The organism is Bacillus sp. ES1-5 (assembly GCF_022487605.1).
Taxonomy (GTDB): domain Bacteria; phylum Bacillota; class Bacilli; order Bacillales; family Bacillaceae_G; genus Bacillus_A; species Bacillus_A wiedmannii.
On sequence record NZ_JAKVPU010000001.1, the window covers coordinates 1,427,524 to 1,485,194 of the forward strand.

The following is a 57,671-nucleotide window of genomic DNA, read 5'->3' on the forward strand; positions in this document are numbered from 1 at the left end:
CCGGCGGGCGCTCAAGGTGCTACTGGTGCTCAAGGTCCGGCGGGCGCTCAAGGTGCTACTGGTGCGCAAGGTCCAGCCGGCGCTCAAGGTGCTACTGGTGCTCAAGGTCCAGCGGGTGCTCAAGGTGCTACTGGTGCGCAGGGTCCAGCTGGCGCTCAAGGTGCTACTGGCGCAACAGGACCAGCTGGCGCTCAAGGTGCTACTGGTACTCAAGGACCGGCGGGCGCTCAAGGTGCTACTGGTGCGCAAGGACCGGCGGGCGCTCAAGGTGCTACTGGTGCTCAAGGTCCGGCGGGCGCTCAAGGTGCTACTGGTGCGCAAGGTCCAGCGGGTGCTCAAGGTGCTACTGGTGCGCAAGGTCCAGCGGGTGCTCAAGGTGCTACTGGTGCGCAAGGTCCAGCAGGTGCTCAAGGTGCTACTGGTGCGCAAGGTGCTACTGGCGCAACAGGACCAGCGGGTACTCCAATTCCTGTAACTATCGCAGCAATCGGAAACTCCAATGCTCAAACAATATCACCTGGAATGAATATCCAATTTAATCAAGTTTTTGAAATAAATAATATCGATTTCAATGACACTACAGATACTCTAACAGTTTTAGAAACAGGCGTATATGATATTAGTTTCTCAGCGTCTACAACTTTCCCAGGATCTTCACCATTTGGATTCGGTATTTCATTCAATGGCCAACCACCTAATCGTAACTTCTCAACTAACGTTATCGGTAGTGCTGTTTCTTTCTCTACAATCGTCACTTTACAAGCTGGTACAACGATTGCTGTACAGCCTACAGCAAACACTATTTCTATTCCTAACACAGGCGATACAACTGCAACACTATCTGTATTCCGAATTTACTAATTTTCACTAAATAAGCATATTTATAATAATATGTATCGTTTAACCGTGCATTAAATCTCTCTTTATATAGAAAGGAGCACTTATTTGGGAGGATAAGTGCTCCTTCTTTACGTTTCTTTACCTCAAATTTACTCTATCTTAATCCTCATTTTGTATGATAAATAGTGAAGTCAAAGATATGAAAGAGGGATGAAAATGAGAGTTATGTCACTAATACGCATTTGGTTTGCTCTTATGATATGCATTATTTTATGTGTAGGATTTTTTTTAACTCTAAAATATTCCACTATATCAAAAGCAGAGAGAAAAACTGTTCCATACAAACTTTTGTATACAAAACAAAGCAACATCCCTTATTCCAATGCCACAAAGAATGAAAAAAAGGTTATAAAAGGAATGCTTATTACGAAAGCTTCTAGTTCCGAAGCGTTACTTCAAATTGCTGAAACGATTAAAGATCAGTATACAAATAAAGAAATCGATGAAATTACACTTTCTATCCACAATGAAAATAATGGTAATTTTGAAGAAGAATTACCTTACGAACCTATTAGTAAAGGGAAAATAATCGTCACATACGATTCCGAATCCTTTGGCAGTACGAACATTCTACTTAACGAGTAATATCATGTATCTCAATGGATAAGGATTAATAACTAGTAGGGATAGACAAAAATCTCCACCGATTAAAGTTTCATTTTGTTTTTCATACGAAAAAGAGGCGAATTTCGTTATTCGCCTCTTTCTTTTACCAAAATGAAGGAATCCATTCTTTCACTTTATCAATCCACTCTTGTTGCTCTTTTTTTCTTTGTTGTTCCTCTTCTTTCCTTTTCTTCTCTTCTTCTTTTCTTCGTTTTTCCTCTTCTATTGTATTCAATTGTTTTTTATAATCAGCCTCAGATATGAGCGATAACTGGAATGCTTTTTGAGCTGGATTGGCATTCGCTTTTTTCATAATATCCCGGAACATTGTCGTAGTAATTTGACTTCCCCCCGGAACATAATGATCACTATCTGTTTTATCATATCCTACCCAAATCGCACCTACTAAATCTGGTGTATATCCAACAAACCATGAATCCTTCGCGCCTGTGCTTGGTCCATTTACAATTTGAGTCGTTCCTGTCTTACCTGCCGTATCAACATTATTAACTTTCGCCTTTTCGCCCGTTCCCTTTTCGACAACACCTTTTAATAAATATGTCATCTTTTGAGCAATTTTCTCGCTCGTCACTCGTGTCTCTTTCTTATACCATTTTCCAATTGTTTCACCTTCAGCATTTTGTATCTCTCTAATCGCATGAGCTTCCACTTGGACACCGTCATTTGCAAATGTACTATACGCTTGAGCCATTACAAATGGAGATGTCCCCACATGCATACCGCCTAAAGCGATCGGATACGTACGATCTTCTGGCACTAATGGAATACCAAATCGCTCTAAAGATTTTAATCCTTTATCTAATCCAATTTGTTCTAAGAGCCAAACAGCCGAAACATTGTACGACTTTGCCACGGCTTCATACATTGTCACATCACCGTGAAAAGTATGATCACTATTTTGCGGTTTATATTCTTTAATATTAAATGGTTCATCTTTTAATATATCGTATACTTCATACCCTTGCTCTAACGCTGGTACATATACAGCCAGAGGCTTTAACGTTGAGCCAGGTTGTCTTTTTAATTGGGTTGCATGGTTAAACTGTAAAAACTGATACGGTCCTCTACCTCCAACTAAAGCTGGTACACCACCTGTTTTTGGATTCATAAGAACTACACCCGTTTGCATAAGCTGGTCTGAGCCATTATCTTTGAAATAACTCTCATTATTCACAACGTCTTCTACAGCCTGTTGTTTTTTCGGATCAAGCTCTGTATAAATACGATAACCACCTGCTAAAATTTCATTTTGTGTTAATTCGTACTTGTCCATTGCTTCTCGAACAATATAGTCTACATATTGAGAGTATTTTCCCTTGTATTTATCATCCACACCACGTTTTAACACAAGACCGCTCTCTTTTTCTTTATTATATTGTTCGTCAGAAATATATCCTTGCTCTTTCATTAAACTTAATACAACATTACGTCGTTCGATTGATTTATTAAAGTTTTTATATGGCGAATACGCAGACGGTGCTTTGATCAAGCCAGCAATCGTTGCAGCCTCTGAAATTGTTAAATCTTTTACATCTTTATCGAAATAAGACTTAGCTGCCCTTTTTATGCCCCAAGCACCTTCACCGAAATAAATTTGATTCATATACATTTCGATAATTTCATCTTTCGTATACGTACGTTCTATTTTTTTTGTTAAAAAATATTCCTTTATTTTACGCGAGAACGTACGGTCTTGTGTCAGAAATACATTTTTCGCAAGTTGTTGCGTAATTGTACTTCCCCCTGCTACAACTTCTCCTGCTGTAATATTTTTAAAAACTGCACTTATAATTCCACTATAGTAAATACCGTGATGGTTAAAAAACTCCTTATCTTCTACTGCAACAATTGCCTGAACCATAATGTCAGGAATATCTTTCCTTTTAACACCTTCTGTTTTAGAAGAAGCTAATTTTGTCGCAACTTCATTATTTGCATCATAAATTAAGGTCGGTTGCGGAACAGCTTGTTTTAATTCAGATATGTCTTGAATGGAAATTATTATATTTATAGCAATAAATAGAGTAGCGAGTAAACTCCCTAATACAATTAATGAATTACGAAGTTTCTTCCTCTTGTTGAACCACTCCTGCATTTTTTTCAAGTGAGTGTTCTTCAATTTCATTCGTTCACTTCCTTCGTTTGTTTACACTCTTCTTTTCAAAAGGAAGAATATACCTCCTTTTAAATTTATTATAATAACGTAGTCGTTCCTATAGTGTAAAGCTTTTCTTTCACATTCATACTTTTTGCAAGAAAAGGACATTCTACAAGTAAGATATTCACTATTGATTATTAATATTATTAATACAACAATGAGAGTTATGTTAAGTTTTTGTAAACTTTTCGATAAAATGTTTTAAAAAACGACAGTTTTTTGTTAGAATTGACTAGCCAATATATTTTACATATATTACTTTTGTGGGGGTAACTAATAATGGTATTTAAATCAAAAAAAGATAAATTTTCTGAAATGTTAATGAATGTTTCCGAAAATTTAAAAGAAGGCGCGCAGTTTTTCGTGGAGTATAAAATTAAAAATGCTAGCGATTTAAAAGAGTTTTCTATGCGCATGAAAGAGTATGAGTCAAAAGGTGACACATTTATTCACGAAATCATTATGGAGCTAAACAAAGCGTTTATTACTCCAATTGAACGTGAGGACATCCTACAACTTGCAATGAGTATGGATGATGTATTAGACGGATTAGATCATAGTGCTGGTCTATTCGAAATGTATTCTATTACAGAAGCTGATGAATACATGATTAAATTCGTTGAAGCAATTAATCAATGTGCGATTGAGATTGCAAATTCTGTTGAACTACTGTCTAAAAAGAAGTTAGTCGACATTCGTACGAACGCGATTAAGATTAAGGATTACGAATCACAATGTGATGATATTCGCCGTCATGCGATTAAGCACTTATTCTCTCGTGAGAAAGATCCGATTAAGATTATTCAATACAAAGAGATTTACGAAGAGCTTGAAGAAGTAGCGGATAGCTGCCAAAGCGTTGCAAACGTATTAGAAACAATTATTATGAAGAACGCGTAAGGAGTTTGATCATGGATACACTCTTGATACTGACCGTTTTAGTAGTCATTTGCGCTTTAGCTTTTGACTTTATCAATGGATTTCACGATACAGCAAACGCTATTGCAACGGCTGTTTCAACGAAAGCTCTAAAGCCTAGACATGCAATTATTATGGCAGCTATTATGAACTTTTTAGGTGCGATGACATTTACAGGTGTAGCAAAAACGATTACAAAAGATATCGTTGATCCATTTGCTTTGCAAAATGGTTCTCTTGTAATTTTAGCTGCTTTGCTTGCGGCAATAGCTTGGAATTTAATTACTTGGTACTACGGTATTCCAAGTAGTTCTTCGCATGCAATTATCGGCTCAATCGCAGGTGCAGCTATCGCTGCTGCCGGTATTAGCTCATTAAATCTTAAAGGGTTCATAAAAATTCTTGAAGCTTTAATCATTTCACCGATTATCGCTTTTGTTATTGGTTATATCGTATACAGTATTTTTAAAGTGGTCTTTAAAAACTTTAATTTAACGAAAACGAACAAAAACTTCCGTATATTCCAGATCTTCACTGCAGCATTACAAGCTTATACACATGGTACGAATGATGCACAAAAAGCAATGGGAATCATTACGATGGCTCTTATGGCCAATAACTATCATACTTCTGACGACATCCCGTTCTGGGTACAATTATGTTGTGCAATCGCAATGGGGCTTGGTACTTCTGTCGGCGGATGGAAAATTATTAAAACTGTCGGTGGACAAATTATGAAAATTCGTCCTGTAAATGGTGTAGCTGCTGATTTATCATCATCACTTGTTATTTTCGGCGCAACATTCATTCACTTACCGGTTAGTACAACGCACGTTATCTCTTCTTCTATTTTAGGGGTTGGTGCTTCACATCGTGTGAAAGGTGTAAAATGGGGAACTGCAAAACGTATGTTAATTACATGGGTTATTACACTTCCTATTTCAGCTTCGTTAGCTGCATTATTTTACGCTATATTACACTTAATCTTTTAATTAAAAGTCGTCTTCCTTATTTTTCTAGGAAGACGACTTTTTTGTGAACAAACCTTTTTCTTATTAAAAAGCGTGTATAATAATTGGTGGATAAGTTATATAGAGGAGTTGGAAATTTTGGAATACATCATGTTACTTTTCATCGGGTTAATCGCCGGGACAGTCGGGAGTCTAGTCGGGCTTGGTGGCGGAATTATTATTGTTCCGTTATTAATCGGATTACACAGTCTATCACCACAACTTGCAGTAGGAACTTCAATGGTAACAGTCGTTTTTACCGGACTATCTTCCACCCTTACTTATATGAAGCATAAACGAGTAGATTACAAAAGTGGACTTATTTTATTTATCGGGAGTGGCCCTGGTGGTATCATCGGCTCGTGGGCAAACAAATTTTTAAACCAAGATACATTTTCTTTATATTTTGGGATTTTCCTTATTTTTGTCTCCATTCTTCTTATGTTACGAGACAAATTAAACCCCCTTTCTTTATCAAATATGACGGTAATTAAGCGTTCTTTTACAGATAACGAAGGAAACACTGTACACTATCAATTCCCACCGCTTCTCGCTATCTTTATCGCCTTTATAGTTGGTTTTATATCTGGGTTATTTGGAATTGGCGGCGGTGCCTTACTTGTTCCAGCAATGATGCTACTTTTTGCATTCCCAGCACATATTGCTGTAGCAACTTCGATGTTTATCGTATTTTTATCAGCAATTGTAAGTTCTGCAACTCACATCTCCCTTGGAAATGTCAGCTGGGTTTACGCATTAATTCTTATTCCTGGTGCATGGATTGGCGGAAAAATCGGGGCTTATATTAATACAAAATTAAGTGGTAATGCCGTAATTAATTTATTACGTATCACATTAATTATTCTCGGAACTAGATTAATCATCACTTCTTTTTTATAACGCGTTCTTTTTAGAATGCGTTTTTCTTATACACATGAATATAAAAATCCTCCTAAGAGAACAAATAAAATTAAACAAACACATAATAACATATAATTGGAAATATGTACTTTCTTCAAGTTGACCACTCCTATAACTGCGACTGTTATCTTTATGATAGCGAAAAAATAATTCACTTGCAGTTACAAAGTGCTAACAATGCAAAATCATTTATTACAAATTTTATCCTTATATTTCATTTCTTTGTATATTCTATCGTTTTAATAAAAAAAGATGTCATATTGACATCTTTTTTAGTGAAGAAGTGACCATCCCATAAAATCCTCATGTACTTGGCACGCCCTCTTATCGTTTCGATCATATAATTCAGCATAACTATCTGTTTCTTCATCATAAGCCATCGTATAAATAATTTGGCCGTCTACTTCAACGGATAACACGACTCCACCTTTCATCTCTTCTACATGAATGATAGCATTCGCCGGAATTCTCATATCCGTCATTTTTATCGCATCTAACAATATACTAAACCCCCTACAGCGTATTCATTGCTAGTACTATTACACACTAAATAGTATACTACTGTAATAGCATATATTTCGTCAATGAAATTGCTGTTTAAATAGCATATTGTCTTTATACATATACGCTAAAATAGAAGAAATAGAAATGTTTAAATGGGGGGCTAACATTGATTCTACACAAAGGAGATGTACTATTCCGTCAAGGCGAGGACGGTCCTTTATATTTTATAAAAACAGGTTTATTAAAAGTAGTACGGATAGAAGAAGATGGAACACCATTTCTATTCAACATTATCGTTCCAGATGAAACGATACCTCACCATTCTTTAATTTCACCGAAGGAATATCACGGTACAGCAATCGCTTTAATGAAAACAGAAGTTGAACCTATAATTAGTAATGAATGGTACGATCAACTTCAGGCAAATCCTGCATCATATGCAAATATTGCTATGCAACTACAATCAAAATTAAGAATGATGCAACAGCGTATCGATCAATTGACAACCGTCTCTCCGAAAGAACGTCTACATCGTTTACAAGAATGGTTCACACTATATTTAGGTGACATTCCTATATATGAAATATTAACACAAACTGAAATCGGTCAACTCATAGGTATACGCCGCGAAACGGTAAATCGGCTGTTACGAGAACAAATAAAAAACGAGGTAAAATAATACCTCGTTTTTTTACTTATTTCAAACCTCATCTATTGTAAGCTTGCTACTGGACCGAAAAATTCATAATGAATATGCTCTTGTTTCACACCTAAATTAGTTAGTGCAGCATTTATATGCTTCATAAATGGTACGGGACCACAGAAATAAAATTCTGCTTCAGTTGTCGGAATAATAGTTTGTAACCATTCAGCTTCAATGAAACCTTCTTTATCAAAGCTCTTCATTTCCAAATCTTTTTCAGTTGGTGCAGAATAACAAGTGTATGCTTTAACTTGTTCGTATTCATTATCTACTGCCTCAACGTGTTCTTTCATTGCATGTGTATTACTATTTATCGCTGCATGAATAAAACATACATTACGTTTTGAGTTTTGTTCAATTAACGTATTTAGCATACTCATCATTGGTGTAATACCTACTCCACCACTAATTAGCACAACTGGTAATGTTGAATCCATATTTAATACGAAATCTCCCGCTGGTGCACTTACTGGTAACATATCCCCTTCTTCTACATGATCGTGTAAGTAGTTAGATACTTTACCGTCCGGTGTATCTACACCTTTTTCTTTCTTTACACTAATACGATAATATTCTTTTCCAGGAGCATCTGATAAACTATATTGACGATTATGTGTATACGTTTCACCTTCTATGTTTATTTGAATCGTTACATATTGTCCTGGGATGAATGAAGAAACTTGCCCTACATCTTCAGGTTTTAAATAAAATGATGTAATAACGTCACTTTCCTTCACTTTTTTAACAACCACAAAGTTACGGAAATCTTTCCATCCACCTTCTTTATGTGCCGCTTCTTCATACATCTCTGCTTCAATGCTAATGAATGCATCAGCAATGACACCATAAGCTTCTCCCCATGCATTTAAAACTTCATCAGGTGCACCTGCAACCTCTTTAATTGCACGTAGTAAACATGTACCTACAATTGGGTAATGCTCTGCTTTAATACCTAAACTTCTATGCTTATGACCAATTTGTTTTACAACTGGAATAATAGCTTCTAAATTATCAATATACGTTGCAGCTGCATAAACAGCATTCGCTAGCGCTTGTTGTTGTCTTCCCTTTTTCTGATTTGTATGGTTGAAAATATTCAATAACTCCGGATGTTCTGAAAATAAAATTTGATAAAATCTCGTTGTAATTTCAACGCCTTTTTCTTGTAATAATGGTACTGTTGACTTTACGATTTCAATTGTTTTTGCACTTAACATTGTATCCCACTCCTCTATTTCCTTAACTGTTTTTAGTTTAACTGAATCGTATAGTACATATTGTGATTTTAATCACTATTAACACGGTGTTTTTGTGAATAATATATGAACATTGCACTTACAAAAGAAAATAAGCCAACTAGAATTCTAGCTAGCTTATTATTTGGACTGTATAGCTTGTTCAATTACCCTTATATCTTTCCCATCTCCAAACTCTGTATACCCCCAGATGTTCGTTTCACCTCTATATTTATTTACAATAATATCTAAGTCATGGTATATACGATGTGCATAAACTACATACTCAATATTTTGAAGTTCCACACCTTTTTTTACAATTTCATAGCTTCTATTTACATCACGTTTTATTTTTTCATTCTTTATTTCTGTATGTATATTTTTTAAAGACGATTCTTGTTGTTGAAACCATTGTTTAAATTGGTTCCAGTCCCCTTCTGTATAATTCCCTGCTTTACCGTAATTTAAGAAATTATTATAACTTTCGTGCGTCATACGAATAAAATCTAGCACTTTTGTCTCTTCTTGCACATCTTCTATTTGAGCTATTGTACTTACCTCAGCAGGCTTATTCGCATAATGTAATAGCAATTTCATAAGACTATAGCTCGCAATGATCATTACGATAATAATCCCGAATACAATTAACAATTTCTTCATATACAGAACTCCTTCTCTACTAAAGATATTACAATGTATGACTATACTTGTAACATTCTCTCGTAGAAATATAATTCCTGTATAAATTCTTCCTATCATTTCGACAATATTTTTCTATACATTTCTCGTTGGTAAATGTTCTTGTAAAACAATATACCCTTCATAAGCTGTGTAACCGAGTATAGCCATTAATCCGATATAACAAGCAAAGACTGTCCATTTCGTTTTCATATCAACTTTATAATAGTTTTCCTGTTGTCTCTTTTCTGTCTCCCATTCCTGTAATTTTTTTTCTGACATTTCAAACGCTTCTCTTATATGAATTGTATGCGTTTCTTTTTCATCTTCATATGGAACGTAATCAAGCGGCTCAAATTTTGGTAAAAGATGCTCTAACACTTCAATCTTTTGAAGTTCTCCTACTTTTAATTCTTTCTCTCTTTCTTTTTGCCTTAATATATTTATTTCATGTTGCATCATATATATATTTCGATGCACCGCACCTGTTTCTTTTAACTCCTCTTCAAGTCTTGCAACATATTCTTTCATTCCATCAATTCTATATCCTAATTCCTTAATTGGCTCATCTCTCTTTATTACTCTATATAATTCCATACAGCCGATAATAAAAATAAATCCTCCCAAAATACTTTTAAAGTAAATGGCATAACCGAGCAATACAATAAGGCCCGCTCCCCAAATCTTCGTACTTACAACTGAGATAATTCGTCCACCATCTAATGGAGAAACCGGAATCAAGTTAAAGAAGTTAATCATACTTCCAAGTAAAATAATTAATGCCCAAAATGGCTCTTTCGTTATTATATAAAGTGGAATCGCAGGTAAAAATGACAACAATCCGAAAAGAGGTCCCATGAAGGCAATGTAAGCTTCATCTTTTGCATTTTTTGGCATCTCTTTCATCCCAATAAGAGCGCCCATAAATGGAATAAATATTGCTGGCGATGTTGGTATCCCCTTTCTTTTCGCAGCCCATAAATGGCCCATTTCATGAATAAACAATAAATAAATGAGCGCTACCCCAAATTTCCAACCATATATAACTGCGTATGCACCAAGTGATAGAAACATACTAAATACCGTTGAAAACTTTGCTAATTTAAAAATTGCAAATACCCACTTTAACTTAGAAAGTAAAAATAAACCTATGGCAACTATAATTCCCCATAATCCTTTTTTATTTTTTTTCATATTCCTCTCCTTTATCTCTCATTAATGAGTCATGTTCATGAAAGCTTGTTCTTTTCTCTATTATGACATATTTTTTTCTATCGTTAGAAATAATGTTTATTTAATCCATTTTTAGCCAAAAATATAAATAAAAGGAGGTGTTTGCAAATGAATTTACAATCTCTCATAATAGGCGCTCTATCGTTTTTAGCTTCAACTCTTATTTTCTATACCGTTAGTTACGTATTATTATTAGATTTGTTGCCCAATCACGTATTTATTGCCCTTGTCATCCTTTCCGCTCTTATGATTTCTTTTCTTATTACACGAAAATCAATGAATGAGCCATCTGCAAAAGCAAAGTAATAGAGAGGGGGATTTTCCCCCTCTCTATTATCATTTTCTAGGAAAGGCCATATAAACTTTACATTCATTCCGATTCGTAAGGACTAATTAAAGTTTCACTTTATCTTTGTAAATTCATTTTTTCACCATACTCTTTAACAATTTGAATGATATTTTGAAAAACACCTATTTTTTCTTTTTTATTATTTAATATTTTCAAATCATAATTTTCATAATATGTCTCTAATGACTTTAATTGTGATTCTGAAGCATCTTTTACCTGCACAGTAGCCTGTAATTCATACTGTTTATACCCTTCCTTTACCTTTTCACCTGAAATTTTTTCACTTTCTTTTGCTCCAATTAATTTTTGAACTTTTTCTGGGAAAACGACTTGTAAATAATATTCTTGTTCCTTCTCTAACTTGTTGTATAATGATTGTGAAATCGTATACCGCACCATATAATTCACTTTTTGATCGCCTGCTTTAATATGAAACGCAGTAATCTGCAAATCTTTTTTTGTTACTTCCGTTAAAGGACCTACCTGCATCTCATCTTCTTTTTGTTCTGAAAAATTTGGAAATATAGCCAAAAGCTTTTCCGTATCTTGTTTATTCAGCATATACATAGCTTTCTTATATTGTACCCATCCTCGTCTGTCTTCTCCCCTTAGCCATGCATAATATGTTTCTTTTTTTCCATCCCTATTAATTTGTATTTCATATTCCGGTTCACCAAAACTACCTGTTACTTCTTGTTTTTCCGCTTTATCTATAATGTCTATTACTAACTTAGCTTCTGATTCCTGTAACTTTTTCTCTTTATGTTTTTCTTGTATAACGGTTACCCCTACTGTTTCTTTCACTTCATTCACCGCCTCTTCCACTTTTTTTGTTTCTTTTTTTTGCTCTACTTGACCACAAGATGCTAGTAACATAGCAAATAACAACAATACATATTTCCTTTTCAACTTAATCCTCCTTTTACAATAAGAAATTCTTATACTCTTCATATAAAAAACAAAAACGTGACACACTATAAAATACGCTATACTAAGTATTGAAAGGAGGTCTTTTTCATGTCCATTAATTTTCACGATGCAAATAATAAATACACATACGCACAGCGAAACGCCCATATTTCTTGGGGAGAAATGATAAAAAGTATTACAAATATACAAAACAAGCAAATAATTGATATCGGCTGTGGTGGCGGGATTTATACGAAAGAACTTGCTCTTATGGGGGCCAAAAATATCATTGGACTTGATTTTTCAAAAGAAATATTACAAGCTGCAAAAGAAAATTGTAACGGATTTCCAAATATTTCATTCATTCACGGTGATGCACATAGCGTCCCATATCCTAATGATACATTTGACATTGTTATTTCGCGCGCAGTGATTCATCATTTACAAGACATTCCTACATTTCTACGTGAAGCTTCTCGTATATTAAAGAAAAACGGTGTACTTATTGTACAAGACCGAACTATTGAAGATTGTACAATTCCTGGAAGCCCCGAACACATTCGTGGATATTTTTTCTCTACCTTTCCAAAACTCATTGAAATAGAATCAAAAAGGCGGCCAAAAACCACCACGATACAGCAAGAATTACAAAAACATTTTCTTCATGTGTTCCCCTCTCAAACCCAATGGGAAGTACGAAAAATACATGATTCTGTAGAAGCATTGCTACAAGATTTATCGCCTCGAACAGGTCGATCCATTCTATATGAATTAACAGATCATGAACTTTCTCAACTTCTACAACAGGTCCAGACCGCATTACAAAGCATCTCTCCTATTATCGAAAGAGATCGGTGGACAATTTGGAGCGCCATGAAATTGTAAGGAAGGAAGCCTCACAACATAATGTGAGGCTTCCTTCTTTCATAATCTAATTTTGCAACACTCTTGATATCCTCCACTTCTGGCCTGTGCACTTCCACACTTCGGACATACTAAATATCTAGACTGATTTGTCAACAAACTACCTTTTTGAAAGAGTAAAACTTCTGCTTGTTTAAACGAACGCGAATAATATAACCACATAAAACCAATTATAGCAATAATGCCAAATAATACTCCCATCGCAAGCATTCCAGTCACCTCTTTTGGTTTGTTCTTTCCAGCAAGTGGATTGTTGTATTATTCTCTGTAAATTCAAACAATACCTTCTTTACTCCTATAAATATCAACTTTCTCTATAAGTTTTACAATTCTCTACAAATTTTTACTCCCGTTTTACAATTCACCATTCCCTTTACAACAACGAATATCACATTAGATATTTCCATATATAAATATAACTTTCAAAAAAATGTTGACTTTCAAAAAAAAACATGTGACAATACTGTCAGAATACTTGAATAAAAATTCATTGACGAGAACGAGTACGTTATAGGACTGTCCCCAGAGAGTTGGCGATTTGCTGAAAGCCAACGTTCAGTGCGTAGCCGAAAATCATCTCCGAGAAGTAGAACCGAATGTTACAGTAAGTTCTTACCGGCTGTCCCCCGTTACAAGGAACACGTATCATGTTGTACGTTGCAAAGCCGTATACATATAGATTTATTTCTATATGTATAAATTAGGGTGGTATCGCGGGTAAATATAACTCGTCCCTTTCTTTAGGGACGGGTTTTTTGTGTTCTTACAATGAATTTACAAAAAAAGGAGGAAAAACAATGAACACTGTATCAAAAAAACATGTTTTTTTCACAGGACTTATGCTATTTTCTTTATTTTTTGGGGCAGGAAATTTAATTTTCCCTCCAATGCTTGGACAAAATGCTGGTGAAAACTTTTGGCCAGCGATGATCGGCTTTTTACTAACAGGAGTTGGTTTACCGTTACTTACTGTTATCGCTATTTCCTTATCAGGAAATGGAATGCAGCAACTTGCAAGTCATGTTCACCCATTATTCGGAATTTTCTTTACGGTAGTTGTATACATTGCAATTGGTCCATCTATGGGCATTCCACGTGTTGCTAATGTCGCTTATGAAATGGGGGTTAGTTCTTTCTTACCAGAAACTATTCGCTCTAGCAACCTAGTGCTATTTTTATACACAGTCATCTTCTTTTCTATCGTATTTTGGCTTAGTTTAAACCCTTCTAAGCTCGTCGATCGTATCGGAAGTGTATTAACACCTATTTTATTACTCTCTATTTTTTTATTATTCGTTAAAAGTGTATTTACACCCCTCGGACAATCTGGACCAGCAATGCAAGAGTATCAAACTTCTCCAATCTTCAAAGGCTTTATGGAAGGATACTTAACGATGGATACCATTTCTGCGCTTGCATTTGGAATTATCGTTGTAAATGCCATTCGTTCTAAAGGTGTGAGTGATCGTAAAGCAATTGCCATCGCTACAGCGAAAGCAGGACTTATTGCCGCTACTGGTCTCGTACTTGTATATGGTGCACTTGGCTGGCTCGGTACAACCAGTGTCTCTCTTGGATACGCAAAAAATGGAGGACAGCTACTTACCGTTATCGTACAACAATTATTCGGTCCATATGGTCTAATTCTTTTATCTCTTATCGTTACACTTGCTTGCTTAACAACATGCGTTGGACTTGTATCTGCGTGCAGTCAATATTTCTCAACATTATTTACAAAATTTTCATACAAAACGTTAGCAAGTGTCATTTGCTTGTTAGGATTATTAGTTGCCAACTTAGGTTTAACAAAAATCATCGCCATCTCTGTTCCTATTTTACTTGTTGTATATCCAGTTGCAATTGTACTCGTATTATTATCATTACTTCATAAATATTTCGGTGGCTATCGATCTGTTTATGTATGTGCTTTAATCGGAACAGCAGTTGTTAGCGTTTTTGACGGATTAAAACAAGGGAATATTCCTGTTTCATTTATCACATCTTATTTTGAGTTTATTCCATTATATAATGAAGGAATTGGCTGGTTAGTACCAGCGTTAGTTGGGGCTATTATCGGTTTTGCTATCGCAAAATTAAGTGGTGCAAAAACAGTACCATTAACGGAGCATTCACCTGAATCGAAAGCATCATAAAAAACTCCCATTTCGGGAGTTTTTTACATTTGATAAGAAGTATGATTAAAGCTACTTACTTTATAAGCTTTCGTATAGTAATCAATATTCGTATCCACCGTTTCTACTTTTACAACATCATAGCAATCTTCTTGCTTTACTAGAAATAAATAACGTTCTTCTGTTGCCTCAATAATTGCGATACGATCTGTTTCAATATCATATTGTTCACAAAGTGCTTGCAACGCATTCACATAGTTACCTAATTTTTTCGTTTCATCCATTCCAAATATTGTTTGAACTAACATACACTCTCTCCCCTTTGTATGTACTGTTAACACTATAATGTTAACGCTTACAAAGTTTGCCGTCAACAAAAAGCTTTGACCATATATAGTCAAAGCCTCCTTCTTATTTCGTCAATTGATGTCTAAATGCATAAATAACCGCCTGTGTCCGGTCACTGACATTTAGCTTATTTAATATATTACTCACATGTGTCTTTACTGTTTTGAGGGCAATAAACAATTCATCTGCAATCTCTTGATTACTTTTCCCCTCTGCAATTAATAACAAAATTTCAGACTCTCTTTCTGTTAACTCCTCATGCAAAGGTTGTTCTTTCTTCTGACGCATACGAGACATCATTTTACCAGTAACTTTTGGCTCTAATACCGTTTCTCCATCATAAGTAGCTCGTACAGCGTCCGCTATATCACTCGCTCTTGATGTTTTTAATAAATAACTGGTCGCCCCAGCCTCAATAACAGGGTACAATTTCTCATCATCTAAAAAGCTCGTTACAACTACAATTTTCGCTTCTGGCCATTCCTGAATAATAGCACGTGTTGCTTCAACCCCATCCATCTCATCCATGACAAGGTCCATCAAAATAATATCTGGTCTTAATTGCAGTGCTAACTCTGAACCTTTTCTTCCATTTTCAGCTTCTCCAACTACTTCAATATCTGGTTGCGTTGATAAATATGCTGATACACCCATTCGAACCATTTCATGATCATCCACTAGTAATACCTTTATCATAACTCTCCCCCTCTCTCAATCATAATCGGTACTTTCACTTCTATTTGTGTACCTTTATTTGGAAAACTAAGCACTTTTAATGTACCACCAATTTCATGAACTCGCTCTTGCATTGATCTTAAACCATACGAACCAGCCTTATTGACCCCTACTTTAAAACCGACACCATCATCAATAATTTTCAATATTGCATATTGCTCAATTTTGCGTAGACGTACTTCCGTTTTCTTTGCCTTCGCATGTCGTAAAGTATTAGACAGCGCCTCTTGTACAATACGGAATAAATGATCTTCTACACCTTTTTTCAATTCTATTGGCTCAATTAACCATTCAATTTTCATATGTTGCTTTCTAGACAGTTCTGTTAATAATTCTTCTATACCCTCAGTTAGTTTCTTACCTTCTAACTGCACTGGGCGTAAATGAAGAAGCAATGCTCTCATTTCTGACTGTGCATTTACAACCATATTTTCAACGAGATGTAACTGCTTTTTCGTCGTTTCTGGAATTTCAGCTACTTGCTCATTAATAGCCGACATCATCATCGACATTGCAAAAAGCTGCTGACTTACAGAATCATGCAGCTCCCTCGCCAATCGGTGCCTTTCCTGGGATATCGCTTCTTGTCTCATCTCTTCATTCCAATGAGCTCGTTCATTCGTTACTTTTTGAAAGAGTCCAGCTTGCTCCTCTAATCGACGAGCAAGACCGATTACTTTTCGTTCTACTTCATGAAATTCATCATCTGCAGTAAACGAAACATCGCTCGGAAAATTCCCTCGCTCCACTTCAAATAGAAAAGTATTTAATCCTTGTATACGCTGCTCTATATAGTAACCGATTGCATATCCTACAATTCCCCCGATAAGTAAACTTGTAGTCATAATAAACAAGCCAATTGGAACAGAAGCGATGGATTCCTTCCATAATAAATCATACACTTGTTGCTCGCTTTTCCATACATATACAATTGTACAAATAAGTGCGATACTAACAGAGGACAACATAGAATAACGAATATACATCCATGAAATGTTTTTTTGTTTTTTCATTATACTTTCCTCACTTCCGTATCGCCTACGACAAGCGAAGAAATAATTTTAATACGACGAGGAGCCTCTCTATACTGCTCTGTTCTAAATGTAACATTGCGGTTAAATCCTGTTTCTTCATGACCTGGCAGAAGCACACGTCCGACAATAACAGAATGATTTAAAGACAGTTCAATATCATATGGCACATATAAACGAATATTACCAACTACACCTCGAATAACAATTACCGTTTCTCCCTCTGGAATCATCGCGGTTGTTAAATCAATCTCGACATCACAAGCACCATATTGGACGTTAATATCCTCAAGTTCATAAATATGATCCATCATTCGTACATTACCTACGAACATATTTTTTATATACGGTTCTGTACGATATATTTGTTTTTCTTCATCTATATATCCCTTTTCTTTAATTTCAACTTTCATTGCTTTTTGCTGATGTCCTTGTTGAATCAGTTGATAACCAATTAAAGCTAAACAAGCAAATACGACAAGAACAAATGCTGCTGATGAAAATAAGAAGAATAAAAATACGATACCACCAACAAATAAAAATACATTTCCCCGTACATAACGATTCTTCTTGCGATAATGCCTTCCAAACATAAGCATAATAAATGCAAAAATGAGACCACCTGGTTCAAAATGTCCAAGTATCATATCAAGAAAAAGACCGAATCCAAATATGATGAGGAGCATCCCCATTAATTGTGTTTTTGAAAAATGCTTCTTCATTTCAGCTCCCCCCTCCTTGTCACATATACATAGAAGAAAAGGCATTGCTTTCCAACACCTTTTCTCCTATCACTATATCATAAGCCTGTTTTATAATATACTACTATTATTTTGTTAACTCTTTCGTTAACGATACATCATTCTTTTCTTTCATTTCACGCTCAAGCTTTGCAATCTTCATATCAAATGTGTCACGTTCATGCTCCTCATTTATACGAGATTCTAAGTCGCGAATATGATCTTCAATTTCTTCAAAGCGTAAGAACGGATTATTTTCATCCATTTTATGCATCGCTGTATTCATACGACGATTTGCATGTGCCATATTTTCACGTGCCATTAATTCCATACGTTTTGCATGCATTTCTTTTAATTTATTTTTCATCTCAGCAAGACGACGCTCTAACTCATCAATTTGATCTACAACACCTGCATACATTTCTTCTAATCGAGTTACTTGCCCTTCATAATACGCTACTTCTTCTAACGCACGCTCATGTAGTTGTAATTCGCCTGCTTCTTGAGCGACGATCGCTTGCTTTGATCTTTTATTAACAAAATAACGTGCTTGCTCAAGCTCACGAGCAAAATTAGATTTTAATGTTTTGTGGCGCTCAATTAACTTCTCAATTTTTGTTATTTCACGCTCACTATCGCGTAAATATTGGTTTAACATCGCGATTGGATTCTTTCTTTCTTTCTCATCTAACACATTATGAAAATCTGCTAAAATTGCATCGCGTACACGTCCGAATAAAGATTGTTTCATTATAATCTTCCTCTCTTCTACTTTATCAATTTGATTTGGTTTTTATTTGGTTTTTATTAGTTTTTCATTAACTTGTTCCACTCATCTTCAAAGTTGCTATATGGTTTAGAACTTTCTGGTGCAGAATCAACAACTACATTTTTTTCTTTTTTCCACTCACGGTATCCGTAGTATAAAACTACTAATGCTGCGATACCGATTAATGCTGGGGAGTGCGAAAGTGCAACGGATAAACCGATTAAACCTACAATACCCCAAGCTAACTTTCCAAAAAACGATTGTGCTCGCACAAATGATTTATAGCTCCAGTACACAACTCCTGCTCCGATTGCGAATCCTACAATACCAGCAAGACTACCAAGAGCAATTAAAGCCAAAATACCGGCCGCGATAAACGCTAGAAATTGTTTCATCTTGTGCTTGCCTCCCTTCGATTTGATACTCTTATCTTAACTATTTTTTCACTTTTCCATAACGAGCTTAAGAACCGTTTTCGACTCAGACTTAAGACCGAGTTGCATTCAGCCTTTTGTAAAAATATGCGGTAAAATAGGATGATTTACTCTTTTATCGCACATAAAAAGCCGTACAAAGAACATTCTCTGTACGGCTTTCGTTATTTTTAATAAACTTCATTTTTCATTATGCTGTTTTATGATACTCTTTCTTTCCCGCTACTTTAGAAAACCTCGGGAAACCAATTAATATAGAAATAATTCCACATACTCCAACTAAGATCGGATAAAACGCATATGGTAACAATTCAATCGGAGATAACGCCGCAAATCCTGCTGCCGTTAACATTTGCGCACCATACGGAATTAATCCTTGCACACAGCATGAGAAAAGATCTAATACACTCGCTGATTTACGAGGGTCAATTTCATATTGATCTGCAATGTTTTTCGCAAGCGGACCTGTAAAGATAATAGAAATCGTATTATTCGCTGTACACATATTCGTCAGACTCACTAAGCCAGCAATACCGAATTCTGCTCCTTTTTTTGAACGAATGTTACGCGTTAAAAGATTCATTAAATATTGAATGCCACCATTATATTGAATCAGTTCGACCATACCACCAATTAAAATAGCAAGTAACACTAACTCCATCATACCGCTCATTCCAGTCGTTACACTTTTAAAGAAACCCTCTAACGTGTAACTTCCATCTAAAAGACCGATAACGCCAGATAGTACAGTTCCACCAGTTAACACAATAAGTACATTCCAACCAAGCAATGCTGTAATAAGTACTCCTGCATACGGTAAAATCTTTATCCAGTCAAAGCTATGCGCTTTAATCTGCGTATCGCTTCCTAAAGTAACGATTACTAATAGTACAATTGTAATAATAGCCGCTGGTAATACAATTAAAAAGTTCGTTTTAAACTTATCTTTCATTTCTGTTCCTTGCGAACGTACAGCTGCGATTGTTGTATCTGAAATAAATGATAAATTATCACCAAACATCGCTCCGCCAACAACGGTAGCCATCGTCAGTGCAATTGAGATATCAGTTTGTCCACTAATACCTACAGCAATCGGTGCTAATGCAGCAATCGTTCCCATTGAAGTTCCCATCGCTAATGAAATAAATGCCCCTATAACAAAAATTCCAGCTACGATAAACCCTTGCGGTAAAATGGATAACGCTAAATTAACTGTAGAATCAACGCCGCCCATCCCTTTTGCTGTTTCAGAAAACGCTCCTGCCAGTACAAAAATTAGAACCATAATCATAATATCTGGGTTCCCTGCACCTTTAGCAAATCGTTCTACTTTTACATTAAAGCTTTCTTTACGATTCATTGCTAAAGCGACTCCTACAGCAATTGAAATTGCTACAAGTATCGGCAATTTATAGAAATCACCTGTAATAATTCCAGAACCAATAAATAGCGCCAAAAATACCCCAAGTGGTAATAAAGCCAAACCATTTCCTCTCGTTTCTTTCAAAGTACCATCTCTCCCTAGTTTCAACCTTTTTTCTAATGAATAACAAAAGACCTCTTCCAATGAGAAGAGGTCTTATACATCTATAAGAAACACTCTTCTCATCTTTCAAGCACATGCTTGCTGGATTTGGCACAGCACTCTGAAATCGAGTCCGCTGCCGAGGCATCGTAGGGCCAGTCCCTCCGCCTCTCTTTATAAGAAGGTTTCATATTTATTTTTTAATAATAATTTCTTCCCTAACTTTACTCGCTTACAAAACAAAAGTCAATTATTTTTTGTATAGATTTTTTTGGTAATTATGCAAAAATTTGAATACAACAATCATTTTAACTTTTTGATTTCTTCTTCCAATATTGAAATCCAATAATATTCACTATTTTTTATTGCATCTATTATCCATTTCGTAGTGTACCAAGCTAACTCATACTCTTCTTTTGTAACATCGCCACTTTTATAAGCATCCTCTAGCTCATCTTCATCTAGTACATACATTTTACCGTTCGGTAATAACACTACATCTAAATATAAATCATCAAAATACGGTAAACCACGTTCGTCAATTTTATATTCTTTCGCCACATCGATATAATATTGCACTAATTTTTTCTGATCATCTAACATAGCTGTAATCGCAAAGTTTTTCCCGTCTATGAAATATTGAATCCACGTATATTGATTCCCTGCAATACAAAGTTTTTTACCATCATATTCTTTACAACTAGGTTCTCTTACCTTTTTTATTTCTAATATTCCTAACATTCCTTCTTCTACTTGCTTAACCGTATAATCCTTCTCTATTAGTCGCTTCCACGAAGAACCGTCACCATATTTACGTTTCATTACGTCCGCTTCCCTTCTATATAGAAAAGCCCCCACATATTATGTGAGAGCTTGTTCAAATTATAATTAAGCTGCTTGCTTATTAGAAATTTCTTTCAAGTAGGCTTGTCCTTTTTCAGCGTCATATTGACCTTCCCACTTAGACATAACTACAGCTGCTAAAGAGTTACCTACAACGTTAACTGCTGTACGAGCCATATCTAAAATACGGTCAATACCAGCGATAAAGGCTAAACCTTCAGCTGGAATACCTACTGTACCAAGTGTTGCTAATAATACAACGAATGATACGCCCGGTACACCCGCAATACCTTTTGATGTAACCATTAATACAAGTAATAATGTAATTTGTTGAGAAATAGATAAATCAATACCGTACATTTGCGCTAAGAAAATAGCTGCAATTGCTTGATATAAAGTTGATCCATCTAAGTTAAATGAATAACCTGTCGGAATAACGAAAGATGTAATTGCTTTCGGACAACCGAACTTCTCCATTTTCTCCATGATTTTCGGTAAAACTGTTTCTGAACTTGCTGTAGAGTATGCTAAGATCAGTTCGTCTTTCAAAATTTTAAAGAATTGGAAAATGTTAATTCCAAATATTTTCGCTGTAAGTCCTAAGACAACTACAACGAAGAAGATCATTGCTCCATATACGACAATTAGTAATTTACCTAATGGAATTAATGACGCAAGACCAAATGTAGAAACTGTAACACCGATTAGCGCAAATACACCAAATGGTGCAAATTTCATAACTTGGTTAGTCACGTAGAACATCGCATCTGCTACACCTTGGAAAAATTGAAGAACCGGTCTTCCTCTTTCACCAATTGCTGCTACACCTAAACCAAATAATACAGAGAAGAAGATAATAGCAAGCATATCTCCGTCAGCTAATGACTTCATAATGTTCGTTGGAACAATATTTACAAATGTATCTGCAAATGAATGACTTTGTACCTGCTCTGTCGTATGTGTATATTTCGAAATATCTGTCTTTGTTAACTGATCCATATTTACGCCTTTTCCTGGTTGGAAAATATTCGCTATTAATAGACCAACAACAATTGCAAGTGTTGTAATAATTTCAAAATAAATAATTGTTTTTCCGCCTAGTCGGCCTAGTTTTTTAACATCACCAACACCAGCAACCCCAACAACAATACTTGCTACAACAATCGGTACAACGATCATTTTAATTAATCGGATGAAAATATCACCAATTGGTTGTAAGTACTTCACAACAGCTGGATTATCAAAGAAAATCGCACCAACTGCAATACCTAACGCAAGACCAATTAATATTTGCCATGCAAGTCCTATTCTTTTCATATTTGTTGTAACCCCCTCTTCGATGTGTCACTCTACCTCTCATTCTATATTTATAAAACTTGAAATTAAGAGTATTACATATTATTCGACAATTCACTACATTTTGTCCCTGTTAAAAATCATAAATCAAAAAATTAAATCTGACAACAAAATAACTTTTCCTTAACACAAATAATTTTCTTGACAAAAATAAAACCCATGTCAGAAAACCTAACATGAGAACGATTCCTTATCAGTGTTTTATTGGATTCCTATCTACTATTTTACTATATAAAACAAATACATTTTCCCTTTATTTTACAACAAAATCCAAAAAATACATCCTTGTTGAACGAATAAAAAGCGCATCCAACATGACAATTATCATTAAAAAATGATAATTTCCGACAAAACTTAGCAATTTTATAAAATTTTCTTTACATTATGGTTACAACGATAGACACTCTTCTTCTTATGATATATAACATTCATAGGGAAAGGAGCCAGACAACCATGAAAAAGAAATTTGCAGCGTTTAGTGTTTTAGCAGCAGGAACGTTTTTTGTTTCTCCGCTACTTTCACCCGTATATGCTGAAACGAATCAAGATAAATTATCTAATATTCAATCTGAATTAGAAGGAAAACAAAATGACTTACAAAATAAATCAGCTGAGAAAGACCAAATAGAAAAAGAAATTCAAGAATTACAAAAGAAAATTGACGACTTAACTACTTCTATTAATAAAAACGAAGCTGAATTAAACGATACAAAAAAAGAAATTAACAAAACACAACAAGTAATTACTGAAAAAAAGAAGCATATAGAGCAATTACAAACAAACATAGATACGCGTCAGGAAGTTATTAAGCAACGTTTACAATCTATGCAAGAAAAACCTCGTACAAATATTATTACAGAGGTAATAACAACTTCTACAAATATCGCTGATCTTGTTGATAATATGTACTCTGTAAGTTTAATTTTAAACAACGATACAGATATTGTGAAAAAACAAACAACTGATCAAAATGCTGTCGCGAAAGAAAAAGAGGCTGTTGAGAAAAAAGAGCAACAACTGAAAGAATCCGAGCAAAAATTAGAACAAAAACAGCAAGAATTACAAAATAACCAGCAACAGCAGCAAACCTTTATTAACGATCTACATACGAAAGTAGCAAAAGTAGATTCAGAGATTGAAGGATTAGAAGAATCTAAAGGCATTTTAGAAAACCAGCGTCAAGCTGTTCAAAAAGCAATTGAAGAAGAAAAACGTGCTGAAGAGGCTCGTAAAGCTGAAGAAGCTCGCAAGGCAGAAGAAGCTCGTAAACAAGCTACTACATCTGCTCAAACAGCTCAAGCAGCTCCAACACCACACGATACAAATATTGGCGGATTTATTAAGCCAGCAGCTGGATCAAAAACTTCTGGGTTTGGTGTGCGCTCTATAGATAACCATAAGGGAATCGATATCGCAGCTTCAGGAACCGTTCCAATTATTGCCGCTGCTGATGGCGTTGTTATCCGCTCGGAATTATCATCTAGTTACGGAAACGTTGTGTACTTATCTCACCGTATAAATGGAAAAACATATACGACAGTATATGCTCATATGAGTAGCCGTTCTGTATCAAATGGACAAACTGTAAAACAAGGCACTCAACTTGGATTTATGGGTAATACTGGTCAATCATACGGACAACATTTACACTTCGAACTTCACCTTGGAGAATGGAATGTCGGCAAGACAAATGCAGTTGACCCATCTCCTTATATCGGATTATAGAAAAAACTCGGTGCATACCGAGTTTTTTCTATACCCTTCACACAATATAGGCATTCCACATAGACTACAACTAAATGCCTATATTTTACGAGGTGAATCATATGAATACACAATTACAACAAAAAATAGAAGAAGCTAGAGAAACTTACATTGGCCGAATATTTACATTTGGCGGCTCAGCATTATTTTTAATCGGATCATTTATCGCAGTCGTCACAGCCTATAAAGCATATAATCGTTTATTAAATACACCTACAACATAATAAAAAGACGGAGAAATCTCCGTCTTTTTATTATGCAAACATTTTAAATACGCCTATCGCATTTAAAAATACAATAATTACAGTTACTGGAATAACATAACGAAGCAAGAAGAACCAAATATTAAATAATGTTTTCCCTTTCGTTTCCGTAACTTCTAATTCTTTCATTAACATCTCTTTACTCATTTTATTTGGTACGAATAGCGAAATGGCTAGTACTCCGAGCGGCAGTAATACATTACTTACCGAAAAATCAACGAAATCAAAGAATGTCTTACCAAATATTTTCACATCACTCATAATTCCAAACGATAATGCTGACGGGATTCCAACTGCAAAAATAAGAATACCAATTAATAATGATGCTGACGGACGCTTTTTCTCATTATCTTTCGCAACAGATGCTACTACAATTTCAAGCATAGAAATCGCAGATGTTAACGTTGCAAAGAAGAATAAAACTAAAAACATAATGAAGAAAAATTGTCCAAATGGTATTTTTGCAAATACTGCCGGAAGGACGATAAACAGTAATCCTGGCCCTTCAGTCGGCTTAACGCCTAATGCGAAAATCGCTGGGAAAATTGCTAATCCTGCAAGTACTGTAACAAAAACAGTTAAACTTACAATAGATGTTGCTGATTTAGCTAAATGTTCTTCTTTCTTCAAGTACGAACTATACGTGACCATTACTGAGGCACCTACTGTTAGTGAGAAGAACGATTGTCCCATCGCGTATAAAATCGTATCTGCTGTCAGCTTTGAGAAATCTGGTTTTAAGAAGAACTCTACCCCAGCCATAGCACCATCAAGTGTTAACGCACGAATAATGATAGCAATAAATAAAATGAATAATAGCGGCATCATGTACTTACTTGCTTTTTCTATGCCTTTTTCTACACCTTTACTAACAACAAAAATGGTACAAAGCATAAAGATGAATTGCGCTCCAATCGCGCTTACTGGATTTGAAATCGTTTCACCAAACAATTTTCCATAATCAACAACACCATTCCAGAAGCTCCCTGTAACACTATAGTATAAGTACAGTAAAATCCATCCACCTACAACACTATAAAAAGAGAGTACACTAAAACAAGTAACAACTCCCATGCGACCAATCCAAGGATATACTTTACTATTTGGTACTAGTACTTTATAAGCTGTAACCGCCTCTTTTTGAGTGCTACGTCCAATAACAAACTCCGCTAATAGTAAAGGCATACCTATAAATAAAGTTAATAGTAAAAATACAAGGAAGAATGCGCCTCCCCCACCATTACCTGCAACATATGGAAATTTCCATATGGCACCAAGACCTACTGCGGCTCCGGCTGCTGCGAGTACAAAGCCTATTTTCGACGTCCATTGCTGTGTTTCTTTCATCATAAATTCTCCTTTTCTGAATATTTAAACTTTTATTAATTATACACTTTCATTTCATACTCGCACACCTCCTTTAGAAAATAAAAAAGTCCCCTACACGCAAATATGCATGTAGAGGACGATATATGTAATGTAAATACCGTGGTACCACCTCAATTGGATTGATAAATCCCACTTGTTCAAGTACAGGAAAACTCCGATACTCTATCCTTTTAACGGCGGAACCCGGGTTGCCTACTACAATGTTCAACATACCTCTCGCAAGCCCATTCTGTATATTTTATCGTACCGGGCTCCCACCTTACCCCAGCTCTCTGAACGTATCAAATACACATACTCTTCTTGCTCATCGATTTCATTTATTGAAGTTACTTGTGATTATAAATTATATTTTCATAGTTGTAAAGTACAATTTATTCATTATCCTATATGAACTCTTCTCTCTAATTCTTGTAAAAACAATTCTCTTTTTTGTTCATTTTGAACATATATCGACTTTAATACTTCTTGCAACAATATATTTCTCTCTCTTTTTTCTATTTGCAATTCTTTCACTTTTATTCTAACTTCGTATAAAAAATCAAGATACGGTTCATACGCCTCATCATATTTATTTGCGATATCATCACGGATTTTTTTTGCCAGTTTCGGACTTGCTCCTCCAGTAGAAACAGCCACATTCAGTAATCCACGATGAATCGCCGCCGGAAAATGAACATTGCCACTTTCCGGATTCGTAATAACATTTACTAATTGATTCTCTGTACTATCTTCAGCAACTTGTTCATTTAATACGGCATCACCACTCGCTGCAACAACTAAAAAAGCACCTTGAATATCACTTTTTTCATACTCCCTTTGATACCAACGAATTTGCTTTTCTTCTACTAGTTTCACTAAATTCGCATCCAATTCAGGACTTATCACAATTATATCCGCACCTTGTTTTAGTAAAGGAATAATTTTAAATCCCGCGACTTTTCCTCCACCAATGACAACAACACGTTTCTTCTCAACTCGCACTGTAAGTGGATACATATTGATCTCCCTTCAATAATTTCTTCGTTTTCTGAATTAACATATATTGAAACGCTTCATTTTTCCCTAAATACGGACTTATTTTTATCTCATCCGACTCATATTGGCGCACTTCTTTTTCAATATGTTTCATAAGTAAACCTGTAAATAATAAGTAAGGCAATACAACGATATTCTTTTCTTTTCGTTCAACAACTTCCTTTAACTTCTCCTCAAATTTTGGCTCGGCAGCCGCTAAATAACAAACCTCTACTTTTTTAATTTTCTCTTCATGTTGAAATAAAGAAGCGATCCAGTTTATATCTCTTAATACGTCAGGATCGCTACTCCCTCTTGCAACGAGAAGTAGCGTTACTTCATTCTTATCTTCCTGTTCAATGCCACTTCCGCTATACACCGATTTAACAAGTGTTTCTGATACACCAAACGGGTTACCGTAGGTCACTTTAACATTCGAAAATTGATTATTTAACTTTTCCAATTCAAACGGTATATCTTTTTTCACATGACCTGCCGCTAATAAAAAAACTGGAATAACAATAATCTCTGTAGCACCACGCTTCACACATGTACGGAACCCTTCATCAATCGTTGGACTCGCTAACTCTAAAAAACAAACTTCTTGAATACTTGCCTCTACACGGTTCATGCATGACGTAATAAATGCAACCGCTTCTTCTTTAGCTGCTTTCAAACGACTTCCATGACATATATATAAGATGGCTTTCATTTTATAACACTCCGCTTACTTGATACGTACTTTCTGTCTGTTTCTCAAACCAATGGATTTTTTCTCTAAAACGGACCACTTCTCCAATTACAATCATGCTTGGATTTTGAATTTGTTCTTTTTTTGCAACATCCACAATTGTTCCTAACGTCCCAACAACTGTGCGCTGCATTGATGTCGTTCCCCGCTCAATAATAGCAGCAGGTGTACTTTTGTCTTTTCCATGCTTCATCAGTTGTTCACATATGTAGGGTAAATTGCTAACCCCCATATATACAGCTAAAGTCTCTACACCTTTCGCTAAATGTTGCCACTTCACTTCTTCTTCAGCACCTTCTTTCCTATGTCCTGTCACAATAGCAAAACTTGCACTTGCATCACGATGTGTCACTGGAATGCCAGCATAAGCAGGAGCAGCTATTCCAGCTGAAATACCAGGAACGATTTCAAATGGTACACCTTGCTTTGCTAACGCTTCAGCTTCTTCTCCTCCTCTACCAAATACAAATGGATCGCCCCCCTTAAGCCTCGTTACAACTTTTCCCTTTTTCGCATATTTAATAAGAAACGTATTAATCGTCTCTTGCTTCATCGTGTGATAATTTGGTAGTTTTCCGCAATAAATTAAATCTGCTTCAGGCTTTGCGTATGAAAGTAATTCTTTATTCACGAGACGGTCGTATAAAATAACGTCTGCCTTCTCAATACATTTCAACCCTTTCACAGTAATTAAATCTGGATCACCAGGACCTGCACCAACGATATAAACCTTCCCCATCATCTCTCCTCATTTCTACTATTAAAGTGAAACTTCCATCCTTATATACGAATGGAAGTTTTCATTATTTCGTATTACCTTTTCCCTACTCATGAATAACAAATGCCGCACCTTTTCGAATCTTCTTTTTTTCAAATAGGGAAATCTCCTTTACTTCTGGTAACGGTAAAAAATGCTTTTCAAGCTCCATTTCCGCGAGCTTAAATGCCTGTTCTTCACTTTGAGCAACAACAACAATCGGAACAATACTATTTACTAACACAGCTTCAAATCGATATAAATCCATGTTGTCCCTCCTAAGACGCTATTACTTCTTCTAACACGGTATTTAACACTATTTGTAATGTCTCTATACCAACACGACCGACAAAATCATAAAACGTTTCAGCTGGTAATTTACTCTCTTTGAAATAACTTATAAATGATGCAAGTACATCAGGTAGATCCTCGCCATCTATTTTCCCTTTTAACTTTTGATTGTAAGCACCGCCATCTAACAACGTTCCACCTACGTATATTTCAAATGCTTCAACAATTCCTTTTTCCTTCGTTTTCATTTTCACCCCTTGTAATCCAATGTCAGCAATTTGACGTTGCCCACATGAATTCGGGCATCCTACCATATGAATACGGACTGGAACATCGAGTGCAATTTGTGTATCTAAGTACTCTGCGATTTTGCGTAATCTTTCTTTCGTTTCTACTAAAGCAAGATTGCAATACTCAATACCGGTACAGGAAACCGCATGACCAATAAATGATTTCGGACTTGCTGATATCGCTTCAAACAACGGCTCATTTAGTAAACCTGTTACATTTTTTGGCGGAACATTCGGAATAATGAAGTTTTGCGAATTACATGTACGAATCTGTCCATTTCCATACTGCTTAGCAATTCTTGCAATCTCAAACATTTCTTCTGCATGTAAACGTCCTACCGGCACATTAAAACCTACATATTTTAGTCCATCTTGTTTTTGGTCTTGAACACCATAGAAGTATCCTGCATTCCATCCTTTGAGAGCACTTTCTCCCTTACTTTGTAAAGGCCCTGTATACTCTATCAGTTTCTCTTTAAATTTCTCTGCTCCCCAGTCTGCAACAAGAAATTTCAAACGAGCTAAATGACGTTTTTCGCGGTATCCAAAATCACGGAATATCGTAGCAATCGCAATCGCTACCGTCTTCACTTCTTCTGGTAAAACAAATACATCTAATTCATCAGCTAAATATGGACGAGCTGATAATCCACCGCCTACTTTTATATGAAAACCAACTTTTTTCTCGCCATCTATTTCTTTCGTAGCAGGTGTAAATGCAACACAGTTAATCTCTGCGTTTGCTGAGTTATAAATGTTAGAACTAATAGACATTTTAAATTTACGGGGTAAGTTAGAAAACTCTTCATTATGTTGGAAATAGTCATATACCTCTTTCACAATACCAGTTGTATCAAACAGTTCATTTGCATCAATGCCAGCAAGTGGATTCCCCGTAATATTACGCGTTATATCACCACAGGCCCCAGCTGAAGATAACCCAACTCTCGCTAATCTTTTAAAAATATCTGGCATTTGATGAATTTCTAACCAATGAAACTGAATCGCCTGTCTTGTCGTAATATCTATTACGTCACGCCCATAATCCTCAGCGATAGAAGCAAGCACTTCTGCCTGTGCATTCGTAATAATCCCTGATGGAATATTTACACGCATCATAAAATAACCAGCTTCTTTGGGACGTTGTAAATACAACCCTGCCCATTTGAATGCGTCCCACTCTTCTTTCGGAATAGATTCGAAGCCATTTTCTGCATAGTAAGGGATATCATTAAAGATTTCCAATCCATCTTTTTTTAATTTATTTTTCTCAGTTTGATTTAACTTTTCATTGTTAGCCCATACTTTTTCATAACTCATTTTTTATCCCCCTATATAAAACTACGCTCTTGTAAGTACTTCACGATTTGTTCTGCACATTCTTCAATAGAATACTTGTGCGTTTCTACAATTAATTCTGCTTGTTCTGGTTCCTCATATGGTGAATCAACACCAGTAAACTCTTTAATATCACCTTGTCTTGCTTTTTTATAAAGCCCTTTCGGATCACGCTTCTCACACTCTTCAATTGGACACTTTACAAACACTTCTATAAACTCATCTGCTGCTAATAAATCTCTTACTTGTTTTCGGTCTACTCGAAACGGTGAAATAAACGCTGTAAGAACAACAGTACCTTGATCTACGAATAGCTTCGCCACTTCGCCAATCCTTCTTATATTTTCCATACGATCACTTTCAGAAAAACCTAAGTCTTTATTTAAACCGTGGCGTATATTATCTCCATCTAGTACATAGTTTCCAATATTCTTTTCAAATAGTTTACGAGCAACTGCGTTCGCCACCGTAGATTTACCTGAAGCTGATAGACCAGTAAACCAAACTACAAAACTATGATGCCCACTTTTTACTCTTCTCTCATCTTTTGAAACAGATGCTGTATGCCAAGTAATATTCGTATCCATCTCATTCTCTCCCTATTCTGTTACTACTTCTTTTTTCAAACCTTTAATTAGCACTTCCACTACTTCTTTACGACTAAATGTACTCGGCGGAACCTCACCGTTTCTTAATAGCTCTCTTACTTTTGTACCTGATAAAATGACATGATCCTCTTTTCCGTGCGGGCATGTTTTCGTCGAAGCCATCGCTTCGCATTTCGTGCAGTAAAAACTATGTTCAAAAAATAACGGTGTAATCCCTAACTCTTCCACTGTAAAGTTTGTAAAAATTTCTTGCGCTTCATAAGTCCCATAATAATCTCCTACTCCTGCATGATCGCGCCCTACGATAAAGTGGGTGCATCCAAAATTCTTTCTGACTAATGCATGGAATATCGCTTCCCTCGGTCCTGCGTAACGCATTGCTGCAGGAAATACACCTAAAAAGACACGATCTTTCGGATAATAGTTTTGAAGTAATACTTCATAGCTTTCCATCCTTACATCAGCAGGAATATCGTCCGACTTCGTTTCCCCAACGAGCGGATTTAAAAAGAGACCATCTACAATTTCAAGGGCAGATTTTTGAATGTATTCATGGGCACGATGTACCGGATTTCTCGTTTGAAATCCAACCACTGTTTTCCAACCACGTTTTTTAAATTCTTCTCTCGTTTCAATTGGATCTAAATGATAAGAAGGAAACGGATTATTTTCAAAGCGTTTTGTAAGAATAATAGCTCCACCAACGTAAACGTTCGGTCGCTCATATAATTTTTTCACTCCTGGATGAGCCTCATCCGTCGTTTTATACACAAGTAACGCTTCTTTTTCCTTGTCTGGTACAAAAATATCTTCTATTTGAATGACACCATATACATTTCCGGCGTTAACAAGTTTTACTTCCTCTCCAGCTTTCAGACTCTCTGCTACTTCTTCTGTTACCGGTAATGTAATCGGTATACTCCATACGCTCCCGTTTGCTAAGCGAAGCGTTTCTACGACCGAATCATAATCTTTCTTTCCTAAAAAACCAATAAGCGGGCTATATCCCCCTGTCGCTAATAGCTCTAAATCACTTAACGCAATGTTGTCTAGTTGAATTTCTTTTTCAATTTGTGATACGTCGTATGTCTCGTCTATACGGTTTACTAATTCGTTTCTTATACTCATTTTCTATACCCTCTCTTAGTTTTATTTTCAAATTCATCTTATTGGTAATGAAGACCACATTCTGTTTTCACTTTCCCAGACCATCTACCATCTCTCGAATCGCCCCCCTCACCTACAGGTAACGTACACTTCTCACACCCAATACTTGGATATCCAATATCATGCAGCGGGTTATACGGCAAGCTATGTTTGTATACATATCGCCACACTTCTTTCCACGTCCAATGAATGAGTGGACAAACTTTAATCGATTGAAAACGATGATCTTGATTTATAAACTTTGTATGCTTACGTGTTTCTGATTGTTCCCTCCTTAAGCCCGAAATCCACGCTTTTTCCGCTGCTAATGATTTTTCTAACGGTAAAATTTTTCTAATTTTACAACAAAGGTTCGGATTACTTTCCCATAATTTCTCACCATGCAACTTCGCTTGTTCATCAAGTGTAAGTTCCGGCTGTTTTTCTATAATATTTAATGAAGGAAATCGTTCCCGCACTTTTTGAATTAATTCATACGTTTCTCGAAAATGAACATTTGTATCTAAAAATACAACTTTAGCAGATGGATTTACTTGGTTTATAAGATGCAGTAATACCATCCCTTCCACTCCGAAGCTACATGCGTATACAATTTCACTTTTATATTCTTTATAAGCCCAACTTAATACTGATAGCGCGCCTTTCGTTTCATCTTCTTCTGAAAATGAAACATTATTTTCTTCCCACGTTTCATACGTCAACATGTTCTTTCCCCCTGTAAAAGCAAAAAGACGGCTTTAACCTAATATAATAGGTTAAAACCGCCTCTAGTTTTTCTAGTCAGCGCTTTTTACTTTAAACGTACCTTTTCACTTTTCTCTAATTGAATGACTTTCCCATCTTGCACAACAATTGTAATTGAACCATATTTCATATCAGCAAGCATCGCTTGAATTTTCTCAGATACTTCTTCAAAATGTTCCCGTACACTCACGCGAACAGCCCCCCTTTTTATTCATAAAAAAAATCTTTCCCATTTCGAAAAGACTGTTCGGTAATATATTTTACCTTATCTTTCAAAATGGATTCCATTTTGCTGGATTTAGCACCTTGCTTTCTATAAGCAGGTTGCCGAGCTTCTTCGGGCCAGTTCCCTCCGCTTCTCTTGATAAGCTTTGTATTTGTATTTTATCACAATTCTGATTTTTTTCAATCCTAGTTTTCCGATATATTTTAATTATTTTATTTTACAAAAAAGGAATTGCCCATCCGAACAACTCCTTTTCTCTATTTAAACAAGTTCTTTAATACGTATGCGATCGTTCCCAATAATATTTTCATATGTTTCGCGTTCTACAACAATTTGTGATGTGCCGCCTTTCGCGAAGACGACAGCTGGTCTACGAATCCGATTATAATTATTCGCCATCGAGTACCCGTATGCCCCTGTACAAGAAATTGCTAGTAAATCGGCAGAAGCAACTTTCGGTAGAGTAATATCCCAAATTAACATATCTCCACTCTCACAGCACTTCCCAGCAATCGAAACAAGTTCCTCATTCTCATCATTCCCTCGATTCGCTAACATCGCTTCATAACGAGCGTTATATAAAGCAGGTCTTAAATTATCAGTCATCCCACCATCCACTGATACATATTTCCGAATACCAGGAATGTCTTTCACAGATCCGACTGTATAAATTGTCGTTCCAGCATCCCCTACAATACTACGGCCTGGTTCAACCCATATTTCTGGCAAGGGATAATTACATACTGTAAATTGTTCCCTCACTGCACTTGTTACAGCTCGCACATATGTCTCAAGAGTTAATGGCGTATCTGACTCTGTGTAGCGTATTCCGAATCCTCCGCCTACATTTAATACTTTTACTACATAGTTCGCGCGTTCTCTCACCTGTTCTAAAAATTGATGAAGAACTTCAATCGCTCGAACAAATCCAGCCGTTTCAAATATTTGCGATCCGATATGTGAATGAATTCCTAACACATTATAATTTGATTTTTGTAAAGCAAGCTCAATTGCTTGCATCGCTTGACTATTTGAAACTCCAAACCCAAATTTCGAATCATCTTGACCTGTTGTAATATATTCATGTGTGTGCGCCTCTACTCCAGGCGTTACACGGATTAATATGTTCACAAATTTCCCATGTTGCACTGCTAGATCATGCAAAATTTCTAATTCTAAGAAATTATCTACGACAAAACAACCAATATTTGCCTGCAGAGCCATCACGACTTCTTCTTCTGTTTTATTATTGCCGTGAAAATGAATACGAGATGCTGGAAATCCAGCTTGAAGCGCAGTATATAATTCCCCACCAGAAACAACATCTAATGACATATTCTCTTCACGAGCTACTCGGCACATCTCCATGCACAAGAACGCCTTGCTTGCATATGCTACTTGATAAGAGAAACCACTTTCTTTAAACGCACGATGAAACGCGCGGCACTTTCCTCGAATAGACTCTTCATCGTATACATAAAGTGGTGTTCCGTATTGTTTTGCTAGCTGCGTCGTATCGCACCCTCCAATTTCTAAGTGTCCTTGCCCATTGATTCGGCTTGTGCCGTGTAAATACATTTGAATTCCTCCCTTATTTCCTCTAAAACTCATAACCCCAATCTTCTATTCATTGCAGCACGCTTTTAGATAGACAAAAAACGCGCGGAACAATGTTCACACGCGTTTCTTATTAGGAAAAATATATATTGAAAAAATAAACGAGTTGTTATCTCCTCAAAATAAGAAACCGCATCAACATCTCCAAATAGCTCTCCATAAAAGAAATCTTATGACAGTACTACATTTATTCAATGTAGTCCCAATATATGAATAAGATGGTTATTCTTATATTTCGGCAATAGTCCCTTTCAACCTATGATCACAGATTCCATTAAATCTCCCATAGCTTACTCTTTCCTATCGCGGCCTCTACCTTTGAGAGTAGATGAGGTAAGTCTATTTAATTTTCAAACATCTAATTGTTGCTATTAACAATACCAAAGGACCATTTTATTTGTCAAACAATTTTTTATATTGTTTTTTTACAGTTTAATTTCGTATCATTTGGTAAGCGCTTTACTGAAATCTTTGACACTTCCCATTCGCCTTCTTCATTATTAAATGTAATCGTTACCTTCTCAAATGGTGGAGCAATTTTCCCAGCAACTCGTTCATACTTCGTTACTTCAATACTTGCTTGAAATAAATATGTACCACTATACACTTTTTTTAAACTAATAATTTTAGGACATTGATAAGGTTTCAAATTCCCATATTGTTTTTCAATTGCTTTATTTATTTTCGGAAATAAAACAGAATAAAGGGCATCTTCCATAAGAGGTGCATCATATTGGGCTACCGACACACTCGGTGAAGCAAAAAGTATAACACTACTGCATACTATAAAATATAATAATTTTCGCATTATAACCTCCGTATTATTACACGATTCTTTCTGCGCACGATAATTATCATACATAGAAACTCCATTTTATTGTCTCCCACTGCCCTTTTTCTACTCAATTATTATAAAAAAGCCCACAACTCTCTTTTATTTTCGTATAATGATACTCATAGTATAATAAACATAATAACAAAGGACTGTTCGTATATATAAAATGAGGCGCTAACCAAACCGGCTCACAAGAACTGTCATGCTTTTTAGGAGAGGAGTATATTATGCTACAACGTCTGTTTCCAAAACTGCGATTTGCACTCGTTGCAGTCGTTTTATTATGGATAAAAACATATATTGTGTACAAGCTCGCATTTGATATTAAAATTGATAATTTCTTTGAAGAATTTATGCTTTTTATTAATCCGCTAGCTGCGTTACTTTTATTTTTCGGTTTTGCTTTACTTGCATCTAAGCACCGAAACCGAATTATAATTGGAATCAGTTTTATACTGTCCTTTATTTTATTTGGAAATGCAATGTTTTATGGGTTTTATAACGATTTCGTTACGTTCCCAGTTTTATTCCAAACAAATAATATGGCTGACTTAGGGACAAGTATAAAAGAACTCTTTACGTACAAAACATTACTTTTATTTGCAGATGCGATTATTTTAATGTTTCTTTCGCGTAAATTCCCGGCATTTTGTGACAAGACGCCGCTTTCTCGCACTGAGAAGCGAACTTTCTTTAGCGGTGTAACAGCTTTATTAGCACTACAAATTGTTGTTTCAGTTATTTATAAACCACAAATGTTCTCACGCTCATTTGATCGTCAAACTGTCGTGAAAAATTTAGGTTTATACACATATCATCTATTTGATATTACACTTCAATCTAAATCTTCAGCTGAACGTGTATTTGCAAGTGGTGACGGGTTCTCTGAAATAAAAAACTATACAGACTCAAAAGATAAGCAAGTTGATAAAAACTTATTTGGAGCTGCAAAAGGTAAAAATGTAATTTTGATTTCAATGGAATCTACACAAAGTTTTGTTATTAATAAAAAAATAAATGGAAAAGAAATTACTCCATTTTTAAATGAATTTATTAAAGATAGTTTTTATTTCGATAACTTCTATCATCAAACAGGACAAGGTAAAACTTCTGATGCTGAATTTATCGTTGAAAATTCACTTTATCCGCTAGACCGTGGTTCTGTATTCTTTACTCACGCAACAAATGAATATACAGCTACACCAGAACAATTAAAAAAATACGGATATTCTTCTGCTGTCTTCCATTCCAACGATAAAACGTTTTGGAATCGTGATGTAATGTATCCTGCACTTGGATATGATCGTTACTTTAATTTAAATGATTACGTAGGCACAGAACAAATGTCTGTCGGTTGGGGATTGAAAGATAAAGAGTTCTTTGAACAATCGATCCCAAAGCTAAAATCTTTACCACAACCGTTCTATACAAAATTTATTACTTTAACAAACCATTTTCCATTTCTTCTAAATCCAGAAGATCAATATGTTGATGAGTTTAATTCGGAAAGTGGTGTTGTAAACCGCTACTTCCCAACCGTTCGTTACACGGATGAAGCTCTGAAATTATTTATTAAACAATTAAAAGACGAAGGACTGTATGATAATTCCGTTATTGTCATTTATGGAGATCATTACGGTATTTCTGAAAACCATAACGCAGCTATGGCTCAGTTCCTTGGGAAAGACGCTATTACACCGTTTGATTCTATGCAATTACAACGCGTCCCTCTCATTATTCATGTACCTGGTCAAGAAGGAAAAGTCATTTCTAAAGTATCTGGTCAAATTGATATTAAACCAACGCTACTTCATTTACTTGGTATTAAAACAAATCAATCAGTTGAATTTGGAACTGACCTATTTATCAAAGAAGAAGATCCACTTATGGTAATGCGTGATGGTAGCTTCGTTTCGGAAAACTATGTTTATACAAAAAACATGTGCTATAAACGAAATACAGGTGAAGAAGCGGACATTTCATTATGTCAACCAAATATTGAAAAAGCAAAAACTGAATTGAAACTCTCCGACAAACTCATTTATGGAGACTTATTACGTTTCGACCCTAACAATCGTTATAAAACCGGAACAATGACAACGAAATTTGAATAGCGCCAGAAGCAACTTTTATAAAAGTTGCTTCTTTTTTTACTTTTTTTTCAAATCATTCCGCTATGAAATCTTTCACAAATTGGGAATTTTTTTCGTATGAGGAAGAAATTTATGGTATGATAAAATAAGTAAACTTTCATAAACTAATTAAGAATTTATTACAGAAAGCAAGGGATCAGATTTTGTATAGAGCAGCTATTCCAAACTTATTTACGCTCGGAAATTTATATAGTGGATTCTTGTCAATCGGCTATGCATCTTTAGGATATTATAAATCAGCTGCTATTTTAGTACTTATCGGGATGATGTTAGATAGTCTTGATGGACGTGTTGCTCGTTTATTACGTGTTGATTCACAAATGGGAAAAGAGCTTGACTCGCTGGCGGATGTCGTAACATTTGGTGCAGCACCTGCTGTTCTCATGTATTACACATCTTTCTCCAATTACGGAATCATCGGACTATACATAGCGGGACTATTCCCTCTTTTCGGAGCATACCGTTTAGCACGATTTAATGTAACACCATCTTCTACTTCAATGAAATATTTCACTGGCGTACCGATTACAGCAGCGGGAGGGCTTGTTGCTTTCTTAACATTATTTTCACATACCATTCCAAAAATCGTTCTTATTACAGTATTTGTAACGTTCGCATTTTTAATGGTGAGCCGCATTCGTATCCCAAGTTTAAAAGATGTACCAATTCCACGATATAGCATCATTATTACACTATTTTTAGTTGGAATCATTATAACAATGTACCAAACAGGGTTCGGTAATTTTTCTGTTTTCTTATTCATTGCTATTCCACTATATATTTTGTATATGCTATCTCAATTTCTTAGACAAAGACCGTCTAAAAGAGCAAATAAAGAAAAATAAGAAAAACCTTCCGATTCCGGAAGGTTTCTTTTTATGCCGTAAAAGCCCACTCTCATTAAAGCTTCACTTTATTTTGTAACCAATACTTTTTGATTTACAGGTGTTACAGGCTCTTCCCCTTTTAATACGGCTAAAATATTTTTCACTGCCATTTCAGCCATCGCATCACGCGTTTCGAACGTTGCATTTCCTACGTGAGGAGCAAGTACTACATTCTTTAATCCTTTTAGCTCTTCTGTAATTTTCGGTTCAAATTCAAACACATCAAGAGCTGCTCCTTCAATTTCATTCGTTTTTAATGCATGAGCAAGTGCCACTTCATTCATAATTGGTCCACGTGAAGCATTTACAATATACGCTGTTTTCTTCATCATTTTAAACTGTTCATCATCAATCATATGATGCAATTTCGGATTATAAGCACAATTAATTGTAATAAAGTCTGCTGTTTGTAATAATTCTTCCAATGTTACATATGTTGCTTCCAGTTCACTTTCAGCTTCAGGCTTTCGATTTGGTCCTGTATATAAAACATTCATTCCAAACGCTTTCGCACGCTTTGCAACTGCCTTTCCGATTTCTCCAAGGCCAATAATTCCAATTGTTTTACCATGTACTTCACGGCCTAAGAAAAATAATGGTGCCCATCCATTAAATCCAGTTGTACGACATAATGTATCACCTTCAGGAATTCTACGTGCAGCTGCTAAAAGAAGTGCAAATGTTAATTCTGCTGTCGCTTCAGTTGATACTTTCGGTGTATTCGTTACCGGAATCCCTTTTTCTCCGGCATACGAATAATCAATATTATCGTAACCAGCACCGTAGTTTGCAACAATCTTCAAATTAGGTGCCGCATCAATAACTTCTTTTGTCACCTTCGTAGAAAGTAGACTTAACAATGCATCTTTATCTTTTACACGATCTGTTAATTCATCTAAAGAAATTAATGCATCTTTATCGTACATTTCTACATCATGATCCTTTAATAGTTCTAATCCAATTTCTGGAATTTTCCCTGCTACTAATATTTTTGCCACTACTAACACCTCTTCTATAAAAAATAAGATATCTCTTATCTTTCATTGTAAGAAATCCACCTATAAAAACCAAGGAATTTGATCATAGTTTTGAAAATCGACATTTTTTACCCATAAGAAAAGAGGAGATTCATCTCTCCCCTTTTCTTACGCTTTCTCTTGCGATTCTTGTCCAAGCTTTGCATCGATCGTTCCTTCTGCAACTGTATCGCTAATTTGTTCCTCAATAACTGATTGAGATGTAGCATTCGTTTCAGAAGTATAAGCCTGTTGTTGTGCACCTTGTACATCTTGTACATTTTGTTTATGTTGTTTCGCCATTTCTTACCCTCCTTTTTATTCTTTCTTATTTTGAACAAAAAGGGTGGTTTTCATCAAAAAATCGTGATCATTTTGAAATTGTTACTTCTTCTTCCAATAATCTCATCGTTCTTACTCGCTTCGTAAATGTAGCTATGTGAGAAATATCATGATTACGTAATGTCTTTATATTCTCTTCCACATATTTCCCTAAATCATTCGGATAATGAGCATCTGAGGAGAGAGTAACTGGAACGCCATACTTAGCTAATACTTGTAAATATAGCGGACTCGGACACATTTCGCGCACAGGATAGCGATAATACAATCCCGCATTTATTTCCGTTGCCGTATTTGTTTCTACTAACGCACGCGCAATTTCCTTATAATAAGAAAGTTGTTCATTTTCATCTAACCGATAATTAAATACTTTTATGTTATCAAGATGAGCTATAATATCAAATAAATTAGAGCGAACTGCACACTCAACCGTTTTGAAAAACGTATCATATAAAGCATATAAGTCATGTTCCTTAAAATATTCTTTCGTATCTGGATTATCAAATCCCCATCCATTTAAAAAATGAACAGAACCAATTACATAATCAAAATCTCCTAATGCCAGTAAAGATTGTAATTCTTGTTCACCACCAATAAAATAATCCGCTTCAATTCCAAGTTTTAGCGTCACGCCTCGTTTACTCCATCGTTCTTTCGCCTCTTCAATTGCCTTTGTAAAATCATGCAGTGACGCTACCCTTACTTGGTCTAACCATTCCTTCTGTAAACGACCAAGCCCTGAATCACTTATATCGACATATCTTTCATAGTATTCTTTCGCTTCATAAAAACGGTATAAATGATCGACAATACCAACTTCTTTTATACCTTTTCGCAAAGCTTCTTCTAAATATAAATCAATCCATTTCGTTGTAAATGGCCCTTCTTTCACACGTCTTTGCAGGCGTTCTTGTGTTTTCACAAGCCACTCCATAGAATGTTTTTCTTCTTTAAGCGGTTCATAATGTTGCAATGCTTCATTTATTTTAGCTAGCCATCCTATTGAATATGGCCCTTCTTCTAAATGAATGTGATAATCCACCTTCATCTACATTTCCCCCTTATAATGTATCTATTTCACTTCTGTCCCCTACTCGCGAAAGCTTCCCATTTCTTTCTGTCACTTCCTCCATAACATCTTCTAATGATATATTTTTTTCAGCTAATAAAACAAAGCAGTGATACAATACATCAACCATTTCTTTCACTAATTCTTCTTTGTCATTATTTTTAGATGCGATAATTACTTCCGTGCATTCTTCACCAATTTTCTTTAAAATTTTATCTTCTCCTTTTGAAAATAAGTAATTTGTATACGATTCAGGAAGTGGATTTTCCTTTCGTTCTTCAATTGTTTCAAATAGTAATTTAAAGGCATTCTCCATATGTATCCTCCTATATAATTTGGTAGTGAAAACATGTTTTCTCTCCCGTATGACAAGCAGGTCCCACTTGCTTTACGACAACAACAATTGAATCTTGATCACAATCTAAATAAAGAGATTGCACATATTGGACATTTCCTGATGTTTCTCCTTTATTCCACAACGACCTTCTTGAACGAGAATAAAACCATGTTCTTTTCGTTTCTAGCGTTTTTTCATATGCTTCTTCATTCATATAAGCTAGCATTAAAACTTCTTTTGTCCCTTTTTCAATTACAACTGCTGGTAATAATCCTTTTGAAAAGTTAGGTTTCATAACCGTACCTCAACGTTTGCATTTCTTAATTTTCTCTTTACGTCCTGCACTGTCGCCTCACCATAATGAAAGATGGATGCCGCAAGTGCTGCATCAACTGTTGTCTTTTGAAAAACTTCTATAATGTGATCAGCATGACCACATCCGCCTGACGCGATGACTGGTACGGAAACGCTTTTTGAAATTTCTTCTGTTAAGCGAAGATCGTACCCGTTTTTCGTTCCATCTGCATCCATACTCGTTAACAAAATTTCGCCTGCCCCTAGCTCGGCAACGCGTTTTGCCCACCCGATTGCATCCATACCCGTATCAACTCTTCCGCCGTTCACATATACATTCCACTTATCTTCTGCTACTTTTCTAGCATCAATTGCTACGACAATACATTGTGAGCCAAAGTATTCTGCCCCTTCTTCGATTAGCTTTGGATTTCGCACTGCCGCTGAGTTGATTGAAACTTTATCCGCTCCCGCTCTTAGTAAATTGTACATATCTTTAACACTTGAAATCCCCCCGCCAACTGTAAGAGGAATAAATACTTTCGAAGCTGTTTTTTCTACAGCATCGATAATTGTTTTTCGTCCTTCATGCGTTGCAGTAATATCTAAAAATACAATTTCATCTGCTCCCGCATCATTATATAAAGCAGCTATTTCAACAGGATCACCGACGTCTTGTAACCCTATAAAATTTACACCCTTTACGACTCGCCCTTCTTTCACATCTAGACATGGAATAATGCGTTTCGCTAACATAACTTTGTTACCTCTAACACTTCTTCTAAATCAATCGTTTTCTCATAAAGAGCCTTACCAATTATGACGCCGTATATATTCATATCATTTAATTTTTTCACATCTTGAATAGATGCCACTCCTCCAGAAGCAATAAGACGAATGCTCACGCTTTTTTGTAGTAACTCCAATTGCTCTAAATTCGGCCCTGCAAGTGTCCCGTCTTTCGAAATGTCTGTAAACACAATCGTTTGAACACCTACATTCTCCATTTGCTTTGCTAAATCAATGTAAGAAATTTCAGACACATCAAGCCAGCCTCTCGTTGCTACGAAACCATTTTTCGCATCAATTCCAACAATGATTTTCTCTTTATATAGAAGAACGGCTTCTTCTAAAAATGCCTTATCATAAAGAGCAGCTGTTCCTAAAATCACTTTATCTACACCTACTGACAATAACTTCTCTACCGCTACAAGTGATCGAATTCCTCCTCCAACTTGCACAGGAATACGTACTGCCTTGCAAATTCTTTCAATGACGGGTAAATTTACTGACTCCCCAGCAATTGCACCATCTAAATCAACAATGTGTAGTATTTTCGCTCCAAATTTTTCGAATATAATCGCTTGCGCAACCGGATCTTCATTCATTACTGTTTCTTTACTAAACTCTCCTTGATAAAGTCTAACGCAGCGACCCTCTTTTACATCGATAGCTGGGAAGATTTCCATGCTTCTACCACCCCTTTGAAATTTTTTAACATTTGCATCCCAATGTCACCACTTTTTTCAGGATGAAACTGTGCGCCGTATATATTTCCTTTTGCTACAAAACCAGGTACTTTCACCCCATATTCACTTATTCCATATACAATTTCATTTGGACAATCTGCGTAATAAGAGTGGACATAATATACGAAAGAACCGTCCTCTACTCCATTCCAAAGCGCTATTTCCCCCTCTTTCTTTAACTCATTCCATCCCATATGTGGAATTTTATAAGAAACTTTTAACTTTCGAATAACACCTGGCAATAAACTTAATCCGTTACAGTCTTGTAGTTCCTCACTTTTTTTAAATAAAAGCTGCATTCCTAAGCAAATGCCCAGCAGCGGTTTTCCTGAACTCCCAACTTCTTTTAACACACGCACTAAATCTTTTTCTTCCAATACATCCATCGCTTTCGGAAATGTACCTACTCCTGGTAAAATCACTCCATCACTTCTAAAAATCTCTTCTTTATCACTCGTTACGATGTACTCTGCTCCAATATATTTTAATGCTTGTTCTACACTACGAATATTTCCCATTCCATAATCTATAATAGCAATCAATTACAACATCCCTTTCGTTGAATTTACACCAGTAATGTTGACATTTCTTTCGACTGCTTCTCTAAGCGCTCTACCAAACGCTTTAAATAAAGCTTCAACTTTGTGATGTGTATTGCTTCCATATAAAATGCGAGCGTGTAATGTAATATTGGCAGCATGCGCAACTGCTCTAAAAAATTCTTCTGTTAGTTCTGTATCAAAATCCCCTAGCTTCGGATTCGTTAATTCTCCTTGAAATACAATATACGAGCGTCCGCTAATATCAATTGCGATAAAACCTAAAGATTCATCCATCGGTACATAAGCAGAGCCATAACGGTTAATCCCCTCTTTATTTTGCAATGCTTCTTTCAAACAATTTCCGAGTACAATTCCAACATCTTCAACTGTATGATGCGCATCAACGAATACATCGCCTTCCGCCTCCACTTGCAAACCGAACCTTCCATGCCTTGCAAATAAAGTTAGCATATGATCAAAAAATCCCACTCCCGTTTGTACAGAAACGTTCTTTCCTTCATCAAGCTGCAAACTTAATTTTATTTTTGTTTCTGTCGTCTCACGTATTTGACTAGACTCTCGCATTATTCTTCCTCCTCAAATCTTATTTGAATTGCTCTCGCATGCGCATGTAACCCTTCTTTATTGGCAAGTTCTACAATATGATGTTGTACATCCCTTAACGCGTCCTCCGTATAAGACAGAAAGCTTGATTTTTTCACGAAATCATCGACTGATAACGGTGAGAAAAACCTTGCCGTTCCACTTGTTGGTAACACGTGATTCGGTCCTGCTAAATAATCACCGAGAGGTTCCGGTGCATATGGACCAAGAAAGATAGATCCTGCATGTTTCACATATGCTAGAGCATTCATCGGTTCTTTTATATGTAACTCTAAATGTTCTGGAGCGATTTCATTCGATAATTGTAGCGCCTCATCTAAAGAAGGAACGATAAAGATAGCTCCATTTCTATTTATCGATTCACGTGCAATTTCGCTTCTTGGTAATGTTTCTAACTGTCTTTCTATCTCTCTTTCTACTTCTTTTGCTAACTCTATATTCGTTGTAATACAAATTGCTGTTGCTCTCTCGTCATGTTCTGCTTGTGATAATAAATCAGCAGCGATATATTTTGCATTACCGGTTTCATCAGCAATAACTACAATTTCTGACGGTCCAGCAATCATATCTATATTTACTATTCCGTATACTTCTCGTTTCGCCAGAGCGACGTACAAATTTCCTGGTCCAACTATTTTATCCACTTTTGGAATCGATTCCGTCCCATATGCTAAAGCAGCAATTGCTTGCGCACCACCTATCGTATAAATTTCATCTACTCCTGCAAGGCTTGCAGCAACTAAAATATGTGGATCAATTCCCCCTTGCCTTGGTGGTGTTACCATTACAATGTTTTTCACACCAGCGAGTTTTGCTGGCAATACATTCATTAATACTGATGAAGGATACGAAGCAGTTCCGCCTGGCACATATACCCCTACATTTTCTAACGGCCGAATGATTTGCCCTCTAATGATGCCTTTACTCGCGCAATCGAATATGGATTGCCTTTTTTGCTTTTCGTGATAAGAAATAATGTTTTTCTTCGCCTCTTGTAACGCTTCTAAAAATGAATTTTCTACAAATATACCCGCTTGTTTTATTTCTTCTTCACTTACACGAAACTCTTTCATCTCCACACCATCAAACTTGTTTGTATAAAAAGATAGGGACTCATCCCTACTCTCTCTTACATTTCGAACGATTTCACTTACACTTTTTTGAACAGTTTCTTCTATTATATTAGCGTTTTCTCGTAGCAATTTTATTTTCGATAACGCCTTTTGAAAATCTTCACAAACGATTTCCATTACAAGTCCCCCTATTTTCCTGACAAAATTTCTTGCTCCATCATATTTATAATACTGAATATTTCGTCTTTTTTAGTTTTTAATGCAGCCTTATTTACAATCATTCGAGCAGATATAGAACACATTTCCTCAAATACAATGAGCCCATTTTCTTGTAATGTTTTTCCTGTTTCCACAATATCAACAATTGCATCTGCCAATCCAAGAATAGGAGCGATTTCTACAGAGCCTTCTATTTTAATAATTTCTACATCCTCCCCTTTATCATGAAAATAGTTAGAAGTAATATGTGGATATTTCGTCGCAATACGTTTCTTTCGGTAGCTCTTCGGATTATACGTAGGAATAGAAGCAACACAAAACTTACACACGCCCACTCCTAAATCTAACATTTCATAAATATCTTTCTCGTTTTCCATTAAAATATCTTTTCCAACGACCCCAATATCAGCTACTCCATGTTCTACATAAGTAGCAACATCTACTGCTTTCACTAAAATAAATGAGATATCTGTATTTTTACTTTGAAAGACAAGCTTTCGCCCTTTATTTTTGAGCTCCGAACAATCAATTCCAATCTGCTCAAAGAGCGGAATCACATGTTTTTCTAATCTTCCTTTCGTTAACGCAATTTGAATGTTACGCATGAAGTTTCTCCTTCTTTCTGGACTACCCATTTCTCTTTCCATACATATTCCACTAACGATTCATTCTTCGCCTCAACGACCGTTACTATTTGATTTTTTCTTGCAAATTGAAAGGTGTCGTTTACATTAGAGAATAAGGATAGCTCTACTCTTTTCCCGTCCTTTTGAAGTAAATTTCGTAATCTTTCCGCTTCTGCTAATCTATTTAACTCATAATGAATAATAATATCTATTCCCTTTCGTTCATATGGTTCTTGTTGCTCTTGCAGCGCCTTCACAATTTGATTGACTTGCACCGCGAGTCCAACAGCCGGCAGCATCTCTCCAAAATTTCCAATTAACTCATCATATCTTCCGCCACTAACAATTTCTTCTCCAATTTCATATATATACCCTTTGAAAATAACTCCCGTATAGTAATCTAAATGTTGGATCATACCTAAATCAATTGATATGTAAGATCCATAGCCTAGTTTTTCAATTGCTTCATATATTTCTTTCACTCTTGCAATCGCCATTTTCATTTCATTACTTGAAGCGAGTTTTTCTGCTTCCTCAATCACTTCTAAATTCCCAAATAACCTTGGTAATTTCTCAAGTAATCTTACTGTTTCATCACATCGATCTAATTTCTTTTCTCTAATAAAATTTGATAGAGCCGCATAATTTTTACTTTCAATGTATGTCCTAAGTACTCTCTCTTCTTCCTCATGAATGGAGAGTTTTTTTACAATACATTTATATAACTGCACTTGCCCAATTTCTATTGTAAAAGATTGCACCTTCACCTTTTGAAGTGATTGAATGACGCTTATGACGCATTCAATTTCAGCTCTTACATTATCAATCCCTATAATTTCAATACCACTTTGTACAATTTCATTATATTTTCCAGTAAGGGACTCATTCGCCCGAAATACATTCCCGCCATACGTCAGTTTAAGCGGCGTATCCCACCTCTGCGTTCCCATCACTCTCGCTAAAGGAATTGTCATATCTGGACGTAACACGATAATCCGCCCCTTTTCATCAAAAAATTTATACATCTTTTCTTCATCTATCGGTCTATTTTGAAAGGCAAAAACATCATAAAATTCAATTGTAGGTGTCCTTATTTCCTCATAACCTCGCCCTAAAAAAGTACGTCTTAATTTTTGCTCCACTTCTTCAATTAACGTACATTCTTCGAATAAATAATCTCTCGTTCCATTTGGGTTTGCCCGTTTCCATTTTGTCATCTAAATTCTCACACCTTTCCCTTTCTAATGTATGCCAATTTCATGCACCTAAACCGAAAATAAAAAGAGCCTTGTAGATAAAATATACCTACAAGGCTCTTTAGTAGCGTGTAGGTACAACGGGAATAACCCTTGTGCCTACACGTTTTCACGCTAGGTTCAAGGGCTTTATGTATGATGATGCAGTTGTGTAAGCATTGTAAAAGATTGCACGATATTCATAATACTTACTCCCCTTCTCCTCTGATTTTTACATAGTATATAATACTTAATTCTGAATGTAAATACATTTTGAACATTCCGTTATTTCTTAATATAAAGCTACTTTCCTTTCATACTCTACAATTTCTTGTTCATATTGCATCGTAATACTAATTTCGTCTAGACCATTTAATAATTTCTCTTTCCACATTTTCTCGATCGTAAAATGAAATCTGTGCGTACTCGTTGTAATTACTTCATTCTCTAAATCTACTTCTATTTGTTCTCTCGCATCCGTTTTGGCAAGTTTTTCTCGCATTTCTTTATCCATTACAATTGGCAACATACCATTTTTCATACAATTCATATAAAAAATATCTGCAAACCCTCCGGCGATAATAACGCGGAAACCATAATCAGCAAGTGCCCAAGGTGCATGTTCTCTTGAAGAACCACACCCAAAATTATCACCTGTAATTAATATACTTGCTCCTTTTCTGTCTTGTGCATTAAGCGGAAAATTAGGGTTTTCATGGCGGTTATTATCATAACGCCATTCATCGAATAAATACTTTCCAAATCCCGTCCTTTCAATTCTCTTTAAGTATTGCTTCGGTATAATTTGATCTGTATCAATGTTATCATTCATCAGTACTGCGGCAGTACCTTTATGAATACGAAATGGCTCCATCATAACTCTCCTTTCTAATATCAACAAAATGACCGTATAACGCAGCTGCTGCCGCCATTGCTGGGCTAACTAAATGTGTTCGTGCCCCTTTTCCTTGTCTTCCTTCAAAATTACGATTTGAAGTCGAAGCACAATGTTCTCCTTCAGGTACTTGATCTGGATTCATTCCAAGACACATTGAACATCCAGGTTCTCTCCATTCAAATCCAGCTTCTTCAAATATGTGATGTAGTCCTTTTTGCATCGCAGCTTCTCTTACTCTTTTTGATCCAGGCACAACGAGTGCTTGCACACCTTCTTTTACCTTTCTCCCTTTCACAACAGATGCAGCAATTTCTAAATCAGAAAGCCTGGAATTTGTACAAGATCCAATGAAAACATGCTGAACAGGAATGTCATATATACTTTGTCCAGGGCTTAATCCCATATAAGAAAATGCTCTTTCGTCATTTGCATCCTGCTTTTCTGGCAATTTTTCATCAATACGAACACCCATACTCGGGTTTGTTCCCCACGTAACGTACGGTGCTAAATCCGTCACATCTATCGAAATATGTAAATCATAAATTGCATCTGAATCTGTATAAAGTTCAGACCATTTCTGCTCGAATGTTTCAAAGTCTTTCGGTGCATATTGACGTCCTTTTACATAAGCAAATGTTTTTTCATCTGGTGCTATAATACCAGCCTTTGCTCCTCCTTCAATTGCCATATTACAAAGCGTCATTCTCTCTTCCATCTCCATGGCCTCAATCGTCTCTCCGTAAAATTCCATTACGTATCCAGTTCCAACTGCTACACCGTACTTTGAAAGGAAATACAAAATAATATCTTTTGCGTAAACACCTTTCTGTAATTTTCCTTTTAACTCAATGCCCATCGCTTTCGGTTTGCGTTGCCATAACGTTTGCGTTGCCAATACATGTTCCACTTCACTCGTACCAATGCCAAATGCTAGCGCGCCAAACGCACCGTGCGTTGCTGTATGACTATCACCACAAACAATTGTTTTTCCTGGTTGTGTAAGTCCAAGTTCTGGTCCGATAACATGAACAATCCCTTGCTCTTCATCCCCGATATCCGCTAAGGGCACCTGAAATTGTTTACAATTTTCCCGGAGTGTATCTAGTTGCTGCTTCGCAATGAGATCAGTAATATTCCAAACATCTTTTGTTGGAATATTGTGATCCATCGTCGCAAATGTTAAATCTGGTCTACGGACTGTTCGATTTGTAAGCCGCAAGCCTTCAAAGGCTTGCGGTGATGTTACTTCATGAACAAGATGAAGATCGATATATAATAAATCTAATCCGTTTTCGTTTGTCGTAACTACGTGTCTTTCCCAAAGTTTATCTAGCAGCCTTTTTCCCATTATCTCCCTCTCCCTACTAACGCTTGCTCTTCCATCTCTTGTATAACTGCCTTCGTAAATGAAGTTGTCGTTTCAGTTCCTCCGATATCTGCTGTACATTTTCCTAATTTAAGGACTGCTGAAATTGCTTCTTCAATTGCACACCCTTCTCTCGTTAATCCGAACGATTGCCCAAGCATCATTGCAACAGAGCGCATCATTGCAATTGGATTCGCCTTATTTTTTCCGGCAATATCCGGCGCTGATCCGTGAATAGGCTCGTATAATGAAGGCCCCTTTTCCGCGTGACTTGCTGATGGAAGCATTCCTAATGATCCAGCTAATACGGAAGCCTCGTCACTCAAAATATCCCCAAATAAATTTTCTGTTACAATTACATCAAACCGTCCTGGATTCCGAATTAACTCCATCGCAGCTGCATCTACTAAAATATGTTCTAGTTCAACGTCTGGATAACGAAGTGCTACTTCTTCCGTAACAGCTCTCCATAGTTTACTAGATTCTAAAACATTCGCCTTATCAATAGATGTTACTTTTTTCTTCCGCTTACTCGCTAATTGAAAGGCATAAGAAACGATCCGTTCAATTTCATGACGATGATACGTAAGTGTATCTGTTGCTACTTCGTCCGTTCGTTCTTTCGGATAAGAAAAATAAATTCCGCCTGTTAATTCACGAACGACAACGAAATCAATTTCATCAGCCTTTTTTAATGGCGATAAATGTGCCGTTGCGCTTTCTACCGTTACAGGGCGAACATTCGCAAATACACCAAGCCCTTTTCTTAGAGCTAATAATCCTTTCTCTGGTCTTTCTTTCGCGCTATCCCACCTTGGTCCACCAACTGCTCCTAGTAAAACCGCATCACTTGCTAAACAGGCGGCAAGCGTTCGTTGCGGTAATGGTTGCCCATTTAAATCGATAGCACTCCCGCCAAAATACTCATCTTGCAAATGAAAATGATGCCCATATAGCCTCTCTACCATATGCAATACTTCCTTCGCACTTTCCATAACTTCCGGGCCAACACCATCACCCGCTAAACAAACGATACGTTTCTCCAATTTCAACACTCCTTTTAACTGAATTTTCAGAACTTTAATTTGATAGGTGAGGAAAGCTTCTCTCACCTATCAAACACTTATTTCACAAGCTGGATAAAAGATTTCAATTTCCCTGCTGCATGGACATATGCTCTCGCCGAAGCTTCCAATACGTCTTGTGCGACACCAAAACCTGATACTTGATGCGTTCCTTCTTTTAATTCAACATGAACATGAGCCAGTGCGTCTTGACCTTGTGTAATAGATTGTATGCGATAATCTGCCAATTCACATTCTAAGCCTAAAATTCTTTGGATTGCATTATAAATCGCTTCAATACTACCTGAGCCAGTAGCTGCATCTTCGTATACATTTCCTTCTTCATCTTTTAATACAACTGTCGCGCATTGTGTACTATTTGATACGAAATGTACTTGCAGTTGCGTAATGGTATATTGCTGAGCAGCAAATGCTGCTTCACCAAGCATAAGTGCACGTAAATCTTCCTCCGTAATTTCCTTCTTACGATCAGCTAATTTTTTAAACGCTTCAAACACTGCATCTCGTTCTTCCTTTGTAAATTCATAGCCAAGCTCTTTCATTTTCTCTGTAAACGCGTGACGTCCAGAATGTTTTCCAAGTACAAATAGATTTTGAGATTCGCCTACTAGTTCTGGTTCAATAATCTCATACGTTGTCACTTCTTTTAATACACCATCTTGATGAATTCCTGATTCATGAGCGAATGCATTCGCTCCAACTATCGCTTTATTTTTCGGTACAACCATACCTGTTAATCTGCTTACTAATGTACTCGTCGCTTTAATCTCTTTTAGCGTCATAGAAGACTCCGCTTTATAGAGATCTTTTCTAATATGAAGAGCAACTGCGACCTCTTCTAGCGCCGCATTCCCTGCTCTTTCTCCAATTCCATTAATTGTTCCTTCTACTTGCAACGCTCCGCCTTCAACCGCAGCTAATGAATTTGCTACAGCCATCCCAAGATCATCGTGACAATGACAAGAGAAAATTGCTTTTTCATATGAAGGAACGGATTCTTGTAAGTATTTAAAAAGAGAATAATATTCTTTTGGATTTGTATATCCAACTGTATCTGGAATATTAATTACATTCGCTCCTGCACGAATCGCAACTTCTACTGCTTCAGCTAAAAATTCTTTTGCTGTTCTCGTTGCATCTTCTGCTGAAAATTGTACTGTCGGAAATAATGATTTCCCGAGTGTAACCGAGCGGTGAATACTATCTAATACATCTTCTTTTGACATACAAAGTTTATATTTCATATGAATATCACTTGTAGCTAAGAATACGTGTAGACGAGGAGATACTGCACCTTTCACCGCTTCATATGCTCTTCGAATATCACTTTCTTTCGCTCTAGCTAAGCTCATAACTGTAGCATTTTGAATGGTATTTGCGATGCGTTTTACCGATTGAAAATCCCCTTCGGAAGCTGCAGCAAAGCCAGCTTCCATGACATTAATACCTAGTCTCTCTAATTGCCTTGCAATTTGCAATTTCTCTTGTTCATTTAAATTCACTCCTGGTGATTGTTCGCCATCACGTAGCGTCGTATCCATGAACAAAATCTGCTTCATATTATTTGACCCCTGCCTTTACTCGCGGCTGTACGAAAGGCATCATTTCACGTAATTTTCGTCCAACTACTTCAATTTCATGTTTATTCTCTTTCTCATTTGTCGCATGGAAATTTGGTTTTCCTGCTTTATGCTCTGCAATCCAGCCTCTTGCAAATGTACCATCTTGAATTTCTGCTAGCACCGCACCCATCGCTTTCTTCGTATCTTCCGTTACAACACGTGGTCCTGATACGAAGTCGCCCCACTGCGCTGTATCTGAAACTGAATATCTCATATTTTCAAGTCCACCTTCATACATAAGGTCAACGATTAGTTTTAGTTCATGTAAACATTCAAAATATGCAAGTTCCGGTTGATAACCAGCATCAACTAACGTTTCAAATCCAGCTTTTACTAGCGCAGTTACTCCGCCACAAAGTACAGCTTGCTCTCCAAATAAATCTGTTTCTGTTTCTTCTTTAAATGTCGTTTCTAATACACCAGCTCTCGTCGCTCCAATTCCATCAGCATAAGAAAGTGCCTTTTCAGTCGCAACTCCTGTTGCATCTTGGTATACTGCAAATAATGCAGGAACAGCTCCGCCTTCAGTAAACGTACGGCGCACTAAATGACCTGGCCCTTTTGGTGCTACTAGAAATACATCTACATTAGCTGGCGGTTTCACTTGATCAAAGTGAACATTAAATCCGTGAGCAAAAACGAGAGAATTTCCTGCCTTTAAATTTGGCGCAATTTCCGCTTCATATACTTCTGGCTGCAGTTCATCCGGTAGTAGAATCATTACTACATCTGCTTTTTCCGCCGCTTCTGCTACTGTATATACAGAAAATCCATCTTCTTTCGCTTTATCCCAAGACTTCCCTTTTCTTAAACCTACTACTACATCAAATCCGTTATCACGTAAGTTTTGCGCATGTGCATGACCTTGTGAACCATATCCAATGATTGCTACTTTCTTTCCTTTTAATACATTTACCGTTACATCTTTCTCATAATAAACTTTTGTCATTTTCATTTCCCCCTATATTTAAATGATTATTGAATTAACATAACTTGCTTATCTTGTTTTTTCATACTACGTGTAAATGCTGTTACACCTGTTCTAGCAATTTCTTTCAAACCGTATGGACGAAGTAATTCAATTAACGCTTCTACTTTCTCCTGCGTACCTGTTACTTGCACAACTATGGAATCCTTCCCAACATCTATTACAGCGGCTCGAAACGGCTCAATTAAACTGTATAATTCTGCTCTTGCTACTGAAGTTGCGACTTTAATAAGTGCCAGTTCTCTTGCGATCATCGCTTCTTCTGTAATATCTGATACTTTCATAACATCAATTTGCTTATGAAGTTGTTTAATTAACTGCTCAACTTGCTGTTCATTTTCAACGTGTACCACAATCGTCATCCGCGATATGTCTGATGACTCTGTATGACCTACTGAAATACTTTCAATATTAAAATGTCTTCGTGTCATAACACCTGTAATTCGGTTTAACACACCACTTTGATTTCGAACTGTCGCTGTAACAATTCTCTTCACCTTTTTTCCACTCCCTCCATTTGATGAACACCTTTCCCCGGCGCAACCATCGGCATTACCTTTTCTGATTGAAGTACACGACAATCAATTACGACTGGTTCTTGTAATTCAATCGCATGCTGTATTTGCTTCTTTGCAAGAAGTGGATCCTCTATGCGAACTCCTTTTATGCCATACGCATTCGCAAGAGCGACGAAATCTGGTTGACACGACAATAAAGAGTACGAGTATCTTTGATTATAAAATTCATCTTGCCATTGTCTTACCATTCCTAAAGCTTCATTATTTAAGATAAATACTTTAACAGGCAACGAGTGTTCTTTTAACACACTTAATTCTTGCAAGGTCATTTGAAATCCAGCGTCACCGACAATTGCAATAACTAGTTCCTCAGGCTTTGCAATTTGCGCACCAATTGCTGCTGGAAATCCAAAGCCCATCGTTCCTAATCCTCCTGAAGTTACCCATTTATCTGGATTTTTGAGCGGATAATATTGTGCCGCCCACATTTGATGTTGCCCAACATCTGTTGTTACAATCGCTTCTCCTTTCGTAATTTCATATAACATATCAATTGCGTATTGAGGCTTAATACTTTCCGAATTTCGTTTATAAGAGAATGGATACTTTTCTTTTCTACTCTTTAGTAAAGAGATCCATTCATGATGATTTTCTTTCTTTCCATCTGGTTGAAGTAATACTTCCAAAGCTCGTTTAGCACTTGCAACAATAGGAATTTCAGTCGGCACATTTTTTCCGATTTCGGCTGGATCAATATCGATATGCGCAACAGTCGCCTTTTTAGCAAAATAAGCTAAATTCCCAGTAAGACGATCGTCGAATCTTGCACCTATATTAATAAGTAAGTCGCATTCATATAACGCCATATTGGCTGTGTAAGAACCGTGCATTCCTCCCATCCCTAGAAAAAGTTCATCATCTGGCGGAAACCCACCAAGACCAAGTAATGTATGCACAACAGGAATTTCATATTTACGAGCAAAACTTGTTAACTCTTTCGAAGCCTTCGCATGTAATACACCTGCTCCAGCTAAAATTAACGGCTTGTTTGCAGCCCTAATTGCTTGTAATAATTTGTTTGTTTGGAGTAAATTCGGTTCATAATTAGGGTTGTATCCTGGTAAATCCATTTGTACGTCATTACATCGTTCCCCTTGCTCTACTACCATATCTTTCGGAAGGTCAATAACGACTGGGCCTGGTCTTCCTGTTCTAGCAATATGAAATGCTTCTTTAATAATTCGAGGTAAATCCGAAGCCTTTCGCACTTGATAGTTATGTTTTGTCACTGGCATCGTAAGCCCCATAATATCCGCTTCTTGGAAAGCATCACTTCCAATTAACGTCGTTGCTACTTGCCCTGTAAATACAACAAGTGGTAATGAATCAATCATCGCATCTGCTAGACCCGTAATAACATTTGTAGCACCTGGCCCACTCGTTGCAATGACAACCCCTGGATTGCCAGTAATTCTGGCATATCCTTCCGCGGCGTGAATAGCTCCTTGCTCATGCCTTGTTAAAATATGCGGAATTTCACAGTCATAGAGTGCATCATAAAGAGGTAAAACAGCACCACCAGGATAACCGAAAATCACTTCTACTCCTTCCTTTTCTAATGCTTCTAACAATAGCTGTGCACCAGTTGCCAGTTTCTCTTCCGTTTTTGAAGACATTGTTCTTATAAGCCCCCTTTTTGAAAACTTTTATCAATAAAAAAAATCCTACGTCCACACTCCAGCTATGTGCTGAAGGGACGAAAGATTTCGCGGTACCACCCTTCTTCGCAAGATTACTCTTGCCTCAGTGACCCATAAATGAGTCTAGCTAATAACGGAGCTACCGTCTAAGCCTAGACAAATGCTTCAGCTTAGCACTCAAGGGCGATGTTCGTCGACGTGAACCATCGGTTTTCAGCAACCACCGACTCTCTGTGAGGCTTCACAATCAACTACTCCTCCCTCTCAACGCTTTCTTATGTTATAAAAAGTTGTTATCCAACTTTATTTTCTTCGTAAATCTTCTCTCCATCTTCTACAACTAACTTTCGGAATTCTTCTAATAAACGATTCGTATGTGGACCTGTTTGCCCTAAACCAATCGTTCTACCATCTACTGTCGTAACAGCAATTACTTCAGCAGCTGTTCCTGTTAAAAATACTTCATCAGCTACATATACATCATGTCTTGTAAATAACTCTTCTCTAACGTCATATCCAAGTTTTTCACCGATTTCTAAAATAGCGTTTCGTGTAATGCCTTCTAACGCTCCTGCAGAACTTGGTGGTGTAATTAATTTATTTCCTTTTACAATAAACACGTTATCTCCTGAGCCTTCAGCTACGTATCCTTGATCATTTAACATAAGTGCTTCTTGTACTCCAGCTAATTTCGCTTCAATACGAACTAATATATTGTTTAAGTAATTTAAAGATTTTACTTGAGGCGACAAAACATCTGGACGGTTTCGGCGCGTTGCAACTGTTACAACCGGAATCCCCTTTTCATAATATTCTTGCGGGAATAAAGATAGTTGTTCTGCAATTACTACTACATTCGGTTTCTTACAAGAATCAGGATCTAATCCAAGATTTCCTGCTCCTCTCGATACAACAAGGCGAATGTATCCATTAGATAATTTATTTTGTCGAATCGTCTCAACAACAATATTCGTTACTTCATCTAAAGAATATGGAATTTCTAACATGATGGATTTTGCTGATTCATATAACCGGACAAGATGCTCTCTCAAACGGAAAACATTACCGCTATATACTCTAATTCCTTCAAATACTCCATCGCCATATAAATAACCATGATCATATACTGAAACTTTTGCCTCGTCTTTTGGAACAAATTCTCCATTTAAGAAAATCCATTGCTCGTTCACTGGAAAGCGCCTCCTATGTTCTATGAATTTTTTATTGTTTCCTAGTTTACTCTCCTTTCTAAATAAATCAAGTGAATTTTTAGAAAATTTATAATTTTTAATCGTACGTACATCTTTAATTATATTGATTTAACAGCATTGTTAACGTTTACAAAAAGTCAAAAAATTTTTTTCGTCAATTTCCACTAAAAAAAATATTTGTTTAAAAGAAGGATTTTCATCAATTGATACGAATCTATTGTATTCAATAAACGGACGTCCGTTTTTATAAATTCGGGAATATATAACGACTTTTGCTGAAAAAGGGGGAAAATAATAAAAA

The 57,671-nt window shown here is 36.3% G+C and carries 62 protein-coding genes, 3 riboswitches and 3 other annotated features (1 of these 68 running past the window's edge); of the genes, 13 read left to right on the top strand and 49 right to left on the bottom strand.

The annotated features are described in order from the left end of the window. Both MKO96_RS07300 and MKO96_RS07305 read left to right on the top strand, forming a co-directional pair. On the top strand, positions 1-861 hold an 861-nt coding region (locus MKO96_RS07300), incomplete at its 5' end, for a Gly-Xaa-Xaa repeat protein (protein WP_240587117.1). A 195-nt stretch (positions 862-1,056) separates the two neighbouring features. After that, positions 1,057-1,485, top strand: coding sequence for a hypothetical protein (locus MKO96_RS07305; RefSeq protein ID WP_098273433.1), 429 nt, complete (start codon positions 1,057-1,059; stop codon positions 1,483-1,485). Positions 1,486-1,609: 124 nt separating this feature from the next. On the opposite strand, the gene MKO96_RS07310 is transcribed toward MKO96_RS07305, so the two are convergent. Further along, positions 1,610-3,652: a transglycosylase domain-containing protein gene (locus MKO96_RS07310; protein WP_240587118.1), complete on the bottom strand. Its 2,043-nt coding sequence runs from the start codon at positions 3,650-3,652 to the stop codon at positions 1,610-1,612. A 312-nt stretch (positions 3,653-3,964) separates the two neighbouring features. Here MKO96_RS07310 and MKO96_RS07315 point away from each other — a divergent pair, with 312 nt between their 5' ends. The 3 genes from MKO96_RS07315 (at position 3,965) to MKO96_RS07325 (ending at position 6,513) form a co-directional block, all read left to right on the top strand. Beyond that, a complete protein-coding gene (locus MKO96_RS07315; RefSeq protein WP_000231452.1) occupies positions 3,965-4,585 on the top strand; it encodes a DUF47 domain-containing protein in 621 nt (206 codons plus the stop codon). Between the two features lie 11 nt (positions 4,586-4,596). After that, positions 4,597-5,595, top strand: coding sequence for an inorganic phosphate transporter (locus tag MKO96_RS07320; protein ID WP_240587119.1), 999 nt, complete (start codon positions 4,597-4,599; stop codon positions 5,593-5,595). Between the two features lie 117 nt (positions 5,596-5,712). Then, positions 5,713-6,513, top strand: coding sequence for a sulfite exporter TauE/SafE family protein (locus MKO96_RS07325; protein ID WP_000455764.1), 801 nt, complete (start codon positions 5,713-5,715; stop codon positions 6,511-6,513). 293 nt (positions 6,514-6,806) lie between these two features. Here MKO96_RS07325 and MKO96_RS07330 read toward each other — a convergent pair whose 3' ends face one another. Continuing rightward, positions 6,807-7,034 carry a hypothetical protein gene (locus tag MKO96_RS07330; protein WP_000882907.1) on the bottom strand — a complete coding sequence of 76 codons (228 nt, stop codon included), beginning with the start codon at positions 7,032-7,034 and terminating at the stop codon, positions 6,807-6,809. Positions 7,035-7,204: 170 nt separating this feature from the next. On the opposite strand from MKO96_RS07330, the gene MKO96_RS07335 reads away from it, so the two are divergent. Beyond that, complete coding sequence (locus tag MKO96_RS07335) at positions 7,205-7,717, top strand: Crp/Fnr family transcriptional regulator (RefSeq protein ID WP_240587120.1); 513 nt, start codon at positions 7,205-7,207, stop codon at positions 7,715-7,717. A 32-nt stretch (positions 7,718-7,749) separates the two neighbouring features. Here MKO96_RS07335 and hmpA read toward each other — a convergent pair whose 3' ends face one another. From hmpA to MKO96_RS07350, 3 genes are all read right to left on the bottom strand, one after another. Then, complete coding sequence (gene hmpA, locus MKO96_RS07340; RefSeq protein ID WP_240587121.1) at positions 7,750-8,958, bottom strand: NO-inducible flavohemoprotein; 1,209 nt, start codon at positions 8,956-8,958, stop codon at positions 7,750-7,752. Positions 8,959-9,117: 159 nt separating this feature from the next. Continuing rightward, on the bottom strand, positions 9,118-9,636 hold the full coding sequence (locus MKO96_RS07345) for a hypothetical protein (protein ID WP_240587122.1): 519 nt from the start codon (positions 9,634-9,636) through the stop codon (positions 9,118-9,120). 114 nt (positions 9,637-9,750) lie between these two features. Further along, positions 9,751-10,848 (bottom strand): site-2 protease family protein, encoded by a 1,098-nt coding sequence (locus MKO96_RS07350; RefSeq protein ID WP_240587123.1) that lies wholly within the window; start codon positions 10,846-10,848, stop codon positions 9,751-9,753. Between the two features lie 147 nt (positions 10,849-10,995). Here MKO96_RS07350 and MKO96_RS07355 point away from each other — a divergent pair, with 147 nt between their 5' ends. Beyond that, the gene (locus MKO96_RS07355; protein WP_001053356.1) at positions 10,996-11,193 is read left to right on the top strand and encodes a hypothetical protein; all 198 of its coding nucleotides are present in this window, start codon (positions 10,996-10,998) and stop codon (positions 11,191-11,193) included. A 100-nt stretch (positions 11,194-11,293) separates the two neighbouring features. Here MKO96_RS07355 and MKO96_RS07360 read toward each other — a convergent pair whose 3' ends face one another. After that, positions 11,294-12,145, bottom strand: a complete 852-nt coding sequence (locus MKO96_RS07360; RefSeq protein WP_240587124.1) for a YhfM domain-containing protein — start codon at positions 12,143-12,145, stop codon at positions 11,294-11,296. Between the two features lie 108 nt (positions 12,146-12,253). Between MKO96_RS07360 and MKO96_RS07365 the strand changes: the two genes are divergently transcribed. Then, positions 12,254-13,030, top strand: coding sequence for a class I SAM-dependent methyltransferase (locus MKO96_RS07365; protein ID WP_240587125.1), 777 nt, complete (start codon positions 12,254-12,256; stop codon positions 13,028-13,030). A 39-nt stretch (positions 13,031-13,069) separates the two neighbouring features. Here the strand turns inward: MKO96_RS07365 and MKO96_RS07370 are convergent, their stop codons facing one another. Beyond that, positions 13,070-13,279, bottom strand: a complete 210-nt coding sequence (locus MKO96_RS07370) for a hypothetical protein (protein WP_000880630.1) — start codon at positions 13,277-13,279, stop codon at positions 13,070-13,072. Positions 13,280-13,550: 271 nt separating this feature from the next. After that, positions 13,551-13,808 (top strand) — a binding site (T-box leader). 58 nt (positions 13,809-13,866) lie between these two features. Here MKO96_RS07370 and brnQ3 point away from each other — a divergent pair. Further along, positions 13,867-15,222, top strand: a complete 1,356-nt coding sequence (gene brnQ3 / locus MKO96_RS07375; RefSeq protein WP_087979952.1) for a branched-chain amino acid transport system II carrier protein BrnQ3 — start codon at positions 13,867-13,869, stop codon at positions 15,220-15,222. Between the two features lie 23 nt (positions 15,223-15,245). Here the strand turns inward: brnQ3 and MKO96_RS07380 are convergent, their stop codons facing one another. The 9 genes from MKO96_RS07380 to gltP form a co-directional block, all read right to left on the bottom strand. Next, positions 15,246-15,602 (bottom strand): DUF3992 domain-containing protein, encoded by a 357-nt coding sequence (locus tag MKO96_RS07380; protein WP_240587126.1) that lies wholly within the window; start codon positions 15,600-15,602, stop codon positions 15,246-15,248. A gap of 10 nt (positions 15,603-15,612) precedes the next feature. Beyond that, complete coding sequence (locus tag MKO96_RS07385; RefSeq protein WP_000598709.1) at positions 15,613-16,245, bottom strand: response regulator; 633 nt, start codon at positions 16,243-16,245, stop codon at positions 15,613-15,615. Further along, complete coding sequence (locus MKO96_RS07390; protein ID WP_240587127.1) at positions 16,242-17,297, bottom strand: sensor histidine kinase; 1,056 nt, start codon at positions 17,295-17,297, stop codon at positions 16,242-16,244. The genes MKO96_RS07385 and MKO96_RS07390 overlap by 4 nt, the downstream gene beginning before the upstream one ends. After that, on the bottom strand, positions 17,297-18,037 hold the full coding sequence (liaF, locus tag MKO96_RS07395) for a cell wall-active antibiotics response protein LiaF (RefSeq protein ID WP_087979949.1): 741 nt from the start codon (positions 18,035-18,037) through the stop codon (positions 17,297-17,299). The genes MKO96_RS07390 and liaF overlap by 1 nt, the downstream gene beginning before the upstream one ends. A 106-nt stretch (positions 18,038-18,143) precedes the next feature. Continuing rightward, a complete protein-coding gene (locus tag MKO96_RS07400) occupies positions 18,144-18,806 on the bottom strand; it encodes a PspA/IM30 family protein (RefSeq protein WP_075308722.1) in 663 nt (220 codons plus the stop codon). Between the two features lie 56 nt (positions 18,807-18,862). Further along, positions 18,863-19,219 carry a lmo0954 family membrane protein gene (locus MKO96_RS07405; RefSeq protein ID WP_240587128.1) on the bottom strand — a complete coding sequence of 119 codons (357 nt, stop codon included), beginning with the start codon at positions 19,217-19,219 and terminating at the stop codon, positions 18,863-18,865. A gap of 229 nt (positions 19,220-19,448) precedes the next feature. After that, positions 19,449-20,765 carry a Na+/H+ antiporter NhaC family protein gene (locus MKO96_RS07410; RefSeq protein WP_240587129.1) on the bottom strand — a complete coding sequence of 439 codons (1,317 nt, stop codon included), beginning with the start codon at positions 20,763-20,765 and terminating at the stop codon, positions 19,449-19,451. A gap of 95 nt (positions 20,766-20,860) precedes the next feature. Continuing rightward, positions 20,861-20,966: riboswitch (SAM riboswitch) on the bottom strand. A 120-nt stretch (positions 20,967-21,086) separates the two neighbouring features. Then, complete coding sequence (locus MKO96_RS07415) at positions 21,087-21,605, bottom strand: ribonuclease FAU-1 family protein (RefSeq protein ID WP_240587130.1); 519 nt, start codon at positions 21,603-21,605, stop codon at positions 21,087-21,089. 66 nt (positions 21,606-21,671) lie between these two features. After that, complete coding sequence (gene gltP / locus MKO96_RS07420; protein ID WP_061678636.1) at positions 21,672-22,943, bottom strand: glutamate/aspartate:proton symporter GltP; 1,272 nt, start codon at positions 22,941-22,943, stop codon at positions 21,672-21,674. Positions 22,944-23,435: 492 nt separating this feature from the next. Here gltP and MKO96_RS07425 point away from each other — a divergent pair, with 492 nt between their 5' ends. Both MKO96_RS07425 and MKO96_RS07430 read left to right on the top strand, forming a co-directional pair. Beyond that, the gene (locus tag MKO96_RS07425) at positions 23,436-24,707 is read left to right on the top strand and encodes a murein hydrolase activator EnvC family protein (protein WP_240587131.1); all 1,272 of its coding nucleotides are present in this window, start codon (positions 23,436-23,438) and stop codon (positions 24,705-24,707) included. A gap of 101 nt (positions 24,708-24,808) precedes the next feature. Then, a complete protein-coding gene (locus MKO96_RS07430) occupies positions 24,809-24,970 on the top strand; it encodes a hypothetical protein (RefSeq protein WP_165502242.1) in 162 nt (53 codons plus the stop codon). A gap of 30 nt (positions 24,971-25,000) precedes the next feature. Here MKO96_RS07430 and MKO96_RS07435 read toward each other — a convergent pair whose 3' ends face one another. From MKO96_RS07435 to MKO96_RS07490, 12 genes are all read right to left on the bottom strand, one after another. Continuing rightward, the gene (locus tag MKO96_RS07435) at positions 25,001-26,356 is read right to left on the bottom strand and encodes a sodium-dependent transporter (RefSeq protein WP_240587132.1); all 1,356 of its coding nucleotides are present in this window, start codon (positions 26,354-26,356) and stop codon (positions 25,001-25,003) included. 111 nt (positions 26,357-26,467) lie between these two features. Continuing rightward, positions 26,468-26,715, bottom strand: a binding site (T-box leader). Between the two features lie 61 nt (positions 26,716-26,776). Continuing rightward, the gene (locus MKO96_RS07440; RefSeq protein ID WP_240587133.1) at positions 26,777-27,394 is read right to left on the bottom strand and encodes an NAD(P)-binding protein; all 618 of its coding nucleotides are present in this window, start codon (positions 27,392-27,394) and stop codon (positions 26,777-26,779) included. Then, positions 27,369-28,124 (bottom strand): sirohydrochlorin chelatase, encoded by a 756-nt coding sequence (locus MKO96_RS07445; RefSeq protein ID WP_087979942.1) that lies wholly within the window; start codon positions 28,122-28,124, stop codon positions 27,369-27,371. Before MKO96_RS07445 ends, MKO96_RS07440 begins: the two co-directional genes overlap by 26 nt. A 1-nt stretch (position 28,125) precedes the next feature. Continuing rightward, positions 28,126-28,902 (bottom strand): uroporphyrinogen-III C-methyltransferase, encoded by a 777-nt coding sequence (gene cobA / locus MKO96_RS07450; protein ID WP_240587134.1) that lies wholly within the window; start codon positions 28,900-28,902, stop codon positions 28,126-28,128. Positions 28,903-28,987: 85 nt separating this feature from the next. Beyond that, complete coding sequence (locus tag MKO96_RS07455; protein ID WP_000366917.1) at positions 28,988-29,188, bottom strand: DUF3906 family protein; 201 nt, start codon at positions 29,186-29,188, stop codon at positions 28,988-28,990. Positions 29,189-29,198: 10 nt separating this feature from the next. Then, positions 29,199-30,821 carry a nitrite/sulfite reductase gene (locus MKO96_RS07460; RefSeq protein WP_240587135.1) on the bottom strand — a complete coding sequence of 541 codons (1,623 nt, stop codon included), beginning with the start codon at positions 30,819-30,821 and terminating at the stop codon, positions 29,199-29,201. 11 nt (positions 30,822-30,832) lie between these two features. After that, complete coding sequence (gene cysC / locus MKO96_RS07465; RefSeq protein WP_240587136.1) at positions 30,833-31,426, bottom strand: adenylyl-sulfate kinase; 594 nt, start codon at positions 31,424-31,426, stop codon at positions 30,833-30,835. A gap of 12 nt (positions 31,427-31,438) precedes the next feature. Further along, on the bottom strand, positions 31,439-32,575 hold the full coding sequence (gene sat / locus MKO96_RS07470; protein ID WP_240587137.1) for a sulfate adenylyltransferase: 1,137 nt from the start codon (positions 32,573-32,575) through the stop codon (positions 31,439-31,441). Between the two features lie 38 nt (positions 32,576-32,613). Continuing rightward, on the bottom strand, positions 32,614-33,318 hold the full coding sequence (locus MKO96_RS07475) for a phosphoadenylyl-sulfate reductase (protein WP_240587138.1): 705 nt from the start codon (positions 33,316-33,318) through the stop codon (positions 32,614-32,616). Between the two features lie 86 nt (positions 33,319-33,404). Beyond that, positions 33,405-33,548 carry a YezD family protein gene (locus tag MKO96_RS07480; RefSeq protein WP_000116163.1) on the bottom strand — a complete coding sequence of 48 codons (144 nt, stop codon included), beginning with the start codon at positions 33,546-33,548 and terminating at the stop codon, positions 33,405-33,407. Between the two features lie 72 nt (positions 33,549-33,620). Then, positions 33,621-33,729, bottom strand: a riboswitch (SAM riboswitch). A 116-nt stretch (positions 33,730-33,845) separates the two neighbouring features. Further along, complete coding sequence (gene lysA / locus MKO96_RS07485; protein ID WP_240587139.1) at positions 33,846-35,162, bottom strand: diaminopimelate decarboxylase; 1,317 nt, start codon at positions 35,160-35,162, stop codon at positions 33,846-33,848. 180 nt (positions 35,163-35,342) lie between these two features. Continuing rightward, positions 35,343-35,524: riboswitch (Lysine riboswitch) on the bottom strand. Positions 35,525-35,613: 89 nt separating this feature from the next. Continuing rightward, positions 35,614-36,009 (bottom strand): DUF3888 domain-containing protein, encoded by a 396-nt coding sequence (locus MKO96_RS07490; protein WP_170957616.1) that lies wholly within the window; start codon positions 36,007-36,009, stop codon positions 35,614-35,616. 254 nt (positions 36,010-36,263) lie between these two features. Between MKO96_RS07490 and MKO96_RS07495 the strand changes: the two genes are divergently transcribed. Next, positions 36,264-38,150, top strand: a complete 1,887-nt coding sequence (locus MKO96_RS07495) for an LTA synthase family protein (protein ID WP_076536219.1) — start codon at positions 36,264-36,266, stop codon at positions 38,148-38,150. A gap of 182 nt (positions 38,151-38,332) precedes the next feature. Next, positions 38,333-39,034: a CDP-diacylglycerol--serine O-phosphatidyltransferase gene (pssA, locus tag MKO96_RS07500; protein ID WP_000285422.1), complete on the top strand. Its 702-nt coding sequence runs from the start codon at positions 38,333-38,335 to the stop codon at positions 39,032-39,034. Positions 39,035-39,102: 68 nt separating this feature from the next. Here pssA and MKO96_RS07505 read toward each other — a convergent pair whose 3' ends face one another. The 21 genes from MKO96_RS07505 to MKO96_RS29470 form a co-directional block, all read right to left on the bottom strand. Continuing rightward, positions 39,103-40,074 (bottom strand): 2-hydroxyacid dehydrogenase family protein, encoded by a 972-nt coding sequence (locus MKO96_RS07505; protein ID WP_240587140.1) that lies wholly within the window; start codon positions 40,072-40,074, stop codon positions 39,103-39,105. 147 nt (positions 40,075-40,221) lie between these two features. Further along, positions 40,222-40,395 carry a DUF4025 domain-containing protein gene (locus MKO96_RS07510; protein ID WP_240587141.1) on the bottom strand — a complete coding sequence of 58 codons (174 nt, stop codon included), beginning with the start codon at positions 40,393-40,395 and terminating at the stop codon, positions 40,222-40,224. Between the two features lie 67 nt (positions 40,396-40,462). Further along, complete coding sequence (locus MKO96_RS07515; protein WP_240587142.1) at positions 40,463-41,482, bottom strand: histidinol phosphate phosphatase domain-containing protein; 1,020 nt, start codon at positions 41,480-41,482, stop codon at positions 40,463-40,465. A gap of 13 nt (positions 41,483-41,495) precedes the next feature. Continuing rightward, positions 41,496-41,819 (bottom strand): phosphoribosyl-ATP pyrophosphatase, encoded by a 324-nt coding sequence (gene hisI / locus MKO96_RS07520; protein WP_087979931.1) that lies wholly within the window; start codon positions 41,817-41,819, stop codon positions 41,496-41,498. Between the two features lie 10 nt (positions 41,820-41,829). Then, positions 41,830-42,135: a phosphoribosyl-AMP cyclohydrolase gene (gene hisI / locus MKO96_RS07525; RefSeq protein WP_240587143.1), complete on the bottom strand. Its 306-nt coding sequence runs from the start codon at positions 42,133-42,135 to the stop codon at positions 41,830-41,832. Next, entirely contained in the window at positions 42,132-42,890 is a 759-nt protein-coding gene (hisF, locus tag MKO96_RS07530; RefSeq protein WP_240587144.1) for an imidazoleglycerol phosphate synthase cyclase subunit, read from the bottom strand. The genes hisI (MKO96_RS07525) and hisF overlap by 4 nt, the downstream gene beginning before the upstream one ends. Beyond that, positions 42,884-43,603, bottom strand: coding sequence for a 1-(5-phosphoribosyl)-5-[(5-phosphoribosylamino)methylideneamino]imidazole-4-carboxamide isomerase (hisA, locus tag MKO96_RS07535; RefSeq protein ID WP_060489521.1), 720 nt, complete (start codon positions 43,601-43,603; stop codon positions 42,884-42,886). Before hisA ends, hisF begins: the two co-directional genes overlap by 7 nt. After that, positions 43,576-44,205 (bottom strand): imidazole glycerol phosphate synthase subunit HisH, encoded by a 630-nt coding sequence (gene hisH / locus MKO96_RS07540; protein WP_240587145.1) that lies wholly within the window; start codon positions 44,203-44,205, stop codon positions 43,576-43,578. The genes hisA and hisH overlap by 28 nt, the downstream gene beginning before the upstream one ends. Continuing rightward, the gene (gene hisB / locus MKO96_RS07545) at positions 44,206-44,790 is read right to left on the bottom strand and encodes an imidazoleglycerol-phosphate dehydratase HisB (protein WP_240587146.1); all 585 of its coding nucleotides are present in this window, start codon (positions 44,788-44,790) and stop codon (positions 44,206-44,208) included. Beyond that, positions 44,790-46,079 carry a histidinol dehydrogenase gene (gene hisD, locus MKO96_RS07550; protein ID WP_240587147.1) on the bottom strand — a complete coding sequence of 430 codons (1,290 nt, stop codon included), beginning with the start codon at positions 46,077-46,079 and terminating at the stop codon, positions 44,790-44,792. The genes hisB and hisD overlap by 1 nt, the downstream gene beginning before the upstream one ends. Positions 46,080-46,090: 11 nt before the next feature. After that, entirely contained in the window at positions 46,091-46,726 is a 636-nt protein-coding gene (hisG, locus tag MKO96_RS07555) for an ATP phosphoribosyltransferase (protein WP_131932830.1), read from the bottom strand. After that, positions 46,702-47,964, bottom strand: a complete 1,263-nt coding sequence (hisZ, locus tag MKO96_RS07560; RefSeq protein ID WP_240587148.1) for an ATP phosphoribosyltransferase regulatory subunit — start codon at positions 47,962-47,964, stop codon at positions 46,702-46,704. Before hisZ ends, hisG begins: the two co-directional genes overlap by 25 nt. A 310-nt stretch (positions 47,965-48,274) precedes the next feature. Next, positions 48,275-48,856 carry a 3-isopropylmalate dehydratase small subunit gene (gene leuD, locus MKO96_RS07565; protein ID WP_087979924.1) on the bottom strand — a complete coding sequence of 194 codons (582 nt, stop codon included), beginning with the start codon at positions 48,854-48,856 and terminating at the stop codon, positions 48,275-48,277. Further along, complete coding sequence (gene leuC, locus MKO96_RS07570) at positions 48,834-50,228, bottom strand: 3-isopropylmalate dehydratase large subunit (RefSeq protein WP_240587149.1); 1,395 nt, start codon at positions 50,226-50,228, stop codon at positions 48,834-48,836. Before leuC ends, leuD begins: the two co-directional genes overlap by 23 nt. Further along, positions 50,228-51,292: a 3-isopropylmalate dehydrogenase gene (gene leuB / locus MKO96_RS07575; protein WP_098273398.1), complete on the bottom strand. Its 1,065-nt coding sequence runs from the start codon at positions 51,290-51,292 to the stop codon at positions 50,228-50,230. Before leuB ends, leuC begins: the two co-directional genes overlap by 1 nt. A gap of 77 nt (positions 51,293-51,369) precedes the next feature. Continuing rightward, on the bottom strand, positions 51,370-52,890 hold the full coding sequence (gene leuA / locus MKO96_RS07580) for a 2-isopropylmalate synthase (protein WP_240587150.1): 1,521 nt from the start codon (positions 52,888-52,890) through the stop codon (positions 51,370-51,372). Between the two features lies 1 nt (position 52,891). After that, positions 52,892-53,908: a ketol-acid reductoisomerase gene (gene ilvC, locus MKO96_RS07585; RefSeq protein ID WP_140386709.1), complete on the bottom strand. Its 1,017-nt coding sequence runs from the start codon at positions 53,906-53,908 to the stop codon at positions 52,892-52,894. A gap of 20 nt (positions 53,909-53,928) precedes the next feature. Continuing rightward, the gene (gene ilvN / locus MKO96_RS07590) at positions 53,929-54,438 is read right to left on the bottom strand and encodes an acetolactate synthase small subunit (protein WP_240587151.1); all 510 of its coding nucleotides are present in this window, start codon (positions 54,436-54,438) and stop codon (positions 53,929-53,931) included. After that, positions 54,435-56,135, bottom strand: a complete 1,701-nt coding sequence (gene ilvB, locus MKO96_RS07595; protein ID WP_087979919.1) for an acetolactate synthase large subunit — start codon at positions 56,133-56,135, stop codon at positions 54,435-54,437. The genes ilvN and ilvB overlap by 4 nt, the downstream gene beginning before the upstream one ends. A 73-nt stretch (positions 56,136-56,208) precedes the next feature. Next, positions 56,209-56,436 (bottom strand) — a binding site (T-box leader). Between the two features lie 16 nt (positions 56,437-56,452). Then, a complete protein-coding gene (gene ilvE / locus MKO96_RS07600) occupies positions 56,453-57,349 on the bottom strand; it encodes a branched-chain-amino-acid transaminase (protein ID WP_048544941.1) in 897 nt (298 codons plus the stop codon). A 141-nt stretch (positions 57,350-57,490) separates the two neighbouring features. Further along, on the bottom strand, positions 57,491-57,671 hold the 3' portion of the coding sequence (locus MKO96_RS29470; protein ID WP_106382757.1) for a hypothetical protein. It continues 26 nt past the right edge of the window; only the last 181 of its 207 coding nucleotides appear in the window; the start codon falls outside the window, past its right edge — the gene reads right to left on this strand; the stop codon is at positions 57,491-57,493.

Coding starts and splice junctions, on each gene's coding strand:
- MKO96_RS07305 (WP_098273433.1), top strand. CDS start 1,057: ATGAGAGTTATGTCACTAATACGCATTTGGTTTGCTCTTATGATATGC.
- MKO96_RS07310 (WP_240587118.1), bottom strand. CDS start 3,652: ATGAAATTGAAGAACACTCACTTGAAAAAAATGCAGGAGTGGTTCAAC.
- MKO96_RS07315 (WP_000231452.1), top strand. CDS start 3,965: ATGGTATTTAAATCAAAAAAAGATAAATTTTCTGAAATGTTAATGAAT.
- MKO96_RS07320 (WP_240587119.1), top strand. CDS start 4,597: ATGGATACACTCTTGATACTGACCGTTTTAGTAGTCATTTGCGCTTTA.
- hmpA (WP_240587121.1), bottom strand. CDS start 8,958: ATGTTAAGTGCAAAAACAATTGAAATCGTAAAGTCAACAGTACCATTA.
- MKO96_RS07345 (WP_240587122.1), bottom strand. CDS start 9,636: ATGAAGAAATTGTTAATTGTATTCGGGATTATTATCGTAATGATCATT.
- MKO96_RS07350 (WP_240587123.1), bottom strand. CDS start 10,848: ATGAAAAAAAATAAAAAAGGATTATGGGGAATTATAGTTGCCATAGGT.
- MKO96_RS07355 (WP_001053356.1), top strand. CDS start 10,996: ATGAATTTACAATCTCTCATAATAGGCGCTCTATCGTTTTTAGCTTCA.
- MKO96_RS07365 (WP_240587125.1), top strand. CDS start 12,254: ATGTCCATTAATTTTCACGATGCAAATAATAAATACACATACGCACAG.
- MKO96_RS07370 (WP_000880630.1), bottom strand. CDS start 13,279: ATGCTTGCGATGGGAGTATTATTTGGCATTATTGCTATAATTGGTTTT.
- brnQ3 (WP_087979952.1), top strand. CDS start 13,867: ATGAACACTGTATCAAAAAAACATGTTTTTTTCACAGGACTTATGCTA.
- MKO96_RS07385 (WP_000598709.1), bottom strand. CDS start 16,245: ATGATAAAGGTATTACTAGTGGATGATCATGAAATGGTTCGAATGGGT.
- MKO96_RS07390 (WP_240587127.1), bottom strand. CDS start 17,297: ATGAAAAAACAAAAAAACATTTCATGGATGTATATTCGTTATTCTATG.
- liaF (WP_087979949.1), bottom strand. CDS start 18,037: ATGAAGAAGCATTTTTCAAAAACACAATTAATGGGGATGCTCCTCATC.
- MKO96_RS07400 (WP_075308722.1), bottom strand. CDS start 18,806: ATGAAACAATCTTTATTCGGACGTGTACGCGATGCAATTTTAGCAGAT.
- MKO96_RS07405 (WP_240587128.1), bottom strand. CDS start 19,219: ATGAAACAATTTCTAGCGTTTATCGCGGCCGGTATTTTGGCTTTAATT.
- MKO96_RS07415 (WP_240587130.1), bottom strand. CDS start 21,605: ATGAAACGTAAATATGGTGACGGTTCTTCGTGGAAGCGACTAATAGAG.
- gltP (WP_061678636.1), bottom strand. CDS start 22,943: ATGAAAAGAATAGGACTTGCATGGCAAATATTAATTGGTCTTGCGTTA.
- MKO96_RS07425 (WP_240587131.1), top strand. CDS start 23,436: ATGAAAAAGAAATTTGCAGCGTTTAGTGTTTTAGCAGCAGGAACGTTT.
- MKO96_RS07430 (WP_165502242.1), top strand. CDS start 24,809: ATGAATACACAATTACAACAAAAAATAGAAGAAGCTAGAGAAACTTAC.
- MKO96_RS07435 (WP_240587132.1), bottom strand. CDS start 26,356: ATGAAAGAAACACAGCAATGGACGTCGAAAATAGGCTTTGTACTCGCA.
- MKO96_RS07440 (WP_240587133.1), bottom strand. CDS start 27,394: ATGTATCCACTTACAGTGCGAGTTGAGAAGAAACGTGTTGTTGTCATT.
- MKO96_RS07445 (WP_087979942.1), bottom strand. CDS start 28,124: ATGAAAGCCATCTTATATATATGTCATGGAAGTCGTTTGAAAGCAGCT.
- cobA (WP_240587134.1), bottom strand. CDS start 28,902: ATGGGGAAGGTTTATATCGTTGGTGCAGGTCCTGGTGATCCAGATTTA.
- MKO96_RS07455 (WP_000366917.1), bottom strand. CDS start 29,188: ATGGATTTATATCGATTTGAAGCTGTGTTAGTAAATAGTATTGTTCCG.
- MKO96_RS07460 (WP_240587135.1), bottom strand. CDS start 30,821: ATGAGTTATGAAAAAGTATGGGCTAACAATGAAAAGTTAAATCAAACT.
- cysC (WP_240587136.1), bottom strand. CDS start 31,426: ATGGATACGAATATTACTTGGCATACAGCATCTGTTTCAAAAGATGAG.
- sat (WP_240587137.1), bottom strand. CDS start 32,575: ATGAGTATAAGAAACGAATTAGTAAACCGTATAGACGAGACATACGAC.
- MKO96_RS07475 (WP_240587138.1), bottom strand. CDS start 33,318: ATGTTGACGTATGAAACGTGGGAAGAAAATAATGTTTCATTTTCAGAA.
- lysA (WP_240587139.1), bottom strand. CDS start 35,162: ATGTATTTACACGGCACAAGCCGAATCAATGGGCAAGGACACTTAGAA.
- MKO96_RS07490 (WP_170957616.1), bottom strand. CDS start 36,009: ATGCGAAAATTATTATATTTTATAGTATGCAGTAGTGTTATACTTTTT.
- MKO96_RS07495 (WP_076536219.1), top strand. CDS start 36,264: ATGCTACAACGTCTGTTTCCAAAACTGCGATTTGCACTCGTTGCAGTC.
- MKO96_RS07510 (WP_240587141.1), bottom strand. CDS start 40,395: ATGGCGAAACAACATAAACAAAATGTACAAGATGTACAAGGTGCACAA.
- MKO96_RS07515 (WP_240587142.1), bottom strand. CDS start 41,482: ATGAAGGTGGATTATCACATTCATTTAGAAGAAGGGCCATATTCAATA.
- hisI (WP_087979931.1), bottom strand. CDS start 41,819: ATGGAGAATGCCTTTAAATTACTATTTGAAACAATTGAAGAACGAAAG.
- hisI (WP_240587143.1), bottom strand. CDS start 42,135: ATGAAACCTAACTTTTCAAAAGGATTATTACCAGCAGTTGTAATTGAA.
- hisF (WP_240587144.1), bottom strand. CDS start 42,890: ATGTTAGCGAAACGCATTATTCCATGTCTAGATGTGAAAGAAGGGCGA.
- hisA (WP_060489521.1), bottom strand. CDS start 43,603: ATGGAAATCTTCCCAGCTATCGATGTAAAAGAGGGTCGCTGCGTTAGA.
- hisB (WP_240587146.1), bottom strand. CDS start 44,790: ATGCGAGAGTCTAGTCAAATACGTGAGACGACAGAAACAAAAATAAAA.
- hisD (WP_240587147.1), bottom strand. CDS start 46,079: ATGGAAATCGTTTGTGAAGATTTTCAAAAGGCGTTATCGAAAATAAAA.
- hisG (WP_131932830.1), bottom strand. CDS start 46,726: ATGCGTAACATTCAAATTGCGTTAACGAAAGGAAGATTAGAAAAACAT.
- hisZ (WP_240587148.1), bottom strand. CDS start 47,964: ATGACAAAATGGAAACGGGCAAACCCAAATGGAACGAGAGATTATTTA.
- leuD (WP_087979924.1), bottom strand. CDS start 48,856: ATGGAGCCATTTCGTATTCATAAAGGTACTGCCGCAGTACTGATGAAT.
- leuC (WP_240587149.1), bottom strand. CDS start 50,228: ATGGGAAAAAGGCTGCTAGATAAACTTTGGGAAAGACACGTAGTTACG.
- leuA (WP_240587150.1), bottom strand. CDS start 52,890: ATGAAGCAGATTTTGTTCATGGATACGACGCTACGTGATGGCGAACAA.
- ilvC (WP_140386709.1), bottom strand. CDS start 53,908: ATGAAAATGACAAAAGTTTATTATGAGAAAGATGTAACGGTAAATGTA.
- ilvB (WP_087979919.1), bottom strand. CDS start 56,135: ATGTCTTCAAAAACGGAAGAGAAACTGGCAACTGGTGCACAGCTATTG.